The sequence below is a fragment of the Microbacterium sp. GCM10027623 genome (assembly GCF_042666935.1).
Lineage (GTDB): Bacteria > Actinomycetota > Actinomycetes > Actinomycetales > Microbacteriaceae > Microbacterium.
On sequence record NZ_JBHTHE010000002.1, the window covers coordinates 330215 to 386201 of the forward strand.

Annotated in this window: 53 protein-coding genes, 3 tRNA genes and 3 rRNA genes (2 of these 59 cut by a window edge); 38 read left to right on the forward strand and 21 right to left on the reverse strand. The window is 67.3% G+C overall.

Translation table 11 applies throughout. The annotated features are described in order from the left end of the window. Positions 1-337, reverse strand: the beginning of a protein-coding gene (locus ACFQY2_RS08905) for an ABC transporter ATP-binding protein (protein WP_378745406.1). 767 nt of this gene lie to the left of the window's left edge; only the first 337 of its 1104 coding nucleotides appear in the window; its start codon is at positions 335-337; its stop codon lies beyond the left edge, outside the window. 210 nt (positions 338-547) lie between these two features. On the opposite strand from ACFQY2_RS08905, the gene ACFQY2_RS08910 reads away from it, so the two are divergent. Together ACFQY2_RS08910 and ACFQY2_RS08915 are read left to right on the forward strand one after the other, a co-directional pair. After that, entirely contained in the window at positions 548-1516 is a 969-nt protein-coding gene (locus ACFQY2_RS08910) for a DsbA family protein (protein ID WP_378745407.1), read from the forward strand. Positions 1517-1560: 44 nt separating this feature from the next. Beyond that, positions 1561-1636 (forward strand) — tRNA-Thr (locus ACFQY2_RS08915). Positions 1637-1854: 218 nt separating this feature from the next. Here ACFQY2_RS08915 and ACFQY2_RS08920 read toward each other — a convergent pair. Together ACFQY2_RS08920 and msrB are read right to left on the reverse strand one after the other, a co-directional pair. Beyond that, complete coding sequence (locus ACFQY2_RS08920; RefSeq protein WP_378745408.1) at positions 1855-2406, reverse strand: nitroreductase family protein; 552 nt, start codon at positions 2404-2406, stop codon at positions 1855-1857. After that, positions 2403-2807 carry a peptide-methionine (R)-S-oxide reductase MsrB gene (msrB, locus tag ACFQY2_RS08925; protein ID WP_378745409.1) on the reverse strand — a complete coding sequence of 135 codons (405 nt, stop codon included), beginning with the start codon at positions 2805-2807 and terminating at the stop codon, positions 2403-2405. Before msrB ends, ACFQY2_RS08920 begins: the two co-directional genes overlap by 4 nt. Before the next feature lie 51 nt (positions 2808-2858). On the opposite strand from msrB, the gene ACFQY2_RS08930 reads away from it, so the two are divergent. The 9 genes from ACFQY2_RS08930 to groL all read left to right on the forward strand — a co-directional run bounded on the left by ACFQY2_RS08930 (position 2859) and on the right by groL (position 12600). After that, positions 2859-3851, forward strand: a complete 993-nt coding sequence (locus tag ACFQY2_RS08930; RefSeq protein WP_378745410.1) for a DUF2332 family protein — start codon at positions 2859-2861, stop codon at positions 3849-3851. A 9-nt stretch (positions 3852-3860) separates the two neighbouring features. Beyond that, positions 3861-4118 carry a DUF3263 domain-containing protein gene (locus ACFQY2_RS08935; RefSeq protein WP_378745412.1) on the forward strand — a complete coding sequence of 86 codons (258 nt, stop codon included), beginning with the start codon at positions 3861-3863 and terminating at the stop codon, positions 4116-4118. Positions 4119-4194: 76 nt separating this feature from the next. After that, positions 4195-4782 (forward strand): LytR C-terminal domain-containing protein, encoded by a 588-nt coding sequence (locus tag ACFQY2_RS08940; protein ID WP_378745413.1) that lies wholly within the window; start codon positions 4195-4197, stop codon positions 4780-4782. Positions 4783-4934: 152 nt separating this feature from the next. Further along, on the forward strand, positions 4935-6788 hold the full coding sequence (locus ACFQY2_RS08945) for an ABC transporter permease (RefSeq protein WP_378745414.1): 1854 nt from the start codon (positions 4935-4937) through the stop codon (positions 6786-6788). Between the two features lie 5 nt (positions 6789-6793). Next, positions 6794-7888: an ABC transporter ATP-binding protein gene (locus ACFQY2_RS08950; protein WP_378745415.1), complete on the forward strand. Its 1095-nt coding sequence runs from the start codon at positions 6794-6796 to the stop codon at positions 7886-7888. After that, entirely contained in the window at positions 7885-8721 is an 837-nt protein-coding gene (locus ACFQY2_RS08955; RefSeq protein WP_378745416.1) for an inositol monophosphatase family protein, read from the forward strand. Before ACFQY2_RS08950 ends, ACFQY2_RS08955 begins: the two co-directional genes overlap by 4 nt. Positions 8722-8750: 29 nt before the next feature. Further along, positions 8751-9959 (forward strand): ABC transporter substrate-binding protein, encoded by a 1209-nt coding sequence (locus ACFQY2_RS08960; RefSeq protein WP_378745417.1) that lies wholly within the window; start codon positions 8751-8753, stop codon positions 9957-9959. A gap of 151 nt (positions 9960-10110) precedes the next feature. Next, complete coding sequence (locus ACFQY2_RS08965) at positions 10111-10854, forward strand: GntR family transcriptional regulator (protein WP_378745418.1); 744 nt, start codon at positions 10111-10113, stop codon at positions 10852-10854. A gap of 129 nt (positions 10855-10983) precedes the next feature. Then, positions 10984-12600 carry a chaperonin GroEL gene (gene groL / locus ACFQY2_RS08970; RefSeq protein ID WP_378745419.1) on the forward strand — a complete coding sequence of 539 codons (1617 nt, stop codon included), beginning with the start codon at positions 10984-10986 and terminating at the stop codon, positions 12598-12600. Between the two features lie 88 nt (positions 12601-12688). Here the strand turns inward: groL and ACFQY2_RS08975 are convergent, their stop codons facing one another. The 4 genes from ACFQY2_RS08975 to ACFQY2_RS08990 form a co-directional block, all read right to left on the reverse strand. Next, entirely contained in the window at positions 12689-12976 is a 288-nt protein-coding gene (locus ACFQY2_RS08975; RefSeq protein ID WP_378745421.1) for a WXG100 family type VII secretion target, read from the reverse strand. A 114-nt stretch (positions 12977-13090) separates the two neighbouring features. After that, on the reverse strand, positions 13091-14827 hold the full coding sequence (locus ACFQY2_RS08980; RefSeq protein WP_378745422.1) for a sensor histidine kinase: 1737 nt from the start codon (positions 14825-14827) through the stop codon (positions 13091-13093). A 14-nt stretch (positions 14828-14841) separates the two neighbouring features. Continuing rightward, a complete protein-coding gene (locus ACFQY2_RS08985; RefSeq protein ID WP_378745423.1) occupies positions 14842-15534 on the reverse strand; it encodes a response regulator transcription factor in 693 nt (230 codons plus the stop codon). 58 nt (positions 15535-15592) lie between these two features. Then, complete coding sequence (locus ACFQY2_RS08990) at positions 15593-16129, reverse strand: TetR/AcrR family transcriptional regulator (RefSeq protein ID WP_378745425.1); 537 nt, start codon at positions 16127-16129, stop codon at positions 15593-15595. A 104-nt stretch (positions 16130-16233) separates the two neighbouring features. On the opposite strand from ACFQY2_RS08990, the gene ACFQY2_RS08995 reads away from it, so the two are divergent. Together ACFQY2_RS08995 and ACFQY2_RS09000 are read left to right on the forward strand one after the other, a co-directional pair. Continuing rightward, positions 16234-17133, forward strand: a complete 900-nt coding sequence (locus ACFQY2_RS08995; protein ID WP_378745426.1) for an alpha/beta fold hydrolase — start codon at positions 16234-16236, stop codon at positions 17131-17133. Positions 17134-17169: 36 nt separating this feature from the next. Further along, the gene (locus ACFQY2_RS09000) at positions 17170-17313 is read left to right on the forward strand and encodes a hypothetical protein (RefSeq protein WP_378745427.1); all 144 of its coding nucleotides are present in this window, start codon (positions 17170-17172) and stop codon (positions 17311-17313) included. On the opposite strand, the gene ACFQY2_RS09005 is transcribed toward ACFQY2_RS09000, so the two are convergent. From ACFQY2_RS09005 to ACFQY2_RS09015, 3 genes are all read right to left on the reverse strand, one after another. After that, on the reverse strand, positions 17300-18943 hold the full coding sequence (locus tag ACFQY2_RS09005; protein WP_378745428.1) for a DNA repair helicase XPB: 1644 nt from the start codon (positions 18941-18943) through the stop codon (positions 17300-17302). The genes ACFQY2_RS09000 and ACFQY2_RS09005 overlap by 14 nt on opposite strands. Positions 18944-19007: 64 nt before the next feature. Then, the gene (locus tag ACFQY2_RS09010; RefSeq protein WP_378745429.1) at positions 19008-20693 is read right to left on the reverse strand and encodes a helicase-associated domain-containing protein; all 1686 of its coding nucleotides are present in this window, start codon (positions 20691-20693) and stop codon (positions 19008-19010) included. 4 nt (positions 20694-20697) lie between these two features. Beyond that, on the reverse strand, positions 20698-20973 hold the full coding sequence (locus ACFQY2_RS09015; RefSeq protein ID WP_378745430.1) for a multidrug ABC transporter ATPase: 276 nt from the start codon (positions 20971-20973) through the stop codon (positions 20698-20700). Between the two features lie 100 nt (positions 20974-21073). Between ACFQY2_RS09015 and ACFQY2_RS09020 the strand changes: the two genes are divergently transcribed. Next, a complete protein-coding gene (locus ACFQY2_RS09020; RefSeq protein WP_378745432.1) occupies positions 21074-21454 on the forward strand; it encodes a cold-shock protein in 381 nt (126 codons plus the stop codon). Further along, entirely contained in the window at positions 21438-22055 is a 618-nt protein-coding gene (locus tag ACFQY2_RS09025; RefSeq protein WP_378745433.1) for a DUF3027 domain-containing protein, read from the forward strand. The genes ACFQY2_RS09020 and ACFQY2_RS09025 overlap by 17 nt, the downstream gene beginning before the upstream one ends. A 71-nt stretch (positions 22056-22126) precedes the next feature. Here the strand turns inward: ACFQY2_RS09025 and serC are convergent, their stop codons facing one another. After that, positions 22127-23236: a phosphoserine transaminase gene (gene serC, locus ACFQY2_RS09030; protein ID WP_378745434.1), complete on the reverse strand. Its 1110-nt coding sequence runs from the start codon at positions 23234-23236 to the stop codon at positions 22127-22129. A gap of 95 nt (positions 23237-23331) precedes the next feature. Here serC and ACFQY2_RS09035 point away from each other — a divergent pair, with 95 nt between their 5' ends. From ACFQY2_RS09035 to ACFQY2_RS09050, 4 genes are all read left to right on the forward strand, one after another. Beyond that, on the forward strand, positions 23332-24033 hold the full coding sequence (locus tag ACFQY2_RS09035) for a metal-dependent transcriptional regulator (protein ID WP_378745435.1): 702 nt from the start codon (positions 23332-23334) through the stop codon (positions 24031-24033). Between the two features lie 354 nt (positions 24034-24387). Beyond that, complete coding sequence (locus tag ACFQY2_RS09040) at positions 24388-25110, forward strand: M23 family metallopeptidase (RefSeq protein WP_378745436.1); 723 nt, start codon at positions 24388-24390, stop codon at positions 25108-25110. A gap of 317 nt (positions 25111-25427) precedes the next feature. Next, the gene (locus ACFQY2_RS09045) at positions 25428-25925 is read left to right on the forward strand and encodes an HNH endonuclease (RefSeq protein ID WP_378745438.1); all 498 of its coding nucleotides are present in this window, start codon (positions 25428-25430) and stop codon (positions 25923-25925) included. A gap of 79 nt (positions 25926-26004) precedes the next feature. Continuing rightward, a tRNA-Arg gene (locus ACFQY2_RS09050) sits at positions 26005-26078 on the forward strand. A 60-nt stretch (positions 26079-26138) separates the two neighbouring features. Here the strand turns inward: ACFQY2_RS09050 and ACFQY2_RS09055 are convergent. Together ACFQY2_RS09055 and ACFQY2_RS09060 are read right to left on the reverse strand one after the other, a co-directional pair. Beyond that, the gene (locus tag ACFQY2_RS09055; RefSeq protein ID WP_378745439.1) at positions 26139-26483 is read right to left on the reverse strand and encodes an Lsr2 family protein; all 345 of its coding nucleotides are present in this window, start codon (positions 26481-26483) and stop codon (positions 26139-26141) included. A gap of 87 nt (positions 26484-26570) precedes the next feature. Then, complete coding sequence (locus ACFQY2_RS09060) at positions 26571-27413, reverse strand: LuxR C-terminal-related transcriptional regulator (protein WP_378745440.1); 843 nt, start codon at positions 27411-27413, stop codon at positions 26571-26573. A 114-nt stretch (positions 27414-27527) separates the two neighbouring features. Here ACFQY2_RS09060 and ACFQY2_RS09065 point away from each other — a divergent pair, with 114 nt between their 5' ends. Beyond that, positions 27528-27875 carry a DUF485 domain-containing protein gene (locus tag ACFQY2_RS09065; RefSeq protein WP_378745441.1) on the forward strand — a complete coding sequence of 116 codons (348 nt, stop codon included), beginning with the start codon at positions 27528-27530 and terminating at the stop codon, positions 27873-27875. Positions 27876-27886: 11 nt separating this feature from the next. After that, the gene (locus ACFQY2_RS09070; RefSeq protein WP_378746144.1) at positions 27887-29491 is read left to right on the forward strand and encodes a cation acetate symporter; all 1605 of its coding nucleotides are present in this window, start codon (positions 27887-27889) and stop codon (positions 29489-29491) included. 179 nt (positions 29492-29670) lie between these two features. Here ACFQY2_RS09070 and ACFQY2_RS09075 read toward each other — a convergent pair whose 3' ends face one another. Continuing rightward, on the reverse strand, positions 29671-30198 hold the full coding sequence (locus tag ACFQY2_RS09075) for a methylated-DNA--[protein]-cysteine S-methyltransferase (protein WP_378745442.1): 528 nt from the start codon (positions 30196-30198) through the stop codon (positions 29671-29673). 242 nt (positions 30199-30440) lie between these two features. Here ACFQY2_RS09075 and ACFQY2_RS09080 point away from each other — a divergent pair, with 242 nt between their 5' ends. Then, positions 30441-34097, forward strand: a complete 3657-nt coding sequence (locus tag ACFQY2_RS09080) for an AAA family ATPase (protein ID WP_378746145.1) — start codon at positions 30441-30443, stop codon at positions 34095-34097. Beyond that, positions 34090-34275: a hypothetical protein gene (locus tag ACFQY2_RS09085; RefSeq protein WP_378745444.1), complete on the forward strand. Its 186-nt coding sequence runs from the start codon at positions 34090-34092 to the stop codon at positions 34273-34275. Before ACFQY2_RS09080 ends, ACFQY2_RS09085 begins: the two co-directional genes overlap by 8 nt. Before the next feature lie 75 nt (positions 34276-34350). Here the strand turns inward: ACFQY2_RS09085 and mscL are convergent, their stop codons facing one another. The 3 genes from mscL to ACFQY2_RS09100 are packed head-to-tail and all read right to left on the reverse strand — an operon-like array spanning position 34351 to position 35670. Then, positions 34351-34758, reverse strand: coding sequence for a large conductance mechanosensitive channel protein MscL (mscL, locus tag ACFQY2_RS09090; protein ID WP_378745445.1), 408 nt, complete (start codon positions 34756-34758; stop codon positions 34351-34353). 30 nt (positions 34759-34788) lie between these two features. Next, positions 34789-35061: an FmdB family zinc ribbon protein gene (locus tag ACFQY2_RS09095; RefSeq protein WP_378745446.1), complete on the reverse strand. Its 273-nt coding sequence runs from the start codon at positions 35059-35061 to the stop codon at positions 34789-34791. A 12-nt stretch (positions 35062-35073) separates the two neighbouring features. Beyond that, complete coding sequence (locus ACFQY2_RS09100) at positions 35074-35670, reverse strand: 5-formyltetrahydrofolate cyclo-ligase (RefSeq protein WP_378745447.1); 597 nt, start codon at positions 35668-35670, stop codon at positions 35074-35076. Positions 35671-35731: 61 nt separating this feature from the next. Here ACFQY2_RS09100 and galU point away from each other — a divergent pair, with 61 nt between their 5' ends. The 4 genes from galU (at position 35732) to ACFQY2_RS09120 (ending at position 38346) form a co-directional block, all read left to right on the forward strand. Further along, positions 35732-36619: a UTP--glucose-1-phosphate uridylyltransferase GalU gene (gene galU, locus ACFQY2_RS09105; RefSeq protein ID WP_378745448.1), complete on the forward strand. Its 888-nt coding sequence runs from the start codon at positions 35732-35734 to the stop codon at positions 36617-36619. A gap of 40 nt (positions 36620-36659) precedes the next feature. Continuing rightward, positions 36660-37259 carry a GNAT family N-acetyltransferase gene (locus ACFQY2_RS09110; RefSeq protein WP_378745450.1) on the forward strand — a complete coding sequence of 200 codons (600 nt, stop codon included), beginning with the start codon at positions 36660-36662 and terminating at the stop codon, positions 37257-37259. Between the two features lie 94 nt (positions 37260-37353). After that, positions 37354-38223: a hypothetical protein gene (locus tag ACFQY2_RS09115; RefSeq protein ID WP_378745451.1), complete on the forward strand. Its 870-nt coding sequence runs from the start codon at positions 37354-37356 to the stop codon at positions 38221-38223. 50 nt (positions 38224-38273) lie between these two features. Beyond that, a tRNA-Ala gene (locus ACFQY2_RS09120) sits at positions 38274-38346 on the forward strand. Positions 38347-38521: 175 nt separating this feature from the next. Here the strand turns inward: ACFQY2_RS09120 and ACFQY2_RS09125 are convergent. Continuing rightward, positions 38522-39679 (reverse strand): YbfB/YjiJ family MFS transporter, encoded by a 1158-nt coding sequence (locus tag ACFQY2_RS09125; protein ID WP_378745452.1) that lies wholly within the window; start codon positions 39677-39679, stop codon positions 38522-38524. Positions 39680-39797: 118 nt separating this feature from the next. Between ACFQY2_RS09125 and ACFQY2_RS09130 the strand changes: the two genes are divergently transcribed. From ACFQY2_RS09130 to ACFQY2_RS09150, 5 genes are all read left to right on the forward strand, one after another. After that, a complete protein-coding gene (locus ACFQY2_RS09130) occupies positions 39798-40418 on the forward strand; it encodes a TetR/AcrR family transcriptional regulator (protein WP_378745453.1) in 621 nt (206 codons plus the stop codon). A gap of 634 nt (positions 40419-41052) precedes the next feature. Continuing rightward, positions 41053-42575: ribosomal RNA gene (locus ACFQY2_RS09135) — 16S ribosomal RNA — on the forward strand. Positions 42576-42945: 370 nt separating this feature from the next. Further along, positions 42946-46051 (forward strand): 23S ribosomal RNA (locus ACFQY2_RS09140). Between the two features lie 109 nt (positions 46052-46160). Then, positions 46161-46277: ribosomal RNA gene (gene rrf / locus ACFQY2_RS09145) — 5S ribosomal RNA — on the forward strand. The 16S, 23S and 5S rRNA genes sit together here, the layout of an rRNA operon. Before the next feature lie 133 nt (positions 46278-46410). Then, a complete protein-coding gene (locus ACFQY2_RS09150) occupies positions 46411-46545 on the forward strand; it encodes a hypothetical protein (protein WP_378745454.1) in 135 nt (44 codons plus the stop codon). 22 nt (positions 46546-46567) lie between these two features. On the opposite strand, the gene ACFQY2_RS09155 is transcribed toward ACFQY2_RS09150, so the two are convergent. Beyond that, the gene (locus ACFQY2_RS09155) at positions 46568-47410 is read right to left on the reverse strand and encodes an IclR family transcriptional regulator (RefSeq protein WP_378745455.1); all 843 of its coding nucleotides are present in this window, start codon (positions 47408-47410) and stop codon (positions 46568-46570) included. Positions 47411-47461: 51 nt separating this feature from the next. Between ACFQY2_RS09155 and hutH the strand changes: the two genes are divergently transcribed. The 5 genes from hutH to ACFQY2_RS09180 all read left to right on the forward strand — a co-directional run bounded on the left by hutH (position 47462) and on the right by ACFQY2_RS09180 (position 53689). Next, entirely contained in the window at positions 47462-48997 is a 1536-nt protein-coding gene (gene hutH / locus ACFQY2_RS09160; RefSeq protein ID WP_378745456.1) for a histidine ammonia-lyase, read from the forward strand. Further along, positions 48990-50708: a urocanate hydratase gene (hutU, locus tag ACFQY2_RS09165; protein WP_378745457.1), complete on the forward strand. Its 1719-nt coding sequence runs from the start codon at positions 48990-48992 to the stop codon at positions 50706-50708. Before hutH ends, hutU begins: the two co-directional genes overlap by 8 nt. Beyond that, the gene (hutI, locus tag ACFQY2_RS09170; RefSeq protein WP_378745458.1) at positions 50705-51871 is read left to right on the forward strand and encodes an imidazolonepropionase; all 1167 of its coding nucleotides are present in this window, start codon (positions 50705-50707) and stop codon (positions 51869-51871) included. The genes hutU and hutI overlap by 4 nt, the downstream gene beginning before the upstream one ends. A 170-nt stretch (positions 51872-52041) precedes the next feature. Further along, complete coding sequence (locus ACFQY2_RS09175) at positions 52042-52941, forward strand: agmatinase family protein (protein ID WP_378745459.1); 900 nt, start codon at positions 52042-52044, stop codon at positions 52939-52941. Between the two features lie 103 nt (positions 52942-53044). Beyond that, positions 53045-53689 (forward strand): NAD(P)H-binding protein, encoded by a 645-nt coding sequence (locus ACFQY2_RS09180; RefSeq protein ID WP_378745460.1) that lies wholly within the window; start codon positions 53045-53047, stop codon positions 53687-53689. Between the two features lie 53 nt (positions 53690-53742). Here ACFQY2_RS09180 and ACFQY2_RS09185 read toward each other — a convergent pair whose 3' ends face one another. Further along, positions 53743-55026 (reverse strand): DUF445 domain-containing protein, encoded by a 1284-nt coding sequence (locus ACFQY2_RS09185; RefSeq protein ID WP_378745461.1) that lies wholly within the window; start codon positions 55024-55026, stop codon positions 53743-53745. A gap of 52 nt (positions 55027-55078) precedes the next feature. Here ACFQY2_RS09185 and ACFQY2_RS09190 point away from each other — a divergent pair, with 52 nt between their 5' ends. Beyond that, positions 55079-55351 (forward strand): metal-sensitive transcriptional regulator, encoded by a 273-nt coding sequence (locus ACFQY2_RS09190; RefSeq protein ID WP_378745463.1) that lies wholly within the window; start codon positions 55079-55081, stop codon positions 55349-55351. Positions 55352-55354: 3 nt separating this feature from the next. Here ACFQY2_RS09190 and ACFQY2_RS09195 read toward each other — a convergent pair whose 3' ends face one another. Next, positions 55355-55987, reverse strand: partial view of an acyl-CoA dehydrogenase family protein gene (locus tag ACFQY2_RS09195; RefSeq protein WP_378745464.1) — the 3' portion only. It continues 537 nt past the right edge of the window; 633 of the gene's 1170 nt are visible here — the last part of the coding sequence; its start codon lies beyond the right edge, outside the window; its stop codon occupies positions 55355-55357.

Here is a 55987-nt window from a genome sequence, read left to right on the forward strand (position 1 = left end):
CGCGCTCCTCCTTGTTCACGCCGGCGATCTTCAGCGCGAAGCCCATGTTCTCGGCGACGGTCATGTGCGGGTACAGCGCGTAGTTCTGGAACACCATCGCGATGTCGCGGTCCTTCGGCGGGACGTCGGTGACGTCACGGTCGCCGATCAGGATGCGGCCGTCGTTGACCTCTTCGAGTCCGGCGAGCATGCGCAGCGACGTGGACTTTCCGCAACCGGACGGGCCGACCAGGACGAGGAACTCGCCGTCGGCGATGTCGATGTTCAGCTTGTCGACCGCGGGGCGGGTGCCGCCGGGGTAGAGACGGGTCGCGTTCTCGAACGTGACAGTAGCCATTGTTTCTCCTTCACCGGCAGGTACGTGCCGGACGATCCGTTGTGATGGAAGCGGTGGAACATCCACCGTGACCCTTCTTCGGGTCGTGATCAGTATGGCACGGCCGGGGCCCGTCTGGGTATTTCCCAGACTGTCTCGTTAACATCGACACCATGCGGTTCTGTATGCAGCCGCGGGATCACCCGTCCCACCCGATCTTCAAGAGGAACGATGTCGAGCGACGAAACGCCGAACGTCCCCGCCGCTCGCAATACGCGTGACGCGGTGCGGGAGAAAGCACAGCTCGTGCACGCCCAGCAGTCGCGGGCGCGCATCATGCGACGAGTGATCATCGGGCTCGTCGCGGCCGTGGCCGTCGGATCCATCGGCACCGCCGTCGCCCTCGCCGTGGGATCCTCGATCTCCAAGCCCGTCCTCAGCCCGAGCGGCATGACGCACGACGGCGTCACGGTGAGCGAGGTGTCGCCGGGCGCCGCTTCCTCCGGCACGGCGGCGACGCCGACTCCGGATCCCACCGGGGCCGCCGCGACGCCGACGCCGGATCCCACGGAGTCCGCCGCCGAACCGACCGCGATCCACATCTACGTCGATTACCTGTCCGCAGGCGCCTCGGAGTTCGAGAAGGCGAACGCCCGTCAGCTCGCGGGGTGGATCAAGGAGGGGGCGGTCACCGTCACCTACCACCCCGTGGCGCTGCTGACCGCCAGCTCCAACGGCACGAAGTACTCGCTGCGCGCGGCATCTGCCGCCGCATGCGTCGCGACCTACTCGCCGGATCGGTTCTTCGACTTCAACCACGAGCTGCTCACCGACCAGCCCAAGATCGACAGCGACGGGCGCTCCGACGTGCAGCTCGCGGATCTCGCTGTCGCCGTGGGGGTGCAGGATGCCAAGAAGGTGCGTGCCTGCATCGAGGATCAGGACTTCGTCGGATGGGCGAAGGACGCCACCGCCCGCGCGCTCGAGGGACCGCTGCCGGGCTCCAAGGACCTCAAGCTCAGCAACGAGGCGCTCATCGTCGTCGGAGGCGAGGCGTACGTCGGGGCGCTGGATGATCCGGCCGAATTCTCGCAGTTCGTCCTGACGACGGCCAGCGACGAGTATTACGGCAAGGTCGACCCGACCCCGACGCCGACCGCGCCGGTGACGCCGTCTCCGACGGAGACGCCGGCGTCCTGACCGTACCGAGCGGTGAACGCCGCTCGGTATGCTTGTCTGCGTTCGCCGACTTAGCTCAGCTGGTAGAGCACCTGTCTTGTAAACAGGATGTCACGGGTTCGAATCCCGTAGTCGGCTCCAAGGATTTCCCCGACGACAGGCCTGTCGAGGGCCGGACCCGGTACCGCTCACCGCGTGACCGATATGCTCGGCCGCGTGAGCGACATCGGGAGAAGAGCCGTGCTGAAGACCGCTGCCTGGTCGGTTCCGGTCGTCGCCGCGGCGGTGGCCGTACCCGCGCGATCGACCGGAGTGCTCTGCCCGACTGACCGATCCTCGACGACCTTCTGGTCGTCGACTCAGTTCTTCGACGTCCGATCCGGCATCCGGGTGAGCAGCGCATCGGCATCCACCGGTTTCCGCCTGCCGGGGTCCCTGCCCTCGGGTCGGCCGCCGACGTACAGCCACCCCAGCAGCTCCTCGTGCTTCTTCAACCCGTGAGCCTTGGCCACGGGTTTGCTGCGGGTGTACCCGCCGGTGCGCCACATGACGCCCCAGCCGGCCTCGTCCAGCAGCAGGCTCAGGGTGTGCGCCACACCGGATGCCACCGCCTCCTGCTCCCAGTGCGGCACCTTCTCGCTCTTGCGGTACGAGGCGACCACGGCGATCAGCAGGGAGGCGCGCAACGGCTTGGTCGACGGCTCCCGGTCGCCGTTCGCCTTCGCGATCGCCGCTCCCAGCCGCACGCGGTCGTCCCCGCGCAGCTCGATGAGCCGCCACGGGCGCAGGGAGGAGTGATCGGCGACCCGTCCTGCGGCCTCGATCAGGGGCAGCAGCTGTTCGCGCGTCGGGGCGTCCTCGGTGACCTTCGACCAGGAGGTGCGGCGACGGACCGCCTCGAGGGCCGTCACGACTCGTCGGGGCTGAAGGACAGTGCGAGGGAGTTCATGCAGTACCGGTCGCCGGTGGGTGTGCCGAAGCCGTCGGGGAACACGTGGCCCAGGTGCGAGCCGCAGGCGGCGCAGCGCACCTCGGTGCGGGTCATCCCCAGGGAGTTGTCCTCGATGAGTTCCACGGCCTCGGGACGCACCGACTCGTAGAAGCTCGGCCAACCGCATCCGGATTCGAACTTCGTCCCGCTGCGGAACAGTTCGGCCTGACAGGCGCCGCATCGGTACAGGCCGTCGCGCTTCTCATCGAGCAGCTCGCCGGTCCATGCGCGCTCGGTCGCCGCTGTGCGGAGAACGGCGTACTGGTCCTCGCCGAGCTCTTCGCGCCACTGGTCCTCGGTCTTGTTCACGGTGTACGACATGTCTCCATTGTCTCGCGTTCGCAAGCGCTCTGGGGCGCCCAGAATGGAGTCATGACGGATGCCGTGCGTGAGCGCTTCGATCGGTTCGCCCGGGACGAGGCCCCTGGACGCAGTGACGTGTACGCCGAATGGGCCGCCGGCGTCGCGGCGGATGCTGACGTGCGAGCGGTCCTGGCGCGGATCAGCCCTCAGCATCGCCAGCCACCGCTGGTGTTCGCCGTCACGCGGCTGCTCGGAGCGGGGGAGGGCGACTACGCCCGGTGGCGATCGTTCGTGCTCTCGCACGCCGATCGGATCGTCGCGGAATGCGAGCGCCGGATGGTCCAGACCAACGAGCCGCTCCGTCTCGCCGCGCTGCTGCCCGCCCTCAGCCGCATCGAGGGTCCGATCGCGCTGCTGGAACTCGGAGCGGCCGCCGGGCTCTGCCTGTTCCCGGATCGCTACTCCTTCCGCTACATCGCCACGGACGGTCATGAGCGGGTGCGCGTCGACCCGCCGGACGGCCCCTCGCCCGTCGTGCTGCGCAGCGTCGCGCGGGGCGCGCTGCCGTCGATCCGGATGCCGCGGATCGTCTGGCGCGCGGGCGTCGACCTCGCGCCGATCGATGTCCTCCGCGCCGCCGACCGCGACTGGATGGCCGCGCTGACCTGGCCGGGGGAGCACGAACGCGCCGAGCGCATCGCGGGCGCCGTCGCGATCGCCCAGACCGCCCCTCCGTTGCTGCTCGCCGGTGACGCCGATGCGCGACTCGACGAGCTGATCGCCTCCGTGCCGCCGGGGGCCACGCCGGTCGTCACGACTCCGGGGATGCTCGTGTACCTGCCGCGTGCCGAACGCGCGGCGCTGATCGCCCGCATCCGGGCGAGCGGTGCACGCTGGGTGACGATCGACGCACCGGGCCTGCACGACGGGTGGCGGCACCGCATCGATCCCGCCGACTTCGACGGGTTCGCGGTGGGATTGGACGGGGAGGTGCTGGCGGACGCCGATCCGCTCGGGCGCTGGTGGGAGTGGCGCGCGGGTGCAGCGGCGGATGACGCGTAGCCTGAGGCCATGCTGGGTGGACTCTCCGAGCGCGACCGCGCGATCCTCACGCTGGAAGCGGCCTGGCCGCGGCACGGCGGCATGAAGGAGGAGACCATCCGTGCACAGCTGGGCATGAGTCCCGCGCGCTACTACCAGCTGCTCGGTCGCCTGATCGATACGGAAGAGGCCCTGGAGTTCGATCCGCTGCTGGTGCGCCGACTGCGCAGGCTGCGCGATGCGCGCGGACGCCAGCGCACCACGCGGCTGCGAGGGTTCGTCGGCTGACGGCACCCGTCACCGCGCCACGCGGTGCCGCACCGCTCCGGGCGCATTCCAGGAATGCGCCCGATAGCATCGAGGGGTGTCAAAGCCCCCCCACGACCGATTCGACGACATTCCCCGTGCCTCCGGGCGCGTCGGTGCCCATCGCGCCGAGCAACCCGGGATCAACGGACCCGTCACGCTGCTGTGGTCGGCAGCCGTCGCCCTGGTCCTCATCGCGATCGGGATCTTCGTCTCGCTCGTGCTGATGGGGCGCATCCAGCTCTTCCCCTCCGCCGAGCCCGCGCCGCAGAAGCCCCAGGGCGTGGTCGCGGAGATCGACACGTCGTACCGGGTGCTCATCCTCAACGCGACGCCGCAGAGCGGCGTCGTCGCCTCGGTGCGCGAGGAGCTGCTGGCCGAGGGCTGGGCGTCGGATGACGTCTTCGGCAGCGACGGCTCCACGTCGGAGTTCGAGGACACCACGGTGTTCTACGTCGACAAGGACGATGAGGCCGCGGCGCTCGGCGTCGCGGAGATCCTCGGCGAGGCCACGACGGTGCAGAGCGACCACTATGCGGCGCTCAACGACAGCGAAAGGCCGCAGCTGACCGTCGTGGTCGGGCTGGATCGCGTGGGCGCCGGGACGTCGGGGCCCGAGGACGGGCAGGAGACGCCCGAGGGCTGATCCGCGCTGGGCGAACGCCCCTCGACCTCGCCGCTTGTACCCGCCCGGGTGCAGGCGGCTTTTTCCGTGTATCCGCCGGGTTGACGACGGTATTCTCGACCGCTATCGTTTAGATACCTAAATAGGTATCTATTTCGAGAGACGAGGCTGTCTTGACTCAGGACACTGCGAAGCGGACCGCGTTCCGCAGCGACCGCACGGGGCGAGCGGGCCGCGCTTCCGGCTCGGCGCGGGGGAGGATCCGCGTCACCCTGAGCGACCCGACCAGCATCATCGGAATCCTCGGACTCATCCTGTTCGGGTACCTCATCGTGATACCGATCGTGGCGCTCCTCGCCGAGGGCGTCGTGGTCGGAGCGCCGGATACCCGCGTCACCCAGCAGCCCGAGGGCAGCGTGACCTCCTACTACTTCTGGCGGGTCTTCGTCTCACCGCAGGCTGCAGCGATCTTCTGGGAGCCGCTGGCGAACACTCTGATCATCGCGGTTGCGAGCATCGTGCTGGCATTGCTCCTCGGAGTCACGATCGCTTGGCTTCTCGTGCGTACCGATATGTGGGGGCGAAAGTGGTTCGCCACAGCCCTCATCGTCCCCTACATGTTGCCGTCCTGGACGTTCGCTCTTGCCTGGCTGACACTGTTCAAGAATCGCGCGGCAGGTGGACAGGTCGGCTGGTTCGAGGCGGTCGGTGTCATGACACCGGATTGGTTGGCCTACGGACACGTGCCGATCATCCTCATCTTCACCATTCACTTCACGCCGTTCGTCATCCTCCTCGTCGGGAATGCGCTCAAGCGCTTCGACTCCACGCTCGAGGAGTCGTCTCAGATCCTCGGTGCGTCCAGGTTGCGCACCGCCATGTCGATCGTCTTGCCGATTCTGCGCCCCGCGCTGATCTCGGCCGTCACGCTGATTCTCGCGAAGGTCATCGGCGAATTCGGTGTGGCCTACGTGCTCGGCCTGCCGATCAATATGAACGTGCTCGCGACGAGTCTGTATCGCAACATCTACAGCAACCAGCACGGCGCGGCTGCGGTCATCGCCATGGTCATCGTGCTTATCGGTGCGATCTCGCTCTGGGTGGATGTGCGCTTCGTGCGAGAGGCCAAGCGCTTCGTGACGATATCGGGCAAGAGTGGGAGTGCCGGAGCAGTGCTCCCGCTGCGACGGATGCGCGGCCCGGCAACGTTCGCGTGTGCGGCACTTTTCGCTGCGAGTGTGGCCATCCCGATACTCGTGCTCACCCTGTCGACTCTGATGCGGCGGCCAGGGGACTTCTCCCCGTCGAATTTCACCACGGACTGGTGGATCGGACGCGGACTGGACACGCTCGGCTTTCCGGACGGCATCCTGCTCAACGCGGATGTGTGGAGCGCGATGTGGAACAGCCTGTGGATCGTCGGGACATCCTCGATCTTGGCAGGCATTGTCGGGCTGCTGATGGGCTACGTCGTGGTCCGTTCAGGATCTCGGGTGGTCTCCACCGGGCTGCGGCAGATGCTGTTCCTCCCATACCTCGTTCCCGGGATCGCCTTCGCGACCGCGTACATGGCGCTGTTCGGAGAACAGAGAGGGCCGATCCCCGCTCTGTACGGCACCGCAACGCTCCTGGTTATCGTCTACTTCACTGAGCAGATGCCGTTCGCGTCGAGATCGGGGATCTCCGCGATGATGCAGCTCGGTGGCGAGACCGAGGAGGCCGCGCGCGTCGCCGGCGCGGGCTGGCTCCATCGATTCAGGACGATCGTGTTCCCGTTGCAGAAGAGCTCCGTCGCCGTGGCCGTAGTGATGGCTTTCATCTCGGGGATCAAGAGCCTGAGCCTGGTGGTCATCCTCACAGTGCCCGGGCTGGATGTCCTGACCACGCTGTCCATCCGTCTCATCGACATGGGCTACAGCAACGCGGGCAACGGAGTCGTGCTGATCGTTGCTGCACTGGCGTTCGCGGGGACGTACACCGTCCAGAAGCTCATGAAGACCGACCTCTCCCGTGGATTAGGAGCCTGAAGCAGATGCCCACAATAACCCTCGACAGCGTCGCCAAGAGCTACGGCGGTGCTGCCAACGCGGTCGACCGGCTCGATCTAGTGATCGAAGACGGAGACTTCATGTGCCTGCTCGGGCCCTCCGGATGCGGCAAAACCACGACGATCCGCATGATCGCGGGGCTGGAGACGGTCACCTCGGGTGCTCTGTCGATCGGTGACCGCGTCGTCGACGAGCCCGAATCGAGGACGTTCGTCGCGCCAGAAGCCCGTGATCTCGGGATGGTATTCCAGAATTATGCGCTGTGGCCGCACCTGACGGTCGCTGACAACATTGACTACGGTCTGAAGCTCAAGAGGATACCCAAGCCCGTCAGAGAACAGCGAATCGCCGAGGTGCTCGCCTCGCTCGGGATTGACAAGTACCGTGATCGCTATCCCGCCCAGCTGTCTGGCGGGCAGCAGCAGCGGGTGGCCCTGGCTCGGATGCTCGCCGTGCAGCCGGAGGTCATGCTCCTGGATGAGCCGCTGTCGAACCTGGACTCACGCCTCCGACTGGAGATGCGGGCAGAGCTCAAGCGGATCCATGAGGAGACCAAGTCGACTATCGTCTTCGTCACCCATGATCAGTGGGAGGCCATGACGCTGGCCACCAGAGTTGCCGTGATGCTCGACGGGGAGCTGCAACAGGTGGGCACACCGATGGACATCTACGATCGCCCCTCCAACCGGTTCGTGGCGAACTTCCTCGGGGTCCCGCCGATCAACTTCTTCGAGTTTCAACCTCTCGCAGACGATGCGCGGCAGGCGTATGAGTTTCTCATCCGTCGAGTCGACCCGAGCGGGCTCTGCTCGCTCGGGATTCGCCCGGAAGCGCTCCGAGTCGAGAAGCGGGGTGCGAGCACGAGGCCGGATGAGCTGCGGATGAATGGTGTGGTCGAGTCGGTCATGCCCACTGGAGGCAGCTGGATCACCGAAGTCCAGATCGGGGATCGGCGTGTGTACACCACGTCGTCCGTGCTCGGCGACTCGCGTCCTGGGGACGAGGTGGAGGTCAGCACTCCGGCAGGCCACCTTCACGTCTTCGACCATGAGGGGTTGCGGATGGAGGTCGCCGCGTGAGAATTCCCACGTCCACAGAGCTCGGGGACATCGCGGAGCGCGCTGCACGCGAGGCCGGTGCGGTCGCGATGCAGGGTTTCCGGCTGCCAGGCGTCGAAGTCATGACCAAGGACGGGTTCCATGACTTCGTCACGGAGTATGACGTGCGAAGCGAACTGCGCGTGCGCGCAGTGATCGAGCAGCTCCTTCCCGGGTCGCGAATCATCGGTGAGGAGGAAGGGGCGAGCGGGACAGGCGCCGTGACCTGGTACGTCGATCCGATCGACGGAACCTCCAACTTCGCCCGTGGCATCGCTTTGTGGGGGGTGGTCGTCGCCGCCGTGCGCGACGACGAAGTCATCGCGGGCGTCGTGTACGACCCCGTCGCTGACCATCTCTTCCGGGCTGACGCGACCGGTGCGTACCTCAACGGCGCGCCGTTGCACGCTCGCGGAATGGTTGCACCCGAACGCGCGACCGTTCTCGCCACTTTCCCCCCGTCAAGCACCCTGAGGGACCAGCGCGCCGAGAAGCTCGAGGCGCTCGCGCAACTCGTGGACCAGTACGCGCACGTGCGTGATCTCGGAAGCACCGCGATCGCGCTGTGTCACGTGGCAGCGGGGTGGGCGGATGCTGCGTTCGGCTTCAATATCCATCCGTGGGACGTCGCTGCCCCGGCATTCATTCTGCGACAGGCAGGAGGCGTGTACCGGTCGTACGCCGACGGCGAGATCCTGCCCGAGCATCGCGACTACCTCAACGGGGTGTATCTCGGCCTGGTCGCGGACGCCGACTTCCCGCTCCTCGATTCGATCCTGCGCTCGCAGACCCGACGTGCTGCGAATTCCGAATGACAGTCACCCACCACAGTTAAGGAAAGACCATGAATGAGAGAGTCCCATCACTCCGGCCCGCACGGCGCATCGCGGCGCTTGCAGGTATCGCTGTGACGATGTTCGCCCTGGCCTCCTGTGCCCCACCCGATCCCGGCACTTCTGCGCCGGTCGTCAAACCCGAGGAATCGGCTCACGAGTTCGCAGCCGACGAGAGCGCCGCGGGGTTCGATCTGGATGCCTTGATCGCAGCCGCCAAGAAGGAGGGCCCGATCACGATCTACGACCAGACAGGCAAGGTTGTGAAGATCGCGGAGACGTTTGCGGCGAAGTACGGAATCGACGCCACCGGCGTCAAGCTCGAGACGAACGTGATCGAGAAGATGCGCACCGAAGGGAGGTCGGGCAACGTCATCGGTGATGTGCTCGCGTCACAGGAGGTCGGCGGCGTCTACTCGCTCATCGAGGACGGCATCCTCACCAGCTGGGTGCCCGGTGACATGTTCGACAAGATCCCCGAGTCTGCGCGGTATCCGTTCCTCAACCTGTACGAGACGTACGCCTGGACGTACAACTCCGCGGTTTTCCCTGAGGGATGCCCGGTGGACAACGTATGGCAGCTGACCGAGCCGGAGTGGAAGGGCCGCGTTTCGCTGATGGATCCGGAGAAATTCGCCACCACTCCGATCGGCTGGAACCAGTCGGCCAGAGATCACGCGCAGAAGTTCGCCGCGGCATATGAAGACCGCTATGGGGAGGCGCTGAAGACCGACGAATCCGACGCCGTACATGAGTGGATCAAGCGGTTAGCGCAGAACTCCCCCGTCGTGGGGAAGGACGCCGAAGCACCATCGGATGCTGTGGGCGGAACCGGGCAGCCCGACTCCGCGATCTCGCTGCTGCCGGGCGCCAAATACCGCAACAACGCCGACAAGGACTACGCGCAGGCGGCGTGTGTGGGACTTCAGCCGTACGCAGGATGGACGGTGCCCCAGTCGATGACCTACGCGAGCAAGACCAAGAGTCCGAATGCGGCAAAGCTGTACATCCACTTCGCCACATCGCAGGAGGGCATGGACTTCGTGATGGGGGATGCGAAGTCCTCGTACAACCCGGATGTGGTCCCTGCGGAGGATCCGTACGAACTGCTGGCACTCGGACGCAGCGGGGAGCTTCAGCCGTACAGCGTCGAGTACCTGGATGACGATTTCCAGAAGGTGTCGGACTGGCTCGACTTCTGGCGAAGCAGTCGTCGATAGCACCGACAGGCTTTCGCGAACGGCCGGGGGTGCTCGCCGAGTTGAGTGCCCCGGCCGTTCTAGAATGACCAACGTGGATTCTCCATCGCTCCGTCCGCCTCGCCGAGTGCAGTTTGCGGAGGTCTTCACAACGGTGTCTGCACTGAGTCGGGTGCCTAGATATGTGCAGGTCCTGAGCCAGTTGGAGAACGCCATACGGCGAGGCCGCCTCGTGCCCGGTGACATTCTCCCGATCGAGCAGCAGTTCTGCGAGGGCTTCGGCGTGGCGCGATCCACTCTGCGGCGGGCCATGGATGACCTGGAGAAACGTGGCATCATCTCTCGGCGTCAGGGCAGCGGAACGCGGGTAGAGCAGTCTCCCGTGATCGGATATCACCCGGAGACGTCACGCACCGTCTACGAGGCGATCACCATGAGCCAGCGACTGCCGCGATCGGTCGTGAAGGAGTTCGATCTCGTCGACGTGGACGACGCAATCGCGGCATCGACCGGGTTCTCGGTCGGCGCGAAGGTGATGCGGATCGTGCGCGAGCGTTACGCGAACGATGCCCCGATCGCTGGGCTTGAGAACTATGTGCTGCTGGATGCCGTGACGTTCCGGCGCGAAGACCTCGAGGACACGAGCCTCGACGCGATTCTGCACAACAGCGGATGGAGTCTGGAGCAGGTCGAGTATGACGTCCGGGCCCGCCCGCTGGAGCCCGCTTTGGCGGGTTTCATGCAACTTCCCGCCGGCACCCCCGTGCTGCAGGAGCGCCGACGCGCCTATCACGACGGAATCCTGTTCTCTTCCGGCTGCAACACGTACCACCCGGAGAACCACCAGCTTCGGGGCCTCGTCGACAATTCGAACAGCTCCGCGCACGGAGCCGGGCAGGAGACGCCGGCGGGCTGATCCGCGCTGGGCGAACGCCCCTCTCAGACGGCTTGCACTCTCATGGGTCGAGTGCCAGACTGTAGTTAGCACTCGATCACTCTGAGTGCTAATACCCCATCGCCTACGTCCGGGAGGGACGAAAGACTCATGGCAAAGATCATCGCTTTCGATGAGGAGGCCCGTCGCGGCCTCGAGCGCGGCCTGAACATCCTGGCCGACGCAGTCAAGGTGACCCTCGGCCCGCGCGGCCGCAACGTCGTCCTCGAGAAGAAGTGGGGCGCTCCCACGATCACGAACGACGGTGTGTCGATCGCCAAGGAGATCGAGCTCGAGGACCCGTACGAGAAGATCGGTGCGGAGCTCGTCAAGGAGGTCGCCAAGAAGACTGACGACGTCGCCGGTGACGGAACCACCACCGCCACCGTCCTCGCTCAGGCGCTGGTCCGCGAGGGCCTGCGCAACGTCGCGGCCGGCGCCGACCCGATCTCGCTCAAGCGCGGTATCGAGAAGGCCACCGCCGCCATCACCGCCGACCTGCTCTCCAGCGCCAAGGAGATCGAGTCGAAGGAGGAGATCGCCGCCACCGCGTCCATCTCCGCCGCAGACCCCGCCATCGGCGAGCTCATCGCCGAGGCGATCGACAAGGTCGGCAAGGAGGGCGTCGTCACCGTCGAGGAGTCGCAGACGTTCGGCACCGAGCTCGAGCTCACCGAGGGCATGCGCTTCGACAAGGGCTACCTGAACCCGTACTTCGTCACGGACCCGGAGCGCCAGGAGGCTGTCTTCGAGGACCCGTACATCCTCATCGCCAACCAGAAGATCGGCAACATCAAGGACCTGCTCCCGGTCGTCGACAAGGTGATCCAGGACGGCAAGGAACTGGTCATCATCGCCGAGGACGTCGAGGGCGAGGCTCTCGCGACGCTGGTGCTGAACAAGATCCGCGGCATCTTCAAGTCGGCTGCCGTCAAGGCTCCCGGCTTCGGCGACCGTCGCAAGGCGCAGCTGCAGGACATCGCGATCCTCACCGGCGGCCAGGTCATCACCGAAGAGGTCGGTCTCAAGCTCGAGAACACCACGCTCGACCTGCTGGGTCGTGCACGCAAGGTCATCATCACCAAGGATGAGACCACCATCGTCGAGGGCGCCGGAGAGGCATCCGCGATCGAGGGTCGCGTCACCCAGATCCGTCGTGAGATCGAGAACACCGACAGCGACTACGACCGCGAGAAGCTCCAGGAGCGCCTCGCCAAGCTCGCCGGCGGCGTGGCCGTCATCAAGGCGGGTGCGGCCACCGAGGTGGAGCTCAAGGAGCGCAAGCACCGCATCGAGGACGCCGTCCGCAACGCGAAGGCAGCCGTCGAGGAGGGCATCGTCCCCGGTGGTGGCGTCGCGCTCATCCAGTCGGCGAAGGTCCTCGACGGGCTGAACCTCGAGGGTGACGAGGCGACCGGCGCGAACATCGTCCGCGTCGCACTCGAGTCCCCGCTGAAGCAGATCGCCCTCAACGCGGGCCTCGAGCCCGGCGTCGTCGTGCACAAGGTCGCCGAGCTCCCCGCGGGTCAGGGCCTGAACGCGGCCACCGGCGAGTACGGTGACATGTTCGCACAGGGCATCATCGACCCGGCCAAGGTCACCCGCTCCGCGCTGCAGAACGCCGCGTCGATCGCCGCGCTGTTCCTCACCACCGAGGCCGTTGTGGCTGACAAGCCCGAGAAGGCCCCGGCCATGCCGGCCGACCCGTCGGGCGGCATGGACTTCTGATCCAAGGATCCGAAGGACTTCCGATCTGACGATCGGAACGCCGCAGAACGCCCCCTGCTCCGGCAGGGGGCGTTCTGCGTATCCCGGCTCAGCGGAACAGACTGGCCGAGTACTGGTCGGCATCCGCGTACTGGCTCGCGGCCGACCCGAGCGCACCGCTGATCGATGCCAGCACCTGCTCGACGTGCATCTGGGCTCCGCGCCACTGCTCGCTGCACTGCTGGAACGCCGCGGAGGCCGTCCCGGTCCACGAGGACTGCAGCTGGGTCAGCTGCCCCATCAGTGCGGTGGACTCGCTCTGCAGACGCTCCATGGTGGCGCGAGCGGCGCCGTTCGCGGCGAGGACCGCGTCGGTGTCGACGGTGAAGACGGACATGAGATCTCCTCTCGTTGGGCTTCCGACACTAGAAGCCCGACGAGGAGAGGAAGCGGTGCTCGTCGGCATCCGTGCACAACTCGCCACCGGCGGGGAATGTGCAGGAAGACTGCGTCAGATGTCGAGCCGGTCCAGCGGCTGCGTCTCCTCCAGCAGATGCGCGGGCGTGGCCTGCGGGGGCGCCAACGGCAGGGAGACGATGAAGGTCGCCCCGCCTCCCGGGGTCTCGTCGACGTGCACCGAGCCGTTCAGCGACTCCACGATCGAGGCGACGATCGCCAGGCCGAGTCCGGAGCCGCCGGTCTCCCGCGCGCGCGATGTGTCCGCCCGCCAGAAGCGCTCGAAGATGTGCTCGCGGATCTGGGGCGGGATGCCCTCGCCGTGATCGACGATGGCGATCGTTCCGACGCCGCGCTGCCGGTCCGCTCCGACGACGATCTCGATGGCTCCGTCGGCGGGGGAGAACCGCCGGGCGTTGCCGAGCAGGTTGGTGATCACCTGACGCACCTTGTTCTCCTCTCCGAGCACGATCGGGGGCGTGCGGACGGGAGCATCCGTGGCCTCGGTGAAGTCGATCGACACGACTGTCGGAGGGGCGGGCTTCGGGCGTCGGCGCAGCCTGCCGAGCGGACCCGCTGTGCGGTTCGGGGCGGGCGGCGCGGCGGCGGGTGGTGCGGGTGGTGCGGGCGGTGCGGCGGGTGCGGGCGGTCGCAGATGCGCGGGACCCGCTTCCTGTGCGGTGGTGTCGATCACGGTGATGGTGCGGCCGGGGGACGCCACCCGCAGGTCGAGGGCCGCGTCCCGCGCGACCGGGCGAAGATCGATCGCGGTGATCTCCAGCTCGCGCTCGCGCTCCTCGTCCAGGCGGGCCAGTGCCAGGAGGTCCTCGACGAGCACACCCATCCTGATGGCTTCCTTCTCGATCCGCTCCATCGCCCTGGCAGTGTCCTCATCGCCACTGATGGCGCCCATCCGGTAGAGCTCCGCGTAGCCGCGCACGCTCACCAGAGGCGTGCGCAGCTCGTGGCTGGCATCGCCGATGAAGCGCCGCATGTTCTGCACCGTGCGGTCCCGCTGGGCGAGCGACCGGTCCACGCGGTCGAGCATCGTGTTGATGGCCGTGTTGAGCCGTCCCACCTCCGTGGTCGGTTCGAGGTCGGTGAGGCGCTGGCTGATGTCGCCGGCGGCGATCGACATGGCGGTGGACTCCACCAGGCTCAGGCGCCGGAAGGTGAGCGTCACGAGCCCCCGGATCAGCAGGGCGGCCAGAAGGATAGTGACCAGCGCCACCGCCGTGTACACGGCGATGTAGGTTCCGACGATGCGGTCCGCCTCCTCCAGAGGCAGCGCCACCACCTGGACGTAGAGGAGGTTCTGGGCCGTCTGCGCCGGCTGCGGCGACACCGCGGCGTGGAACTCCACGCCGTCCGGTCCGCTCAGCGGGATGACCTGGTCCTCCTTGGCCTTCGCCTGCAGCAGCGTGAAGGCAGCCGGGAACGCGGGTCGGCGCTCGGCCGACTGCCCGCCCGCCTCGGCGAGCAGGGTGCCGTCCGCTCCGTAGAACGCCACGACGAAGTCCGTCGAACGGGGGGCGTCCGCGGCTGGGTCGAACACCAGGCCGCCGTCGCCGTTCGTCGAGACATCGAAGAAGCGCTCGGCCTGGCCGGTCGTGGCCAGTGCGGGCAGCTGGGCGTCGATGTTGTTGATCATGGCCCCACGCAGGATCGGCACGGTGCCGATGCCCGCGATCACGAGTCCGAGTGCGAGCACCGCGACCGTCACCCCGGTGACCTTCGCGCGCAGGCTGATCCGCCGCCACCACAGGGTGACGGAGTCGGATCCGTTCGCCACGATCGGTCTCGCGATCAGGCGGCCTTGCCGACCTTCAGCATGTATCCGAAGCCGCGCTTGGTCTGGATCAGCGACTCCTCGGTGTGCGGGTCGATCTTGCGGCGCAGGTAGGAGATGTAGCTCTCCACGATGCCCGCATCGCCGTTGAAGTCGTACTCCCAGACGTGGTCGAGTATCTGCGCCTTCGACAGCACCCTGTTCGGGTTGAGCATGAGGTACTTCAGCAGCTTGAACTCGGTGGGGCTCAGTTCGATCGGCTCCTTGCCCACGAACACGTCGTGGGTGTCCTGATCCATGGAGAGTTCTCCGGCGCGGATCAGCGACTCCTCGTCGGTCTGCATCGTGCGGCGCAGGATCGCCTGCGCGCGCGCGACGATCTCGTCGAGCGCGAACGGCTTGGTGACGTAGTCGTCGCCGCCGGCGTTGAGGCCCTCGATCTTGTCCTGCGTGTCGTCCTTCGCCGTGAGGAACAGGATGGGCGCGGTGAACCCTGCGCCGCGCAGGCGCTTGGTCACGCTGAACCCGTTCATGTCGGGCAGCATGACGTCGAGGATGATGAGGTCCGGCTCCTCCTCGAGGACGGCCGAGATGGTCGCCGCGCCGTTGGCGACGGTCTTCACCTTGAACCCGGCGAAGCTGAGACCCCGGGAGAGCAGGTCGCGGATGTTCGGCTCGTCGTCGACGACCAGGATGCGCGCATCAGTCATGTCCCCATTATGGTGACCTGAGCCATGCCGTGGCTGATTGTGTGCCGGAGCGCCGGTTTCACGCGGTGAGCGAGGAGTGGACCGCCCGGGTGATCACGGCGTCGATCGGCGCATCCGGGTCGACCGTCAGCCGGTGCAGCAGGAGCCCGTCGGCGGCGGCCATCACGAACGCGGTCTGAGCGGCTGCGGGTGCGCCGCCGAGCTCATGGAGGATGGCGCGCAGCCACGCCTCCATGCCCCGTCGCTGTTCGCGCAGCGGTCGAGCGGTCGTGGCATCCGCTTCCAGGAAGAGCGCGTACCGCGCGCGGGTGCGGGGCGCCAGCGGTCCGGACTGCACCCGGATCATCTGCGCGAGCGCGGCGGTGAGGTCGTCGGCCGAGTGGATCTCCGGGATGCCGGCATCCCTGCGCTCACTCTCGGCGATCCACGCGATCACGCCGCCGATCAGCGCCGCACGCGTGCGGAAGTGATTGGAGGTGGACCCGGCGGGGAGCGAGGCCGCGGCATCCACGCGGGCGTGGGTCAGTGCCCGCACTCCGTCGGTTCCCACCAGGGTCACCGCGGCATCGAGGGCGCGCTCACGGATGCTGCTCACGGACCGAGCATAGGCATACTACGTTCATAGTGACAAATTACTATGAACGTAGTAGCGTGAGCGGCAGGGCGATCGCCGACGACCGCCGGATGAGGAGTTCGGTCATGGACGCATCAGCCGCCGCGCGTCTGCCCGCGCGCGGCGCGTGGGCTCCGGAGCTACCCGAAGCGGCGGGCTTCGAGCACACCATGGTGAACCTGCCGGGGCTGCGCATGCACGTGGCATCCGTCGGCATCGGCGATCCGGTCGTGATGCTGCACGGCTTTCCTCAGCACTGGTGGGAGTGGCGATCGGTGGCGCCCCGTATCGCCGCGGCAGGGTACCGGGTCATCTGCCCGGATCTGCGGGGGAGCGGCTGGACGGAGGCCGCCGAGCCGGGCTTCACGAGGCACGTGATGAGGGAGGATCTCATCGCGCTGCTGGACGAGTTGAGCATCTCGGAGGCGCACGTCGTCAGCCACGATCTCGGTGCGGTCGTCGCCGGCCAGCTGTCGTATCTGCATCCGGAGCGGGTGCGCTCAGCCGTGCAGTTCGCCGTGCCTCCCGGGTTCATGGCCTTCAGCCCGAAGCTGCTGCCGGCATTCGCGCACATGCCGCGACTGCTGATGCACCGGGCCGGGAGCGGACTGGACTGGCTGTTCGGCGATCACTATGCGGCGAAGCCGCTGACGGCGGATGTGCTGGACGCCTACCTGCGTGTGCAGCAGCGACCCGAGGTGGCGACGTCGGTCGGACCGCTGTACAGCGGCATGATCATCCCCGAGGTGATGCGTCTGGCGTCCGGACACTACCGGCGCCGGCATCTGAAGCCGCCGACATCGGCGGTCTTCGGGCGTCTCGACGGACCCTTCGCCGAGAGCACGGTGCGGCGGATCTGCCGCGGATCGGAGCGACTCGCCGACCGCTTCGAACTCGGTTTCGTCGAACGGGCGGCGCACTTCATCGTCGACGACGCCCCCGACGCGGTCGCCGACACCGTCCTGGGCTGGATCCGACAGCACTGACCGACGATCGCGTCACGGCCGAGTAGCATCCGGGTCATGGATGAGTACGAGGGCGGCGACAACGCCTGCTGGCTCGCGCAGGTCTGCCCCGAATGCGGCGCGCTGCTCGATGACCTGGCTGCTCCCTGCTGGCGCTGCGGACTGAAACCCGGCGAGGAGCGACCTGCTACGCGGCCGTGAGCTCGTCCGCGTCGAGGATCGTGTAGCTGTAGCCCTGTTCGGCCAGGAACCGCTGCCTGTTCTGCGCGTAGTCCTGGTCGACCGTGTCGCGGGCGATCAGGGTGTAGAAGCTCGCGGTGTGGTTGGACTGCTTCGGACGCAGCAGACGGCCCAGACGCTGCGCTTCCTCCTGCCGCGAGCCGAACGATCCGGATACCTGGATGGCGACGGACGCCTCCGGCAGGTCGATGGAGAAGTTGGCGACCTTCGACACCACGAGCAGTGAGATCTCGCCCTCGCGGAACTGCTGGTACAGCCGCTCCCGCTCGTCCACCGGTGTCGCGCCCGTGATCTGGGGGGCGTTCAACGCCTCGGACAGGGTCTCGAGCTGGTCGAGGTACTGTCCGATCACGAGGATGCGCTCGCCGGGATGCTTGTCGATGAGCTCGCGGACGGCGTTGATCTTCGCCGGTGCGGACGCCGCGAGCCGGTAGCGCTCGTCGTCGGTGGCGGCCGCGTACTCCAGCCGATCGCTCGGCGGCAGATCCACGCGCACCTCGTAGCATGCGGCCGGGGAGATGAAGCCCTGCGCCTCGATCTGCTTCCACGGGGCGTCGAAGCGCTTGGGGCCGATCAGGCTGAACACATCGCCTTCGCGTCCGTCCTCGCGGACCAGGGTGGCGGTGAGGCCGATGCGGCGCCTGGCCTGCAGATCGGCGGTGAGCTTGAATACCGGCGCCGGCAGCAGGTGCACCTCGTCGTAGACGATGAGGCCCCAGTCGAGGGCGTCCAGCAGGGCGAGGTGAGCGTACTCGCCCTTCCGCTTCGCCGTGAGGATCTGGTAGGTCGCGATCGTCACCGGCTTGATCTCCTTGGCCTGGCCGGAGTACTCGCCGATCTCGTCCGCGGTGAGCGACGTGCGACGGATCAGCTCGTCGCGCCACTGCCGCGCCGAGACCGTGTTGGTGACGAGGATCAGCGTCGTCGTGCCGGTGGCGGCCATGGCGCCTGCCCCGACGATGGTCTTGCCGGCACCGCAGGGGAGCACGACCACGCCCGAGCCCTCTCGGGCGAACGCGTCGACGGCGTCGCGCTGGTACGGGCGCATCGTCCAGCCGTCCTCTGCGAGGTCGATCTCATGCGGCGTCCCCGGCGTGTAACCGGCGAGGTCCTCCGCGGGCCAGCCGATCTTCAGCAGCTCCTGCTTGATCTGACCGCGCGCCCAGGCGTCCACGGCGTAGCTGTCGGGCGTGGGATGGCCGATCAGGAGAGGTTGGATGCGCTTGTTGCCGGCGACCTGGGTCAGCACGGCCGGATCAGCGGAACGCAGCATCAGCACGCCCTCCGGGTCGCGCTCGATCACGAGACGCCCGTAGCGGTCCACCGTCTCGCGCAGGTCCACCGCCACCGACGGCGGCACCGGGAAGCGGGACCAGCGTTCGAGAGTCTCCAGCATGTCGTCGGCGGTGTGCCCGGCTGCGCGGGCGTTCCACAGCCCGAGGCGGGTGATGCGGTACGTGTGGATGTGCTCGGGGGCCCGCTCGAGCTCGGCGAAGATCGCCAGCTCGTGCCGTGCCGCCTCGGCGTCGGCGTGCGCCACCTCCAGCAGGACGGTGCGGTCGCTTTGGACGATCAGAGGGCCATCAGACATAGCTCACCAGTCTACCGGCCGACGGGACGCGCAGGCGTGTCGGTGCGGATCCCGAGGCGCGCGTTCAGCTCTCCAAGACGCGCACCGAGCGGATGCTGCGTACAGGCAACGTGCGCTCCACATCGGCCAGGCGGTCGCGGCCCCGCAACCGCCCGCCACCCATGCCGGAGGCCTCCAGCGTCAGCTCCCGGCTCGAACCGTCGGGCATCGCGACCTCGACGAGCACGACCGCGCGCGCCCGCACGGCGGTCTCGAGCTCGCGGTCCAGCCACGCGGCGTCCGCGTCGGGGCCCTGACGGGACCGCAGCCGCGCGATGAGCGGGGCGTAGGAGGTCTGCGGGGCGTGCGGCTCCGGCGCGAGGCGACGCCGCTGCGCGGAGACGGCCGCGCCGTCGCGGTCGACGAGGGTCGCGGGGTATCTGGCATCCGAAAGCGCCCAGACGACCGCTTCGGCGCTGACACGGGAGACGAGCTTGCCGCCCTGGCGGACCAGTCCCATCGGACGCAGGTTCCGGTCCACCTCGATCGCCTGCAGCAGGTGCTCATCCGCACTCGACACCGATGTCCCGCCGGTGGCATCGGGCCCGACGCGTACGAGCCCGTGCCGCGCCGCCGTCTGCGCGACGAGGTACTCGAGCGGTTGGGGGACTCCGGTGAGGGACACCGCGTGCAGGAACGACAGGAGGCCGGATTCCGTCTCACCGTCGACGAGCGCGCGCGCGATCGATTCCGCAGTGAACCGGTACGAGGATGCCTGGGCGGCGGCTTCGTGCTCGCTCATGGCCCGCAGACGGTTGTCCAGCGCCGGCTGCAGAGGCCCGGGTGCGATCGCGGTCAGGTCGTTCTGCAGGAAGATGCGGTCGACCTCCGTCGGCAGCAGCGCCTCCAGAGCGGAGGTGTCGACGGGATCCCCCCGGCGCAGCGGTGCCGCCCAGCGCGGCTCGGTGCCGTCGTCGGCGCGCAGGCCGAGCAGCGAGGCGAGCGCGATCAGAGCCTGGGCGCGCGCCGGCCAGGCGGTGTTCCAGGGGAGCGCGCTGTGCCAGTCGGCGAGCGGCGCCCATCCCGCCCCCGAGCGGATGCCCTCGGGCAGTGAATCGCGGAACGCCCCGACCACGTGCCTCCAACGGGCGGCGAAGGAATCGGCGAGCCAGCGCTCCGCGGCCGCTGTGACGCGGAGCTCACGATCCACCGCGCGGGCGAGACCCGAGATCTCGGCGATCTCGCGCAGCTGATCCGGGTCGTTGAGAGCGGTGAAACGGCGTCTCTCCGTGGCGCTGAGCGCTCCGGTCGCGACCAGTACGAGCGGCGTCGTGCGGGCGGCCAGAAGCAGGTCGGCCAGCGTGCCGATGGTCGTGAAAGCGCGCTCGGCGCTGCGTGCGGACGCCGCCTCGGAGGACGGCAGGTCGTCCAGGCCGGATGCCGCGGCGATGGCCGGTCGCGTCTCGACCAGGGTGGCCACGGGAGGCAGCACCCGCCCCTGGGCGTCGATGAACCCCCGCGCGCCGAGGGCTGTCAGCGCCTCGGCATCCGCCCTGCCGTGCACAGCCTCACGCAGGCGCTGCGCGTCGGTGCGGGCGAGCGCAGCGAGCCCGCGCTCGATGGAACCCGGCTCCAGCAGCGCCTCGGCCGCATCGAAGAAGTCATCCCAGTCGACGTCCGCGCGCACGGAGCGCGCGCGCAGCAGGGCTTCCAGCTCTGCATCGCTCGCCGCGGCGAGCCGGTCGGCCAGCGGACGCGCGTGGGTGCTCATCGGCTCAGGATCGCTTGCCCGCGCGTCCCTTGCGGACGAAAGTGAGGACCAGGAGCGTGATGATCATGAGGAACGCGAGCGGAAGACCGAACAGCGGCAGTCCCGCGAGGAAGGGCCACACGCCGGTGCCGAACGCCTTCTGATCCATGCCGGTCGCAGTGCCGACGATGATCGCGAAGAAGCTGAGGATCGACAGAGCGGCCAGCGTCAGTGCGGCGTAGGCCAGGAATCGGTCGAGTCGACCGGTGCGCGGCTCGGGGCCGTCATCATGCGTGCTCATCGTCCCCAGCGTATCGCGTGGGTGTGCGGCGGGGCGGGTAGGCTGAAGGTGTCGCGCTGCCGCGCGACATTTTCAACCGTGTCACTCAGCGAGGTCTCCCATGCCCACCGGCAAGGTCAGGTTCTACGACGACGAGAAGGGGTTCGGCTTCATCGCATCCGATGACGGCCAGGACGTCTTCCTGCACGCCTCTGCCCTTCCTGCAGGCGTCTCCGTGCAGAAGAACTCCCGTGTGGAGTTCGGAATCGCCGACGGCCGCCGCGGACCGCAGGCGCTCTCCGTGCGGCTGCTGGACCCGCCGCCGAGCCTTGCGAAGGTGAATCGCAAGTCCGCCGACGACATGGCGGTCATCGTGGAGGATCTGGTCCGCCTGCTCGACGACATGGGCGGTGACCTGCGTCGCGGCCGCTACCCGTCGTCGGGACAGAGCCGCAAGGTCGCCGCCGTGCTGCGGAAGGTCGCTGATGACCTCGACGCCTGACGAACTCGCGTCCGGGGCGCGGGAGCTCGCGCTCGCGGCGCTGCGCGAGATCACGCCTGCGTCGACCATCGGGCCGGTCGCCGGGTACACGGTCGAGGAGAGCGGCGCCGTGTCGCTGCGGTTCGAGAACCGTCTGCCCGGGTACCCCGGCTGGTACTGGACCGTCAGCGTCGCGCAGGTCGAGGGCGCCGAGCCGACCGTGCTCGAGGCCGAGCTGATGCCCGGTGAGAGCGCACTGCTCGCACCGGACTGGGTGCCGTGGGCCGAGCGTCTCGCCGAGTACCGCGCGCATCAGGCCGAGCTCGCGGAGCAGGCCGCTGCAGCCGGAGTCGACGCCGGGGCCACCGAGGCGGATGGCGATGCGGAAGACGGCGACGATGCGGATCTCGACGACGCCGATGATCTCGATGACGCCGATTTCGACGAGGACGGATCGCCGCACCTGCACGGGGGCGACCTCGACGGCGTCGACATCGACGAGCTCGATGAGGACGCCTCAGACGATCTGGACGACGACGACGACGCGGATGCGGACGACGAAGACTCGGCTGACGACGCGGGCGATGACGCCGATGCGGACGACGCCTCGGAAGAAGAGTGATCGCGCCGCGGACGTCCTGATGACGTGAGAAGCCCCTCCTGAACCCTTCGGCTCAGGAGGGGCTTCCGCGTTCAGCCCTGGTGGGCGAGCACGTGATCGATCGAGCGGATCAGCTGGCGCACGTCATCGGGCTCGATCGAGACGAACGTCGCGATGCGCAACTGGTTGCGGCCGAGCTTGCGGTAGGGCTCGGTGTCGACGATGCCGTTGGCGCGCAGCGTCTTCGCGATGGCCGCGGCGTCGATGCTGTCGTCGAAGTCGATCGTGACGACGACGGGGGAGCGGTGCGCCGTCTCCGTGACGAAGGGTGTCGCGACCGAGGACGCCTCGGCCCAGTCGTACAGCAGACCGGAGGACTCCGCCGTGCGGGCGGCCGCCCAATCCAGACCTCCTCTGTCCAGCACCCACGTCAACTGGCTGTCCAGCAGGTGCAGGGTGGTGAGCGCAGGAGTGTTCAGGGTCTGGCTGAGCCGCGAATTGTCGACCGCGTTCTTCAGGCTGAGGAACTCCGGGATGTACCGACTCGAGGTGGCGATGCGCTCGATGCGCTCGATCGCGGCCGGCGACATCACGGCGAACCACAGGCCGCCGTCCGAGCCCAGATTCTTCTGGGGGGCGAAGTAGTAGACGTCCGCCTGGGTCACGTCGACGTCGATTCCGCCCGCCGCGCTGGTGGCGTCGATGACGGTGAGCGCGCCGTCCGCGGCGACGCGGCGAACGGGAGCCGCCACACCCGTGGACGTCTCATTGTGCGGCCAGGCGTACACATCGACGCCATCGACCACCTCGGCCGCGGTGAGCGATCCCGGTTCCGCGGTACGGACGTCAGGGGCCTCCAGCCACGGTGCCGCGGCGGCCTTGCCGAACTTGCCGCCGAACTCGCCGAACACCAGGTTCTGACTGCGTCGCTCGATCAGACCGAAGGCGGCAGCATCCCAGAAGGCGGTCGACCCGCCGTTGCCGAGAACGATCTCGTAGCCGTCGGGCAGGCGGAACAGCGTCGCAAGCCGATCGCGCACGCCGGCCACGAGGTTCTTCACCGGCGCCTGGCGATGCGACGTGCCGAGGAGGCTCCAGCCCACCGTCGCCAGCGCTTCGATCTGCGCAGGACGCACTTTGGACGGACCACAGCCGAAGCGTCCGTCGACGGGCAGGAGTTCGCGGGGGATCTCGATCGCCATGGCTCGATTCTAGGCGGACGCAGTCCGCGTCCTCGCCGGATGACGCACCGTGACCGGGTGAAAGGTAGGCTTGCCTAACAACCTCCGGAGGACCCATGACCGATCTGATCGACACGACAGAGATGTACCTTCGCACCATCCTCGAACTCGAGGAGGAGAACATCGTTCCTCTGCGTGCGCGCATCTCCGAGCGCCTCGGACACTCCGGCCCGACCGTCTCGCAGACCGTCGGACGCATGGAGCGCGACGGGCTGGTGGTCGTGTCGGAGGACCGTCGCCTGGAACTGACCGGTCCGGGGCGCAGCAAGGCCGTGAACGTCATGCGCAAGCACCGGCTCGCCGAGCGCCTGCTCTCCGACGTCATCGGGCTGGACTGGGCGTATGTGCACGAAGAGGCGTGCCGCTGGGAGCACGTGATGAGCGAGCAGGTGGAGCGTCGGCTGGTGGAGCTGCTCGGTCACCCCACGGAGTCGCCGTACGGCAACCCGATCCCTGGCCTCGACCAGCTCGGCGACATCGCCACGAGGTCCTTCGACGACGGCGTGATCGGACTGGTGAAGAAGCTCGACGCGGCCGGGGAGCCCATTCAGGGCACCGTGCGGCGCCTGGCGGAGCCGGCTCAGGTCGACCCGGAGCTGCTGGAGCAGCTGCGCGACGCCGGAGTCGTTCCCGGTGCTCGCGGGGACTACCGCTACAACGAGGGGTATGTGCTCATCCGCATGGAGGGCAGCGAAGAGGGGCTGGAGCTGCCTGTCGAGCTGGCATCACACATCTTCCTCGTCGTTGACAACTCCTGATCAGATAGGGTTTTTCGACCCACCCGACGAATTGCCAGGTTCGGAGGGTGACAGAATCGTTATCTTCCGGTAACCTCGGTGAAGTCCCCGGCGAAGAAGCCCGCCGGAGACGATCACGGGGGTCGCCTCCCTGGCTCGTCGCCTCCGTGAGCAGTTCGCACAACGTGCCGTGTGACATACGTGCCCGAGAATCGACTATTGCTGACGAGCCTGCGCTTGCCCGAAATGAGCGCGGAGGCGCAGGAGGACTCCCTTTTGGCCGAAGAAATCGCCACGACCGACGCATCTGAAAGCCCCCAGCGGGCACGACGCAGCAACACCCGAAACCCGAAGCCTCGATCGAGTGTGAAGCCCATGCGCTCCGTCGCCATCTTCGCGGCTGTCGGCGCACTGGTCGCCGCAGTGGCCCTTCCGGCTTTCGCCGCGACGAAGCAGCCGGCCCAGGCTGCGACCACGCTCCAGCAGATGGCCGTCGATGACGCGCAGTCGCTGGTCGTCGCCTCCGAGGCGACGGCCGCACCGATCGTCCGCGGCACCTACTCCGCGACGACTCCGGAGGAGATCGCGAAGAAGAAGGCCGAAGAGGCTGCGAAGAAGCGCGCCGCGGCCGCCGCGCGCGTGGCCTCCGTGAACAGCGGTGCACGCATCAGCGATGCCGACCTGCGTCTGGTCGCAGCCGGATCCGGCGAAGTGCGCTATCCGCTCCCGCAGGGCTCCTACTACGTCAGCCGGACCCTCGGCAGCGGGCACAACGGCGCCGACATGGTCGCCCCGGCAGGCACGCCGATCTTCGCGGCGGCCGGCGGCGTCGTGCGAGTATCCTCCGAGAGCTACTACGGCTACGGCGTGGGCGTCGTCATCGACTCGATCGTCGGAGGCAAGCGCGTCTCGACGACGTACGGGCACATGACCAACGGCACCCGCGGTGTGCAGGCCGGACAGGTCGTCAGTCCCGGTCAGTACATCGGGAAGGTCGGCAACACCGGTCACTCGTTCGGGGCGCACCTGCACTTCGAGGTGAAGGTCAACGGATCCCTCCTCGAGCCGATCGGCTGGCTGCGCGTCAACGCCGGCTGAGCCGCGCCGCGATCACCCCGTTCCCGCATCCGGGCTCCGCCTACCGCCCTGTTCAGATCGATGGGTTAGCCTGTACCCGTCGTCGTACAGGCGGGGGAGGCCGATGAATCCGGTGCCGAGCATCCGAACCATGGATGCGCTCGGTCGAGTGGTTCGCCGACTGCGACCGCAGGGACGGCTCGGCACCGTCGAGCATGAAGGGCGCTGTCTTCAGACAGTGCCTTTTCGTCGTCCCGCGATCATCTGCTGCCTGTCCGACGCCGTGTGAGTCGAGAGCGCCGGGAAGCCATCCCGGCCGGATCGAGAGGATGACGACGATGCGCACACTGGTACTGAACGCCGGATACGAGCCGCTCACGGTGGTCTCGTTCAAGAGAGCGATGGTGCTCGTGATGAACGACAAGGCCAGCGTGATCGAGCATGTGGAAGGCGACCCGGTGTGGTCGGGCCGCGGCGCCTACGACCGCCCGGTCGTGATCCTGCTCGCCAGATACGTGCGTGTGCCCTCCGCCCGGCATCTGCCCGTCACCAGACGCGGCGTCCTGCGCCGAGACGACCATCGCTGTGGATACTGCGGCAGGACCGCCTCGACGATCGATCACATCCTGCCGCGTTCCCGCGGCGGCGCCGACAGCTGGGAGAACCTGGTCGCGTGCTGCCTCGCGTGCAACAACGCCAAGAGCGATCGCACACCGCGCGAGATGGGGTGGGACCTGCGGATGACTCCACGACCGCCGCGTGGAACGGCATGGACCGTGCGCGGGGCGGAGCGCGGGGACCCGCGCTGGGAGCCCTACCTGGCCCTCGCCGCGTGACGGGGACGTTCTGCCGCGTTCACAGCCCACATCCGTGTCCGGTGTGAGGCGTGCCGGGGCGCCGTTAGACTTGTGGGACGCCTTCGTAGCTCAGTCGGATAGAGCAGCCCTCTCCTAAAGGGCAGGTCGCAGGTTCGAATCCTGTCGAGGGCACGACTCGGATGCGCCGATGGCCGGCGTCCTGACCAGGACGCCGGCCATCGAGGTCGGATGCTAGTGAGCCGCGCGATAGGCGTCCATGACGTCGGCGGAGATGCGCCCTCGCTCCGACACCTTCAGCCCCTGGGACTTCGCCCATTCGCGGATCTCGCCGACCTCGGAATTGCGCGGTGCGCGCGCGCGACGCGGTGCCGCCGCGCGCGTGCCGCCGGCAGACGCCCGGCGTCCCGCCTCGATGTAGGGAGCCAGCGCAGCCCGCAGTTCCTCCGCATGAGAATTCGTCAGGTCGATCTCATATGCCGTGCCATTGAGAGAGAAGTGCACCGTCTCGCCTTCTCCCGCCTCCAGCAGCGTGCCATCGATATCGTCGACCAACTGATGCACAATTCTTCGAGCCATGCGCATAACAATATGTGAGCGTCAAGGCGGAAGCAAGAATTCGGGAAGAGGCCCGAAGTCGAATTCGGGTCGTGAGGAAAACGGTTCTCAGGGAAGAAGGCCCAAACGCCGTGCATGCGTTACGGCGGCGTGGCGCGTGGACGCATCCAATTTCGACATCGCCGAGCCGAGATACGCCTTCACCGTGCCTTCCTTCAGGCCCAGCTGCGCAGCTATCTCGGAATTCTTGCACCCCAGCGCCGCACACGCCAGAACGTCCAGTTCCCGCGGAGACAGGTGCACATTCGATACGGATTCCGCACCCGACTCGGGCCCGACGACCCCCAGCAGGCGTCGTTCGACCGCGGAGATGCGATCCCGGAGCGATTCGTCGGCGAGCGACGATGCGATGCTGCGGAGCTCAGCGAAGCTCTCGCGCAGATCCTCGCGCTGAGGTGCTGCCAGAACCGGTTCCGGAGTCGTCTGGCGCAGTCGTCGCTCGACCTCGTCGCGGATGCGCAGTTCCGTGGCGATGCGCTGTGCGACCGACATCGCGGGGGCCGTGGTGACGCCGCCCACCTGCGACTGCTCCCACGCGCCCGCGTACAGCACGCCCCGCGGTCGACCCTCGACGACGATCGGAAGGGCCAGCAGAGTGCGCAGACCCTCACCCAGCACGAACACGTCGTAATCGTGTGTGATCTGCTCGGATGAGCGGTAGTCGTTGGTCATGCGCGGGCGCAGCTCGATCATGGCACGGCCACCGAGGCCCCGCTCGGGGCGGACCTGCAATCCATCGAGATGATGCGTGCGGTTGCCGATGATGGTGGTCACCGAGACCTCGCCGTGCTGGAAGAGACCGCCGAAGGCCACCGGGAAGCGCGTTCGACGCGCCAGCTCGCGCACTCCATCGGCGACGAGCTGTTCCGTGGAGGCGATCTGTGTGCCCATTCTCAGCTGATACCAACTTTCGGGGGTTACGGCCTCGTAACCCGTTTCGTAGCGTCGACGATACCATCCGCGTGACGCCGTCACGCGGCTTCGACCATGCGGCAAGGAGGCCTCATGACTGATCGGATCGACGACGAATCCGGCGGAGGAATCGACTACATCTCGGTGGAGGAATCGGAGAGGTTCAGAGGGCTGAAGCGGATGCAGCGGTCATTCGTCTTCCCGCTGGCGGTCTTCTTCCTGCTCTGGTATTTCGCCTATGTGCTTCTGGCGGCATTCGCGGTGGAGTTCATGAGTCAGCGGGTGTGGGGCGATATCACCATCGGTCTGCTCTTGGGGCTCGGACAATTCGTGACGACTTTCGCGATCACGATGTGGTACGTCTCCTTCGCGAACAGGAAGCTCGATCCGGTCGCGACGGAGATTCGTGAAGAACTCGAGAAGGCGCAGGTGCGTTCGTGAACACGGTGTCCATGGCCGCGGAAGCGGTGCAGAATGATCCGGTCCTCAATATCGCCATCTTCGGCGCATTCGTCGCAGTGACGCTTTTCATCGTCATCCGGGCGAGCAGGAACAACAAGACGGCCGCCGATTACTACGCCGCGGGCCGTTCGTTCTCCGGCACGCAGAACGGATTCGCCATCTCCGGCGACTACCTGTCTGCGGCTTCCTTCCTCGGTATCTGCGGAGCCATCGCGATCAACGGCTACGACGGATTCCTCTATTCGATCGGTTTCCTCGTCGCCTGGCTGGTGGCGCTCCTCCTGGTCGCCGAGCTCATGCGCAACACCGGCAAGTTCACGATGGCGGACGTTCTGGCCTTCCGTCTCAAGCAGCGCCCGGTGCGCCTCGCCGCAGCCATCACCACGCTCGCGGTCTGCTTCTTCTATCTGCTCGCGCAGATGTCCGGAGCCGGCGCGCTCGTCTCGCTGCTGCTGGGCATCGACAGCAAGCTGGGCCAGTCCGCGGTGATCGCCGTCGTCGGCGTGCTGATGATCGTCTACGTGCTCATCGGCGGCATGAAGGGCACCACCTGGGTGCAGATCGTCAAGGCCGTGCTTCTCATCCTGGGCGCGATCGCGATGACCATCTGGGTCATGGCCCTGCACGGCTTCAACCTCAGCGCGCTGCTGGAGCACGCCGTGCAGAGCTCGCCGGCCGGAGACAAGATCCTCGGTCCGGGGCTGAAGTACGGTGCCAACCCGCTCGACTTCCTCTCCCTCGGCATGGCCCTGGTGCTGGGAACGGCTGGTCTGCCGCACGTGCTGATGCGCTTCTACACGGTGCCCACCGCGAAGGAGGCGCGTCGCTCGGTGGTCTGGGCGATCTGGCTCATCGGCCTCTTCTACCTGCTGACCCTCGTGCTCGGTTACGGCGCCGGTGCCCTCGTCGGGCCGGAGACGATCTCGAAGGCACCCGGCGGGGTGAACTCCGCGGCCCCGCTGCTCGCGCAGGCACTGGGCGGCCCGCTGCTGATGGGATTCATCTCCGCGGTCGCCTTCGCGACGATCCTGGCGGTCGTCGCCGGACTCACCATCACCGCGGCCGCCTCGTTCGCGCACGACATCTACTCGAACGTGATCAAGCGCGGCAAGGACGGCAAGGGAGTGTCCGATGCGGCAGCCGAGGTGAGGATCGCCCGGCGCACCGTCGTCGTGATCGGCATCCTCGCCATCATCGGCGGGATCGGGGCGCAGGGGCAGAACATCGCGTTCCTCGTGGCGCTGGCGTTCGCCATCGCGGCCTCGGCGAACCTCCCCACGATCCTGTACTCGCTGTTCTGGAAGCGCTTCAACACGCGCGGTGCGGTCTGGAGCATGTACGGCGGGCTCGCTGCGGCGATCGGCCTCATCGTCATCTCTCCGGTGTTCTCCGGCAAGGAGACCTCGATGATCCCGGGTATCGACATCGCGATCTTCCCGCTGGACAACCCGGGCATCGTCTCGATCCCGCTGGGATTCCTGCTCGGCTGGCTCGGGACGGTCACGTCGAAGACGGCGGAGTCGCCCGCCCTCGCCGCGGAGATGGACGTGCGCTCCCTCACCGGTTTCGGTGCGGAGAAGGCCGTGGAGCACTGAACCCGCGCCCGGCTCGGACCGGCGCTCCGCGTCGGTCCGAGCCTCGGGGCGCAGGGGTCCCGCACCCGGGCCGTCGCGCTGATTCAGCGCAACCCCTGCTGCTCGGATCATCAACCCCAGCGCGATCCGAGCGTCCCCACGGCGGAGCCCGACGGCCTACACGTCGGGCTCCGCCTGGTTCACGACGCCGACGCCGCCTCGCGCTCGAGGTCGAGCAGGAAGCGCTTGCGCTGCGGGTGCGCACCGTAGTGACCCGGCGTGCCGTCGGAGCGGATGACGCGATGCACGGGCACGATCACCGAGAACGGCGTCAGACGGCAGGCGGTGCCCACCGCGCGCGCGGCACCGGGGCTGCCCGCCCGCACCGCCACCTCCCCGTAGCTCATGGTCTCCGCCCAGGGGATCTCGCACACGGCCTGCATCGCCGCGCGCGGGAAGCCGTCGATCAGACGCCAATCGAAAGGGATCTGTTCATCGAACCGCACGGGCGCGCCGTCGAAGTACTCCGCCAGCAGGTGGGCGAGTTCATCGGCGGCACCAGGGGCGTACTCGGGCACAGCCGCGATCCGGCGGCTCACGCTCTCCAGCAGCCAGGGCACACTCGGGTCCTCTGACTCGGACAGGTCGAAGCTCACGATCCCCGCATCCGAGAACACGGCGAGCGCATCGCCGAACGGTGTCGGCGCGAAGTCGTATCGAAAACTCATGTCCCCATCATCCGCCGACCTCGCCGGTGCGTCGGCGTCCATCCCGGCGGCGGTGCACAACTCGAGCGCGCGGTGCATCTGTGCAGGACGATTCCTCAGTGCACGCCGCTCGCCGCGCGTCCGGCGACCGCAATCCTCGCAATACGGCCGGGAATACCAGCCCTCGGGTGCGTCGCGCCTAGGCTTTGGGTGTGTGGCGACGTGAGGCGAAGGGCGCCGAGGACGCGGGAAAGGATGCCGCGATGAACCTCGGAGAGCTCAGCGACTCGTCGACCGGCGTCGACATCGCCCACGCCGCCGAGGCGAGGCGCACGGAACTGCGCGCCGAGGCGGCTGATCTGGGTGGCCCCTCGCCGCTCGTGCTCTTCGGAGACGACCCGGATGCCGGCATCGACATCTCCAAGGCCCATCCCGGAAGCCTCCCGCAGTTCATCACCGGGCGTTCGACGCTGCTGTCGAACCTCTTCCGTGACGAGGTGGGGCTGCGCACAGCGCGGATGGCCGCCGAGCGCATCGCGGCACGCAGCACCGAGTTGCGCACGGTCCGGGGCATCGACGCCGTGCGCCTGGCCGTCGGGCTCGCGCGCTGGCGCGTCGGAGGCGTGGACTTCGCCGCACCGGTCCTGCTGCGTCCGCTGGCCATCCGCCGCCACCACTCCGATTTCGAGCTGAAGCTCCTGGGTTCCTTCGAAGTGAATCCCGAACTGGTGCGTGCCGCTCATGATCACTTCGGGCTCACCCTCGACCCCGCAGGGCTGGCGGCACTGGCGTACGACGGCGGCATCTTCAAGCCGCAGCCCGTCATCGACCAGCTCCGGGCCCTGACCGACGCGATAGACACCTTCGCCGTGCATCCGCGACTGGTCGTCTCGACATTCGCCGATGTCGCCGGTGCCATGGTGCGCGACATGGTGAACCTCGACCACCCCGTGCTCAACGCCCTCGCCGGACACGTCGGCGACCGCGAACTGGTCACCGCGCGACGCGAGCAGCCCACCGTCGTGGCGGCGGACGATCGTGCTCCCGCATCGGAGACGCTGCTGCTGGACGCGGATGCCGAGCAGGAGGAGGTGCTGGCCCGGATCGCCGCCGGCCACTCCCTCGTCGTGTCCACCCTGCCGGGAACGGGCGGCACCCAGACCGTGATCAACGCGCTCGGAGCGATGGTCCGAGCCGGTCGGCGCGTGCTGGTCGTGTCGACCCGGCGCTCCACCCTGGACGGGGTGCGGCACCGGCTGGCCGGCATCGGCCTGGACGGACTCGCCGTGTCGCCGGCCAGCGTGCGCCGCGACCTGATCACCTCGATCGCCCGCAGCGAGAAGGCCACCCAGCCGAAGGCCACCGAAGTCGACGAGGCGCTCGTGCGGCTGCGCACCGTGCTGCGCGATTACCGTCGTGCTCTCACCGAACCCGTGGGGCGCACGGGTGCGTCCGTGCTCGACGCGACGCGCCAGCTCACCCGCATGGCCCTGCTGCCGTCGCCGCCGTCGACAGGTGCCCGGCTGTCCATGCAGACTCTCGAGGGGCTCGCCGGCGATCGCGCGCACGCCGCGCAGGCGCTGACCCGCGCGGCCAAGCTGGGCGAGTTCCGCTTCGGGCCCGACGACTCGCCGTGGTACGGCGTCAGCTTCGAGAGCACCGAAGCGGCCCAGCAGGCGCACGCGCTCGCCGGCGAGCTGCATGGAACCGCGGTGCCGGCGCTGCTCGAGCGCGGATACGCCCTGATCGCTCAGACCCGCATGCGTCCGTTCACGACCATCGACGAGCTCGGCGAGTATCTGCAGCTGCTGAAGGGCGTGCGCGACACGCTGGACCGCTTCAGCCCGACCGTCTTCGAACGTCCGCTCGGCGAGCTGATCCAGGCGCACGGCTCGCGCCGCGACGCACCTGGCATGTCCTCCGCCAACCGGCGTCGGCTCAAGCGTCTCGCCCGCGAGTACGTCCGGCCGGGCGCGCAGGTCGCGGAGATGCACGAATCCCTGCTGCGCATCCAGGCGCAGCGCGCGCAGTGGCAGCGCTACGTCGATGCCGGAGTGGCGCCTCAGGTGCCGCTGGGTCTGTCGGACGTGCACGTCGCCTGGCAGCGGGTTTCCGCCGAGCTCGCCGAGCTGGATGCCGCCCTGGGCCGGAAGGAGCCGCTGAGCGCCCTGCCCGTGGCCCGCCTCGTGCGCACGCTGTCCGGACTCGCGGCGCGATCGGCCGTCTTCGACAACCTCGTCGAGCGCACGGCACTGCGCGACGAGCTCACGGCCATGGGTCTGCGACCGCTGCTGTCCGACCTGTCGGTGCGTCACGTGCCCGAGGACCGGGTCTCCGACGAGCTGGAGTTCGCCTGGTGGCAGTCCCTGCTCGAGCGCGCCCTGCAGGATGACCGCTCGCTGCTCGGGGCGAACACGTCGGTGGTCGATCGGCTCGAGCGCGACTTCCGCCTGGTCGACGAGGCGCACACGGCGATGGCAGGGCCGCTGCTGTCCTGGAACCTCGCCAATCAATGGCGCATCGCGATCGTGGACGAGCCGGAGCAGGCGGACCACCTGCGCCGTGCGCTGAAACAGGGCGATGCGACCACGCCCGAGATCGTCTCCGCGGCTCCGGACCTCACCCGCGTGCTCGCCCCGGTCTGGATCGCCTCGCCCTATCAGGTGCCCGAGATCCCGGACTCCGTGGAGTTCGACGCGGTGATCCTCGTGGATGCCGCCGCGGTGAACCTGGCCGAGGCCGCTCCCGCCATCCGTCGCGCCCGGCAGATCGTCGCCTTCGGCGACCCGGTCACGCAGCGACCGACCCCGTTCACCGTCGCGACCATGCCGGACGCCGACTGGGAGGCGGAGGTGCCGTTCGATGACGTCTCGGTGTTCGAACGACTCGCCGAGCTGTTCCCGGTGATGACGCTGACGCACAGTTATCGGGCCGGGGGAGAGGACCTCGCCGAGCTCATCAACGACGCGTTCTACGGCGGCGAGATCGTCTCGCTCCCGTGGGCGGGGTCGTACCTCGGGCGGGGCAGCCTCACGGTCGACTACGTCGAAGGCGGTGTCGGAAACCCCGACCCCGAGTCCGGCGCGGTGGAGAGTCCGGATGCCGAGGTCGCGCGGGTGGTGACCCTCGTCGTCGAACATGCGATCAACCGACCCGCGGAGTCTCTGATGGTCGTGACCGCCAGCAGGCGCCACGCCGAGCGCGTGCGCGCAGCCGTGGCATCCGCCTTCTCCGGACGCTCGGACGTGGCCGACTTCGTCGGACGGGACACCGCCGAACCGTTCGCCGTGCTCACGCTGGAGGAGTCGGTGGCGGAGAGCCGCGACCGCGTCATCTTCTCGCTGGGCTTCGGCTTGACCAGGCACGGCCGGGTGCTCAGCGACTTCGGCGACCTGTCGCAGGAGGACGGCGAGCGCCTGCTCACGGTCGGCATGACCCGTGCCCGCCGTTCGATGGTGATCGTGTCGTGCATCCGGCCGTCCGCCTTCGACGAGGGCCGGTTGGAATACGGAGCCTCAACGCTCATGTCGATTCTCGGTGGTCTCGCCGCCCGGGGCCGGGACGCCCGGCTCGAGGACCTCGCCGACCCGCTGACCCTCGCCCTCGCCCGTGAGCTCAGGCGTCTCGGTGCGGCGGTCGACGTCGACTATCGTGGGCTGCTGCCTCTGGTGGCTCAGCACGACGGGCGCGCGGTCGTCATCGAGTCCGATCCGGAATCGCGCGACGAGTCGCTGCGGGAGAGCCTGCGTCTGCGTCCGCAGGTGCTGCGCAGACTCGGGTGGCACTATGTGCGGGTGCACGCATTCGACCTCTACAGCGACCCGGCGACCGTCGCCCGGCGCATCGCCACGGTGCTCGGCATCCAGGAGGGCGCCGCCCGCGCGGACGACGACACCCAGCCGCTCGACTTCGATGAGTGAGCAGGCCGACGGCCGCCAGCGCGTGGTGCGCGTCGCCGGGGCGCGGCGAGCGAAGCTCACGCGGGTGGAGGGGACGACTGTGGAGCCGCACGTGCGCGGGGAGCGCACCGCTGGCACCGCGGGCGACCACGGCCCCAACGACGAGCGGATGCTGAGGGAAGTGCCTCCGCACTACTGAGTCGTGACCTTGTCGCCGCACAGCAGAACGCCCCGCCCCCGGAGGGCAGGGCGTTCGATGTTTCGGTGAGTCCGGTCAGCTCACGGTGTTCTTGCGCAGGAGGTCGCGGATCTCGATGAGCAGATCCTGCTCGCTCGGCAGGGTCTCCTCCTCGACGGCCGGGTTCTTCGCGGCCTGGCGCTCCTTCCACTTGTTCATCGGCAGGACGAACACGAAGTAGACCACCAGAGCGACCGCGAGGAAGCTGATGATCGCGGAGATGAGCTCCCCCAGCGGGAAGGTGACGGGTTCGCCGTAGATGCTGGTCAGCTGCGGTCCGAACTTACCCGCCGCATCCGCCTTGAAGAACACCGAGACGAGCGGGGTGATGATGCTGGACACCACGGCGTTGACGATAGCCGTGAAGGCACCGCCGATGACCACGGCCACGGCAAGGTCGATGACGTTGCCCTGGGCGATGAACTCCTTGAATCCCTTGAACATTGGTTCCCCCTGTGGGTGTGTTCTCCGACCTCAGGCCGAGGTCGCGGACGTCGCGGGCGCCGGAGTGGAGCCCGTCGACGAGTCCGACTTCGATGGTGCCGGATCCTTCTTGGCGGCACCAGCATTTCCGCGCGAGTCGGTGCGGTAGAAGCCCGACCCGTTGAAGGTGACCCCGACGGTGCCGTACTGCTTGCGCAGCGAGCCGCCGCACTCCGGGCAGATCGTGAGGGAGGCCTCCGAGAAGCTCTGCACGGCATCGAAACGGTGGTCGCACGCCGTGCAGGCGTAGGCGTAGGTGGGCATGGAGCGCTCCTGTCAGTTCCGCGCGGGCGACAGCGCGATGGTCTGCGTCGGGGTGACGATGCCATCGACCGGCTGGTCGTGGACCTCGCGCGGTAGCGAATCGAGTACTTCCGAATCATAGATCACGGCGTACACGGGCGGGCATTTCTCCATGGAGCCGATCGTCTTGTCGAAGTAGCCTCGACCCCAGCCCAGACGCGTGCCGGTGCGGTCGACGGCGGCGGCGGGGATCAGCATCAGATCGACGTCGTTCACGGCGATCGGACCCAGCACCTCGCCGGTCGGCTCCGGAAGGCCGTACAGCCCCTCCGAGATCTCGTCGACGTCCTCCGCGACGGCCCAGTCCAGCAGTCCGTCGGCTCGGGTGATGGGCAGCAGCACCCGGATCCCGCGTGCGACCGCGTCGCGCAGGAAGATCCTCGTCTCGGGCTCTGTCGTGGTCGAGAGGAAGCAGGAGATCGAGCGGGCGCCGTGCCCGCGCACGAGGGTGTCCAGCTGCGCGGCCAGGCCGGATGCGGCGGCCTCGCGCTGCGCCTCGGAGAGGAGCTGTCGACGTTCGCGCAGCTCCGCGCGCAGGGCTCGTTTCTGCTGCTCCGCTTCGGTCGACATCCTCCGATCATACGGTGGCGCCGAGCGGCCGGACGGAGTGTCGCGCCGCTATGCTGACCGCATGAAGAAGATGAAGGCGGTCATACCCGCGGCGGGGTTGGGGACGCGCTTTCTGCCCGCGACGAAGGCGATGCCGAAGGAGATGCTCCCTGTCGTCGACAAGCCGGCCATCCAGTACGTCGTCGAAGAGGCGGTCAGTGCAGGAATCGACGACATCCTCGTCATCATCGGACGCAACAAGAACGCCATCTCCGATCATTTCGACTCGGTTCCCGAGCTCGAGGTCAGATTGCAGCAGAAGGGTGACAAGGGTCGCCTGGAGCGCGTGACGAAGTCGAGCGACCTCGCCGATATCCACTTCGTCCGTCAGGGGGAGCCGAAGGGTCTCGGTCACGCGGTGCTGCGTGCCAGGACGCACGTGGGCGACAGCTCCTTCGCCGTTCTCCTCGGCGATGACCTCATCGACGAGCGCGACCCGCTCCTCACGGCGATGATCGCCGCTCACGAACGCACCGGCGCCGCGGTCGTCGCTCTGATGGAGGTGGATGCCGAGCACATCCATCTGTACGGCGTGGCGGCCATCGACGGCGCCCATCCCGATGCGGACGGCACGGCGAAGGTCACGGCCCTGGTCGAGAAGCCCAGCGCCGAGGCAGCACCGTCCAACCTCGCGGTGATCGGACGATACGTGCTGCCGTCGAGCATCTTCGAGATCCTCGAGCGGACGGAGCCAGGCAAGGGCGGGGAGATCCAGCTGACGGATGCCCTGCAGGAGATGGCCGCGGACTCCGAGGGGCCCGGCGTGGTGGGGGTCGTCTTCCAGGGGCGCCGCTACGACACGGGTGATCGCGCCGACTACATCAAGGCCATCGTCCAGCTCGCCGTCGAGCGCGACGACCTCGGCCCGGACCTTCGTCCGTGGCTGAAAGACTTCGCCGCCGGCGTCTAGCGGACGGAATGCCGCTTTGTTCCTCGAACCGTCAGACCGAATGCAGCACGGGCCGGTCGGACTGCGCCTGATCCGCACCCGTGACGCGCGAACCCTGCAGCGCGAGCTGCTGTCGAACCGCGCATGGCTGCAGCCGTGGGAGGCCACGATCCCCGGCGGCGTCGCCTCGTTCGACATGCGCGTCAGCATCCGCCGCCTCCTCCAGCAGCATCGGGACGGCACCGGATATCCCTTCGTGATGGAGTACGACGGCGACGTCGCCGGACAGCTCAACATCTGGGGCGTCTCCCGCGGGTCGTTGTGCTCGGCGACGATCGGCTACTGGGTCAGCGAGCGCTTCGCCGGACGAGGGATCACCACCACCGCCGTCGCGATGGCCACCGACACGGCATTCGACCGGCTCGGTCTGCACCGCATGGAGATCTGCATCCGGCCGGAGAACCAGGCGAGCCTGCGGGTGGTCCGCAAGCTCGGCTTCCGCTACGAGGGGCTGCGTCGGCGCTTCATCCACATCGATGGGGACTGGCGCGATCATCACGCGTTCGCGCTCACGCGCGAGGACGTGCCGGACGGAGTGCTGAACCGCTGGGTGGAGGGCCGCGTCCCACCGGAGGCCGGCGCCGTGCCCGCCGGGGCCTGAGCGTCTGCATCCGTCCGTTCTCGCGGGTGGATCGACCGCGACACGCGACGTCCGTGTCACGGCCGGGCACACCCGTTCGCTTACCGTGGACTCTATGGATGGGCCGGTGCTGAGTGGGGGCGTGATCGTCCTCGTCGCGGTGCTGCTGTGGGCGCTGTACTTCATGCCCACGTGGCGAGGCCGCCACCAGTACTACGCGGCCGAGCGCAACGCCGTGCGCCTGAACCAGGCGCTGCGCGTGCTCGCCGAGACCAGCGAGACGCCCGAGGAGGTGCGGCTGGAGCTGACCGCGCGCACCGCGCTGCAGCAGCAGCGACTCGCGAGGCGCGTGCAGGCCGAGAAGGAGAACGCCGAACTGGAGCGCCTGCGCAGCGAGCTGGCGGCCACGCGCCGCGACCCGCGTGTGCGCCAGGCCAGGGCGAGGCGTCGAACGCGGCTGACGGCGAGCGTGACGCTGGTCGTGGCATCCGCGGCTCTCGGGCTGGGCGTGTGGCAGTTCATCGTCGCGGGTGGATGGATGCTCGCGGCGGGCGGCGCGGTCGTGGCCGCGCTGTCGGTCCTCGTACTCGTCAGGATGGCTCAGGTGGCGCGCAGGGCGGGAGCCCAGGCGGCACGCGCCCACGCCGAGCCTCGCACGGAGCGGGTGGCTCCGCCGCTGCACGATCAGGGGCCCGCGTCCTGGACCCCTCGAGCCCTGCCGCAGCCGATGGTCGCCGTGACCGGCTCCCGCGCCCAGACGGCTCAGGCGCAGATCGACGCGCAGGACGAACGCCGACAGGCGGCGCGACGAGCCGAGCTGCGTCGTCGAGCGGAGGAACTGGCACCGCCGGCGCCCGTCGTTCTGCCTGCCCCGGGCGTCGCATCGGATGCCGCGGATTCTCCCTTCGCCCAGATGGGCGTCGTCGACGACTCGGAGATCGAGGAGCATGTCCGCCGGATGCTGGCGCGTCGTGCAACGGGGTGACTCCGGTGACGCGATCGGCCCGATGGGCGTGATAGCGTAGACGAGTTCACGGGCCTATGGCGCAGTTGGTAGCGCGCCTCGTTCGCATCGAGGAGGTCAGGGGTTCGAATCCCCTTAGGTCCACGTGAGTCGAGAGGCTCGGAGTCTGCCCCGTCTGATGGCGGGGCAGTTTCGCGTCTGAGGGGCTCGGGCTTTCCGCCTCTCCTGCGTGCGACCCCCATCCCACGGGCACGGACGTGACGCGCGCATCATCCTCCATGACGGTGCGCGTGAACACCGCGCGGTCGAGCAGCCGGCGTCAGCAGTTCGCACGTGCTCCCCGGTCGGGAATGCGGACGCGGGGAAGGAGCTGCCACCACGTGGTCAGGCTCAGGGCCGCCGCACAGGCGAAGACCACGGCCAGCGCGGTGGAGTCCGCCACGGCGCCGGCGAGTGGTGCACCGAGAGTCTGCCCGGCGCCGAGGCCGAGGAACGAGAGCGTGACGCCGTGGGCCGGCGCTTCGGGGAACAGCAGTGCCGCCCAGAGGATGCAGATCCCGGTCAACGCCATGAAAGCGGCGCCGAACACGGCCGCCGAGATCAGCGGTATCAGGACGCCGCCGACGGGCAGTGCCAGCAGAGCCAGCCCGAACGCCCACACCGTCCAGGTGGCGACGTTGACTCCTGTGATGCCGTACCGGCGGCAAAGCCCCCCGGCCAGCCCACCAGCAGGACCGGCCACGCCGATCACCAGCCAGAACCAGGACGACAGCTGGGTGCTGAACCCGAGTTCGGTGACGCGTTCGACAGAGAAGTTCCAGTACGGCGCACTCGTGATACCCAGCAAAAGCGAGTTCACCAGCAACGCTGAGGTGCCTGGTCTCCACCCGCGGGCCCGGACATGAAGGGCCGCTCCCGTCTCCACGGGCCTTGGCAGTGCGAGGAGGGCAAGGACGGTGACGGTCACAGCGACCACCGCGAAACCCCACCAGATCTCTCGCCATCCCAGGATGAGCACGGGGGTGAACGCCGAAGCGATCAGCCCGAAGCTGGTACCGGTGTTTGCCCACGTCTGGGCTTGTGAACGCGCCTCGGAACGTACGGTTCGACCGATCAGCTGCGCGACGGCAGGAGAGACGAGCCCGGCCCCGCTCCCGGCGATCAGCAGACCGAACGCGAAGAGGACGACCGGCCCCGCCGTGCTCATGATGATCAGCCCCGCCACCGCGCAGGCGCCGGCGGCCACTGTCGCGCCACGCGCCGAACGGCGAGCGAGTCGCGGTGCGGCCAACAGACCCGAGGTGTAGCCGAGTGTGGAGACGCCACCCAGAATGCCCAGGCCCGTCGCGTTCAGGGCGAACACCGCCGTGAACTCGGGGACGAAGAGTCCGTAGGCATACCGCGCGAAGCCGTAGCAGACGGCGATCACGCTCGCGCCCAGCGCGGCGGTCATCCCCCAGTTGCGCCCGGAAGCCATCGAACACCTCCTCCCGGTCTGTCGGCTGGTCGGGCCGGTCTGTCGGCTGGTCGGGCCGGAGCCCCGTCAGGTACACTGATCTGTGTACCTGACCCGCAATCGTAAGGTATACCGACCTGTGAAGACAACGGTTCCTGACCTCCACGCGCTGACCCCCGGGGCTCGGCGCATCCTCGACGCCGCCTCTGTCCTGTTCTACGAACGCGGCATCACCGCCGTGGGAGTCGACCTGATCGCGGAGCAGTCCGGTGTCACCAAGCGGACGCTGTACAACCGGTTCGGCTCGAAGGATGTCCTGGTGGCCGCCTACCTCCTCGATCGCGAGCAGCGTTGGCGCCATCTCGTCGACGCGGCTGTTGCAGAACCGGGCTTGTCGGCGCTCGACCGCGTCACGGCCCCCTTCGACGCCCTGAAGGAATGGATGACGCAGAGCCCGCGCGGCTGTGCGTTCATCAACGCTCTGGCGGAGCTGCCCGATCCCGCTCATCCCGCTCACCGGATCGCCGCGGAGGAGAAGCGCTCGCTGTGGAGCCTTTTCGCACGCCTCGCCGCCGACGCGGGCATCTCCGAAGCGATGGACGTGGCGCACCGTCTGGTGTGCCTGCATGAGGGAGCGCTCGCACTGCGCGCCGCTCTTCCCACGATCGACAGCGTGACCGTCGCGTCTCAGGCAGCGCGTGAGCTCGTGCGCTCGGCTGCTGCCGGGAGCACCGGCACGGTGCGGGGTCCGGCAGAGTGAACCGTGCTCGGCCGTTCTGACCGCGCACTCCGCGAGGGCGCATGTCCTCAGGTCTGACCGGCGGGACACGCCCGGGATGCCGCACGGATTTGCCGGATGGGCGGGGCCCGCGTAACTTATTACTTGTTCGCCCCAAGCGGTTGAGCGGAAGGCCTGAAGGGCCTGGCTCCCCACCAAGAGGTGAACGAATCACACTCCACCGGATCTGATCCGGTCGGGCCCCTGGCCCCGGGGAGCGTGATCGTCCCGCAGGGCAACGTCGATTTGACAAGCTCGCCGAGACGGATAAGATAGAACGGTTGCCTCGGATACGGGGCGGCGATCTGGTCCTGGTCCTCACGGCGCGTCGAATACGACAGCCCGATCGGGACGACATGATTGTGAAGTTGCCCTGCGCTTCTTGCCTTGGTTGGTGGGTGTGTGGGTGCGTCCGATCCTTGAGAACTCAACAGCGTGCACTTGTCAAATGCCAAATTATCCTCGTCCAGCTTTTTGCTGGGTTGAGAATTCCTTTGGATCAAAGTCCAGGCCTTTTTGGTCTGGCGTATGGATATGTCAGCAATGATTTATTCGTTTTGGTCATGATTGAACTCGCTGCGTTGCACTGTTTTCCCGGTGTGCGTGGCAATCGTTTTTTACGGAGAGTTTGATCCTGGCTCAGGATGAACGCTGGCGGCGTGCTTAACACATGCAAGTCGAACGATGAAGCCCAGCTTGCTGGGTGGATTAGTGGCGAACGGGTGAGTAACACGTGAGCAACCTGCCCCTGACTCTGGGATAAGCGCTGGAAACGGCGTCTAATACTGGATATGTCCCGTCACCGCATGGTGTGTGGGTGGAAAGATTTTTCGGTTGGGGATGGGCTCGCGGCCTATCAGCTTGTTGGTGAGGTAATGGCTCACCAAGGCGTCGACGGGTAGCCGGCCTGAGAGGGTGACCGGCCACACTGGGACTGAGACACGGCCCAGACTCCTACGGGAGGCAGCAGTGGGGAATATTGCACAATGGGCGCAAGCCTGATGCAGCAACGCCGCGTGAGGGATGACGGCCTTCGGGTTGTAAACCTCTTTTAGCAGGGAAGAAGCGAGAGTGACGGTACCTGCAGAAAAAGCACCGGCTAACTACGTGCCAGCAGCCGCGGTAATACGTAGGGTGCAAGCGTTATCCGGAATTATTGGGCGTAAAGAGCTCGTAGGCGGTTTGTCGCGTCTGCTGTGAAATTCCGAGGCTCAACCTCGGGCTTGCAGTGGGTACGGGCAGACTAGAGTGCGGTAGGGGAGATTGGAATTCCTGGTGTAGCGGTGGAATGCGCAGATATCAGGAGGAACACCGATGGCGAAGGCAGATCTCTGGGCCGTAACTGACGCTGAGGAGCGAAAGGGTGGGGAGCAAACAGGCTTAGATACCCTGGTAGTCCACCCCGTAAACGTTGGGAACTAGTTGTGGGGTCCTTTCCACGGATTCCGTGACGCAGCTAACGCATTAAGTTCCCCGCCTGGGGAGTACGGCCGCAAGGCTAAAACTCAAAGGAATTGACGGGGACCCGCACAAGCGGCGGAGCATGCGGATTAATTCGATGCAACGCGAAGAACCTTACCAAGGCTTGACATACACGAGAACGGGCCAGAAATGGTCAACTCTTTGGACACTCGTGAACAGGTGGTGCATGGTTGTCGTCAGCTCGTGTCGTGAGATGTTGGGTTAAGTCCCGCAACGAGCGCAACCCTCGTTCTATGTTGCCAGCACGTAATGGTGGGAACTCATGGGATACTGCCGGGGTCAACTCGGAGGAAGGTGGGGATGACGTCAAATCATCATGCCCCTTATGTCTTGGGCTTCACGCATGCTACAATGGCCGGTACAATGGGCTGCGATACCGTAAGGTGGAGCGAATCCCAAAAAGCCGGTCCCAGTTCGGATTGAGGTCTGCAACTCGACCTCATGAAGTCGGAGTCGCTAGTAATCGCAGATCAGCAACGCTGCGGTGAATACGTTCCCGGGTCTTGTACACACCGCCCGTCAAGTCATGAAAGTCGGTAACACCTGAAGCCGGTGGCCTAACCCTTGTGGAGGGAGCCGTCGAAGGTGGGATTGGTAATTAGGACTAAGTCGTAACAAGGTAGCCGTACCGGAAGGTGCGGCTGGATCACCTCCTTTCTAAGGAGCATCTGATGCCCGTTGTTCGTTGAACTTCGTGGTGTCCAGAACCCGGTTCGAAGGCGTCTGTTCTTCGCTGGGAGCTCATGGGTGGAACATTTGACATGGCATTCGAGCCAATGGTTTGAGTTAGTACGCTGCTTCGGCAGTTGGAATGCTTGGCCGGCGGTGCGGGTGTCTGCACGCTGTTGGGTCCTGAGGGACCGGGCCGGCCTTATGGTCGTTCTGAACCTCTTGGCCCCTTTCGTCGTTCCTTTCGGGGTTCGGTGTGGGGGGACCGCCCGTACTTTGAGAACTACACAGTGGACGCGAGCATCTTAAAGAATTATTGATCATCAGTCTTTTCCTGGACTGGTGGTTACTCATGTGATTTCAAGTCTTTAAGAGCAAACGGTGGATGCCTTGGCATCTGGAGCCGAAGAAGGACGTAGCAATCTGCGATAAGCCTCGGGGAACTGATAAGCGAGTTTTGATCCGAGGGTGTCCGAATGGGGAAACCCCGCCAGGCGTTTTGCGACCTGGTGACTCCCGCCTGAATATATAGGGCGGGTAGAGGGAACGTGGGGAAGTGAAACATCTCAGTACCCACAGGAAGAGAAAACAACAGTGATTCCGTGAGTAGTGGCGAGCGAAAGCGGATGAGGCTAAACCGGGTGTGTGTGATAGCCGGCAGGCGTTGCATGCCCGGGGTTGCGGGACTTTTCTGATCATTCTGCCGAGTGGTCGACGTGATGTGACGATATAGACGAATGGTCTTGAAAGGCCAGCCATAGTGGGTGCCAGCCCCGTAGTTGAAATGTTGTGCGCAGCGTGAAGAGTATCCCAAGTAGCACGGGGCCCGAGAAATCCCGTGTGAATCTGTCAGGACCACCTGATAAGCCTAAATACTCCCAGATGACCGATAGCGGACAAGTACCGTGAGGGAAAGGTGAAAAGTACCCCGGGAGGGGAGTGAAATAGTGCCTGAAACCGTTTGCTTACAAACCGTTGGAGCCTCCTTAGTAGGGGTGACAGCGTGCCTTTTGAAGAATGAGCCTGCGAGTTAGTGATATGTGGCGAGGTTAACCCGTGTGGGGTAGCCGTAGCGAAAGCGAGTCTGAATAGGGCGATTCAGTCGCATGTCCTAGACCCGAAGCGAAGTGATCTATCCATGGCCAGGCTGAAGCACGTGTAAGAACGTGTGGAGGGCCGAACCCACTTAGGTTGAAAACTGAGGGGATGAGCTGTGGATAGGGGTGAAAGGCCAATCAAACTTCGTGATAGCTGGTTCTCTCCGAAATGCATTTAGGTGCAGCGTTGCGTGTTTCTTGCCGGAGGTAGAGCTACTGGATGGCCGATGGGCCTCAACAGGTTACTGACGTCAGCCAAACTCCGAATGCCGGTAAGTGAGAGCGCAGCAGTGAGACTGTGGGGGATAAGCTTCATAGTCGAGAGGGAAACAACCCAGACCACCATCTAAGGTCCCAAAGCGCGTGCTAAGTGGAAAAGGATGTGGAGTTGCTTAGACAACCAGGAGGTTGGCTTAGAAGCAGCCACCCTTGAAAGAGTGCGTAATAGCTCACTGGTCAAGTGATTCCGCGCCGACAATGTAACGGGGCTCAAGCACGCCACCGAAGTTGTGGCATTGACATTATTGGTAGGCCTTCGTGGTCCAGCCGTGTTGATGGGTAGGAGAGCGTCGTGTGGCGCGTGAAGCGGCGGTGTGAACCAGCCGTGGACGCCACACGAGTGAGAATGCAGGCATGAGTAGCGAAAGACGTGTGAGAAACACGTCCTCCGGAAGACCAAGGGTTCCAGGGTCAAGCTAATCTTCCCTGGGTAAGTCGGGACCTAAGGCGAGGCCGACAGGCGTAGTCGATGGACAACGGGTTGATATTCCCGTACCGGCGAAGAACCGCCCAAGCTAATCCAGTAGTGCTAAGTATCTGAATCCCAGTGACTGATCCCTTCGGGGTGACGCTCTGGGCCTAGCGTACGACCCCATGCTGGTGCGGTTAGCGTATTAACAGGTGTGACGCAGGAAGGTAGCCCAAGCCAGGCGATGGTTGTCCTGGTGCAAGCGTGTAGGCCGAACGGTAGGCAAATCCGCCGTTCATGATGGCTGAGACGCGATGCGGATAAAAAGTGGGTGATCCTATGCTGCCGAGAAAAGCATCGACGCGAGGTTCAAGCCGCCCGTACCCCAAACCGACTCAGGTGGTCAGGTAGAGAATACCAAGGAGATCGAGAGAATCGTGGTTAAGGAACTCGGCAAAATGCCCCCGTAACTTCGGGAGAAGGGGGGCCACCCGCTTATACCCACTTGCTGGGAAAAGGGTGTGGTGGCCGCAGAGACTAGTGGGTAGCGACTGTTTACTAAAAACACAGGTCCGTGCGAAGACGCAAGTCGATGTATACGGACTGACGCCTGCCCGGTGCTGGAAGGTCAAGAGGACCGGTTAGCCGCAAGGCGAAGCTGAGAATTTAAGCCCCAGTAAACGGCGGTGGTAACTATAACCATCCTAAGGTAGCGAAATTCCTTGTCGGGTAAGTTCCGACCTGCACGAATGGCGTAACGACTTCCCAACTGTCTCAACCGCGAACTCGGCGAAATTGCATTACGAGTAAAGATGCTCGTTACGCGCAGCAGGACGGAAAGACCCCGTGACCTTTACTACAGCTTGGTATTGGTGTTCGGTGTGGCTTGTGTAGGATAGGTGGGAGACTGTGAAGCGGATACGCCAGTATTCGTGGAGTCATTGTTGAAATACCACTCTGGTCACTCTGGATATCTAACTTCGAACCGTGATCCGGTTCAGGGACAGTGCCTGGTGGGTAGTTTAACTGGGGCGGTTGCCTCCCAAAAAGTAACGGAGGCGCCCAAAGGTTCCCTCAACCTGGTTGGTAATCAGGTGGCGAGTGTAAGTGCACAAGGGAGCTTGACTGTGAGACTGACAGGTCGAGCAGGGACGAAAGTCGGGACTAGTGATCCGGCAGTGGCTTGTGGAAGCGCTGTCGCTCAACGGATAAAAGGTACCTCGGGGATAACAGGCTGATCTTGCCCAAGAGTCCATATCGACGGCATGGTTTGGCACCTCGATGTCGGCTCGTCGCATCCTGGGGCTGGAGTAGGTCCCAAGGGTTGGGCTGTTCGCCCATTAAAGCGGTACGCGAGCTGGGTTTAGAACGTCGTGAGACAGTTCGGTCCCTATCCGCTGCGCGCGTAGGAAGTTTGAGAGGATCTGACCCTAGTACGAGAGGACCGGGTTGGACGAACCTCTGGTGTGCCAGTTGTTCCGCCAGGAGCACCGCTGGTTAGCTACGTTCGGGATGGATAACCGCTGAAAGCATCTAAGCGGGAAGCCGGCCTCAAGATGAGACTTCCATCACCTTCGGGTGGAGAGGCTCCCAGCCAGACGACTGGGTTGATAGGCCAGATGTGGAAGCACCGCAAGGTGTGCAGCTGACTGGTACTAATAAGCCGATGACTTGATAACACCAATTCTTTCCAAAGATGAACGCGTCCACTTTGTGGTTCTCGACGTACGGTCGGGAATCAAACAACACACACTTTCGTTGTGATGTTGCCTGAAACGTCAATAGTGTTTCGGCGGCCATAGCGTGAGGGAAACGCCCGGTCACATTCCGAACCCGGAAGCTAAGCCTCACAGCGCCGATGGTACTGCAGGGGGGACCCTGTGGGAGAGTAGGACACCGCCGGACTTCTTCTGTGAAAGAGCCACCCATCGCTGGGTGGCTCTTTTGCGTTAACCCGCCCGTGATTTGACTTCCCCGGGGCTCGGGCTATGGTCGGAGGTTACAGCCCGCCAGCCGAAAGAAAGGGGAAGCGAGTCAGATGTCTGGAAAGACACCACAGCAACGCGGAAGCAAGAAGGTCGCCAAGCTCTCACTCAAGGAGAAGAGAGCGGAGAAGCGCGCGAAGCGCGAGCCCGAGACCTTCCTCAAGACCCGTAAGGGCGCGAACGCCTGATCGACCGGGTACGACCGGGCCCTCACGCCCGGTCGTACCCGAGGCGGCTCTGCAGCGTCTGCGCCGTCTCGATCACGGCATGCGCGGGATCCGCCAGGTCCCGGTCCTCCTGCCAGGTGACGGCGACGGCTGCCGCCGGCCACCCGGCATGATCGCGCACGACGGCCGCCACCGACCTGAAGCCGGGCGTGACCTCGCCGTCCTCCGTGGCGATGCCGGCCGCACGCACCCCGCGAAGCACCTCCCGCAGCTCACCTGGTCCGGTCGGTCCCCGCCCGGTGCGATCCGTGAACGCCGCACCGTCCGGGTACAGGGCGCGCACCTGACTGCGCGGGAGCGCCGCGAGCATGGCCCGACCCGTGGCGGTCAGATGCGCAGGAAGCCGCACCCCGACGTCGGTGACGAGAGCCGGCCGACGCACGGCCCGCTCCTCCACGATGTAGAGCACATCCCTGCCGGTCATGACCGCCAGGTGCGCACTCTCGCCGATGCGGTCTGCCAGCGACGCCAGTAGCGGCCGGCCCAATCGAGCCAGAGGCTGCTGCCTGGCGTAGCCGCCGGCGAGTTCGAAGGCGCTCGTGCCGAGACCCCAGCGCCGCTCCTGCGCCAGGTGGACGACGAAGCCGTGGACCTCGAGCGTGGACAGCAGATGGTAGACGGTCGAGCGCGGCAGGCGGAGGTCGCGGGCCAGCGCGGACGCGGCGACCGGTGCGGGCCGTCGGGCGAGATGGCGCAGGATCCGCAGCGTCTGATCGGCCGCCGGTACCTGGGGCCGCGGCGCCCCGGTGGCGGCGGCCGTCTCCTCTCGGCCGGCCTCGGCTGCGACCGTCTCGACCGGGCGCCTCTCGTCTGGGATCACAGACACAGTCTGGCATGAGGTCCCCTGAAGCGACCGCGCACGGTGTGGAATCAGAGCATGCAGCATTCCTCCGTCATCATCGGCGCCACACCTCTGTCTCCTGCGGAGGTGGTCGCTGTCGCCCGCGACTTCACGAGAGTCGAGATCGCCGACGCCGCTCGTGAGCGGGTCACGGCGGCACGCGCCGTGATCGACGGGCTGGCGGCCGATCCCGACCCGCACTACGGGGTGTCCACCGGCTTCGGCGCGCTCGCGACCACCTTCATCGCCCCCGAACGCCGTCGGCAGCTGCAGCTCAGCCTGATCCGCTCCCACGCCGCCGGGACGGGTGACGAGGTCGAGACCGAAGTGGTCCGAGCGCTGCAGCTGCTGCGCCTGCAGACTCTCGCCTCCGGGCACACCGGCGTGCGGCCTGTCGTCGTCGACACCTACGCGGCCATGCTCAACGCCGGTATCACCCCGGTGGTCCGCGAGTACGGATCGCTCGGCTGCTCGGGCGACCTCGCCCCGCTCGCGCATGTCGCCCTGGCCGCGATGGGGGAAGGACACGTGCGCGTCGCGGACCGCCTGCTGCCGGCCGCCGATGCCCTCGCCGCTGCAGGCATCGCGCCGCTCGAGCTCGTCGAGAAGGAAGGGCTCGCGCTCATCAACGGCACCGACGGCATGCTCGGCATGCTGCTGCTCGCACTGCACGACCTGGAGATGCTCGTCTCGACCGCGGATCTGGCGGCGGCGATGTCGATCGAGTCCCAGCTCGGCACCGACGCCGTCTTCGCCGCCGATCTGATGGCTCTGCGCCCGCAGGTGGGCCAGGCGGCATCCGCCGTGAACCTGCGCTCCTTCCTCCACGGCTCCCCGATCGTGGCCAGCCACAAGGGCCCCGAGGACGGGCGCGTGCAGGACGCCTACTCGCTGCGGTGCTCTCCGCAGGTGCACGGCGCGGCGCGCGACACGATGGCCCACGCCGCGATGATCGCCCAGCGCGAGCTGGCATCCGTCGTCGACAACCCGGTGATCACCTCCGACGGCCGCATCGAGTCCAACGGAAACTTCCACGGCGCTCCCGTCGCCGCCGTCCTCGACTTCCTCGCGATCTCGGTCGCGGATGTGGCATCCGTCTCGGAGCGTCGCACGGATCGCGCTCTGGACCCCGCGCGCAACCACGGACTGCCGCCGTTCCTCGCCCACGAGGTCGGCGTCGACTCCGGCCTGATGATCGCGCAGTACGCGGCCGCCGGCATCGTCTCCGAGCTCAAGCGGCTCGCCGCTCCCGCATCCGTCGACTCGATCCCGTCCTCCGCCATGCAGGAGGACCACGTGTCGATGGGATGGGCGGCCGCCCGCAAGCTGCGCCGTGCGATCGACGGGCTCACCCGGGTGCTCGCGATCGAGATCCTCACCGGTGCCCGCGCTCTCGACCTGCGCGCGCCACTGGAGGCCGGTCCTGCCACCGGCGCCGTCCGCGACCTGGTCCGCACGGTTGCGGCCGGGCCCGGACCCGACCACTTCCTCTCGCCCGACATGGAGGCCGTGACCGAGCTGGTGCGCTCGGGAGCGGTCCTCACGACTGCCAAGGAGCATGCGAATGCCTGAGTCCACCACCGCCGCGTCCGCCGCCGATCCCGTCACCGGGGCCACTCTCCACGACCCCACCCGCCGCATCCGCGCGGCGCGGGGAAACCAGCGCACGGCGAAGAGCTGGGGCGCCGAGGCGGCGAAGCGGATGCTGATGAACAATCTCGACGCCGAGGTCGCCGAGCATCCCGAGGACCTCGTCGTGTACGGGGGAACCGGACGCGCCGCACGCAGCTGGGAGGCGTACGACGCCATCGTGCGCACCCTGGACGAGCTGGAACCCGACGAGACGCTGCTCGTGCAATCGGGGAAGCCGGTGGGTGTGTTCCGCACGCACGAGTGGGCGCCGCGCGTGCTGATCGCCAACTCGAACCTCGTCGGCGACTGGGCGAACTGGCCGGAGTTCCGTCGCCTGGAATCCCTCGGCCTCATCATGTACGGCCAGATGACGGCCGGATCCTGGATCTACATCGGCACCCAGGGCATCCTGCAGGGCACCTACGAGACCTTCGCCGCGGTGGCACGCTCGCTCGGTCGGGAGTCACTGAAGGGCACGCTGACTCTCACCGGCGGCGCCGGTGGCATGGGCGGCGCGCAGCCGCTGGCTGTCACTCTCAACGACGGCGTCGTCCTGATCGTCGATGTGGATGAGTCGCGTCTCGCCCGCCGCGTGGAGCACGGGTACCTCGACGAGTACACCGCAGACCTCGACGCGGCCGTCGCACGGGTGATGGCCGCCAAGGCCGCCGGCGAGGCGCTCTCCGTCGGTGTCGTCGGCAACGCGGCCCAGGTGTTCCCCGAACTGAAGCGGCGCCAGGACGCCGGGCTGGTGGCCATCGACATCGTCACCGACCAGACCAGCGCTCACGACCCGCTGGCGTACCTGCCGCTGGGCGTCTCGATGCAGGAGTGGAAGACGGAGGCGCAGCGCGATCCCGAGGACTTCACCCGTCGGTCGCGCGAGTCGATGGCCGCGCACGTGGACGCCATGGTCGCGTTCCAGGACGCGGGAGCCGCCGTGTTCGACTACGGCAACTCGCTGAGGGCGGAGGCGCAGCTGGGCGGATGCCAGCGGGCCTTCGAGTTCCCCGGCTTCGTGCCGGCCTACATCCGCCCGCAGTTCGAAGAGGGTCGTGGACCGTTCCGCTGGGCTGCGCTCTCCGGCGACCCCGAGGACATCTTCAAGACCGACCGTGCCATCGCGGAGCTGTTCCCCGAGGACAAGGCGCTGCACCGCTGGCTCGACAAGGCCGGCTCGACCGTGCACTTCGAAGGCCTGCCCGCCCGCATCTGCTGGCTCGGTTACCAGGAGCGCCATCTCGCCGGACTCAAGTTCAATGAGATGGTGGCCTCGGGCGAGCTCTCGGCGCCCATCGTCATCGGCCGCGACCACCTCGACTCGGGCTCGGTGGCGTCACCGTACCGCGAGACGGAGGCGATGAAGGACGGGTCGGACGCCATCGCCGACTGGCCGCTGTTGAACGCACTGCTGAACACGGCATCCGGTGCCAGCTGGGTCTCGCTGCACCACGGCGGCGGTGTCGGCATCGGCCGCAGCATCCACGCCGGTCAGGTCACCGTCGCCGACGGCACCGAGCTCGCCGCCGAGAAGCTCGAACGCGTGCTCACCAACGACCCCGGCACCGGCGTGATGCGCCACGTGGACGCGGGGTACGAGCACGCCCGCGAGGTCGCTCGCGACCGCGGACTCAAGGTGCCGATGCTATGACGGCGACGCTCATCACGAACATCGGCGAGCTGACCACCAACGACCCGCAGGCCGGTGCGCCGCTCCGCGACGCGGCCGTGCTGATCGAGCGCGGGCGGATCGCCTGGGTCGGTGCGGCATCCGACGCCCCGGCACTTCCCGGCGGATTCACCGAGGTGGATGCCGACGGCCGGGCGGTCATCCCCGGATTCGTCGACAGTCACAGCCACATCGTCTTCGGCGGCGACCGCTCCGCCGAGTTCGAGGCACGCATGGCAGGGCAGAGGTACGAGGCCGGCGGCATCCGCTCCACGGTCGCCGCCACCCGCGCCGCCACCGACCAGGAACTGCGGGCGCGCCTGCGCGGCATCCGCGCCGAGATGCTCTCCCAGGGCACCACGACTGTGGAGATCAAGAGCGGGTACGGCCTCGACGTCGAGACTGAGGCGCGGCTGGTGCGGCTCGCCGCCGAGGTCACCGACGAGGTCACGTTCCTCGGCGCTCACGTCGTTCCCGCGGAGTACGCGGACCGCGGCGATGAGTACGTCGACCTCGTGATCGGCGACATGCTCGACGCCTGCGCGCCCTCCTCGAAATGGATCGACGTGTTCTGCGAGACGGGCGCCTTCACCGTGGCGCAGTCGCGCCGCGTGCTGGAGGCCGGCATCGCCCGGGGGCTGCGACCGCGCGTGCACGCCAGCCAGCTCGGTCCGGGCGACGGGGTCCGGCTCGCGATCGAGTTGGGCGCGGCATCCGTCGACCACGGCACCTATCTCACCGACGACGACGTCGCCGCGCTGGCGGCATCCGACACCGTTCTGACGCTGCTTCCCGGCGTGGAGTTCTCCACCCGGCAGCCGTACCCGGACGCCCGCCGGCTCATCGATGCGGGCGTCACCGTCGCGCTGGCGTGCGACACGAACCCGGGATCGAGCTTCACGTCCTCGATGCCGTTCTGCATCGCCGTCGCCGTGCGCGAGATGGGGATGACGTCGGCCGAGGCGATCTGGGCCGCGACCGCAGGAGGCGCGGCGGCGCTGGGGCGGGACGACATCGGGGTGATCGCCCCTGGCAGGCGCGCGGACCTCGTCCTGCTGAACGCCCCCAGCCGCGTGCACCTGGCCTATCGGCCGGGCGTGCCCCTGGTCTCCCAGGTCTGGAAGGACGGCGTTGCGGTTCGCTGACCGCGTCCGAGACCCGCGGGTCCACGTCGCGCGGCTGAATTCTGCGAGAGCTGTGCCGATATGCGCCGCGTGAGCAGAGAAAGACAGCGCGAGCGCGATGTGCGAAGAGAATGACAGCACGGGCGGGAATCGGCAGCGCGGGCGCGACCCGCGGAAGGAGAGGATGCGGAATGGCACTGTCGCACGATGAGCTCTGGCCGCGCGCCGGCGGCTGGCCTGCGCCCACGGCGGGGGAGAGGGCGGATGCCGCGCTGCTGGGCGTGCCCACGTGGCGCACCTCGATCTCGGCCACCGGCGCGCATGCGACGCCGGCCGCGATCCGCGATGCGCTTCCGCGGTACAGCGCCGCGCTGATGGGGCCGCCTGCGCTGGACCTGAACCGCGCCCTGCGCATCGTGGATGCCGGTGACGTGCATGAACCCGACGGCGACGAGGGCGTCGATCGCACCGTGGCGCGGGTCCGGGAGCTGGCCGCGGACACCCGACTCGTCATCGCCCTCGGTGGCGACAACTCGCTCACCTACCCGGTGGCGCGCGGTGCGGGCGCGGACGGATTGATCACGATCGACGCGCATTTCGACCTGCGCGACGGTGTCTCCAACGGCTCGCCCGTGCGACGGCTCGTGCAGGACGCCCCGGACGGCCAGCGCATCGATCCCACCCGCATCGTGCAGATCGGCATCGCCGACTTCGCGAACTCCGCAGCGTACGCTCAGCGCGCCGCCGACTGGGGGATCCGCGTGATCACCCTCGACGAGGTGCGCCGTCGCGGCATCCCCGCCGTGGTGGCCGAGGCGCGCGAGATCGCCGGCGCCGGCACGCGCATCCACCTGGACGTCGACGTGGACGCCGCCGATCGCGCCGCCGTGCCCGGCTGCCCGGCCAGCGTCCCCGGCGGCTTCACGGCAGCGGAGTTGCGGGCGCTCGTGCGTGCGCTGGCCGCGGACGCGCGGATCGTCAGCGCAGACATCGCCGAGGTCGATGCGACAGCGGATGCCGAGGATGGCCGCACCGTGCGCCTCGCGGCCCTGTGCGTGCTCGAACTGCTCGCCGGTCTGGCGGCCCGCTGACGCGCCGCACCGGTGCCCTCCCCGCTGACGCGCTGCACCGGTGCCCTCCCCGCTGACGCGCTGCACCGATGCCCTCCCCGCCGGACGCGGGTAGCGTGGACTCATGGCACGGATTCTCATCGTCGGCGGCCACGGCAAGGTCGCATTGCTGCTCGCTCCTGTCCTCGTCGGCCGCGGTGATGAGGTGACCTCGGTGATCCGCAATCCCGATCATGCTGACGAGGTGCACGCCACCGGTGCGAATCCGGTCGTGTTCGATGTCGAGCACGAGAGCCGCGAGGACCTCGCCGCGCTCATCGCCGGTCATGATGCGGTGGTGTGGTCGGCCGGGGCCGGGGGCGGGTCCGCCGCTCGCACGCGTGCGGTTGACTTCGAGGCGGCTGTGCGCTCGATGGATGCCGCGAAGGACGCCGACGTGGCCCGGTACGTGATGGTGTCGTACTTCAACGCCTCGCCGCAGCACGGCGTCCCCGCGGACAACCCGTTCCACGCCTACGCGGAGGCGAAGGCGGCAGCGGACGAGTACCTGCGCGCCACGTCGCTGGACTGGACGGTGCTGGGGCCGAGCGCCCTCACGCTCGGCGAGGGCACCGGCCGCATCGACGCCGCAGCCGCCGACTCGGCTCAGGTGTCCCGCGCCAACGTCGCACTGGTCATCGCGCAGACACTCGTGGAGCCGGCGACGATCGGGCGGACGATCCGGTTCAACGACGGCGAGACGCCGATCGCGGAGGCTCTCGCGGACTGACGTCAGTCCGCCGGTCAGCCAGCGCTGTTCAGCCCAGACGCCTCATCGACGCTTCATCCCAGAGGCACCGGGATCACCGCGTGCGCCACAGCGAAGATGACGAAGCCCGCCAGTGCGCCCACGATCGTGCCGTTCAGGCGGATGTACTGCAGGTCACGGCCCACCATGAGCTCGATCTTCTCGGTCGTCTCCGCGGCGTCCCACTTCTCGACCGTGTCCGTGATGATCGACGCGATGTCGTGCCGGTAGCGGTCGACGAGGAAGACGGCGGCGTCGGTGACCCAGCCGTCCACGCGCGCCTGCAGGGCGGGCTCCGTCGCCAGGCGGTTGCCGATCTCGGCCACGGCTGAGGCCGCGCGGCGGCGCAGCCCGCTGTTCGGATCCGCGAGGGCGGAGAGCAGTCCGTTCTTCGCCGTCTCCCAGACCTCGGCGGCGAGCGAGATCACGCGCGGACTGTCGAACACGGCCGCCTTGGCGCCCTCGAACCTGTCCCGCATGGCCGGGTCGTTCTGCAGGCGGTCGGCGAGCCGTGCCAGATACCCGTCCAGGGCGCGCCTGGCCGGATGCTGCGGATCGGTCTGCACGGCCTGCACGAAGCGCACGGCCTCGTGATAGACGGTCTCGTCGACGAAGCGGTGAGCCAGGCGCGGCACCCACGACGGCAGACGCCGCGACACCAGGCCGCTGAACGTGTGCGCGTTGGCGTCCAGCCAGGTGGAGACGCTGTCCACGGCCAGATCCACCGCGCCGCGGTGCGCGTCCGCCTCGACGATGCGCTCCAGCCAGCCGCCGGCCGACGGCGCCCAGTCCGGTGCGATGAGATGCTCGCGCGCGAGGTCGGCGATCAGACTCTGCACGTCGTCGTCGCTGAGCGCGCGCAGCACGGCGGATGCGGCGGTGGAGGCCTCCGCGGTGACCCGCTCGGCGTGGGCCGGGTGGCGCATCCATTCGCCGAGGCGCTGCGACAGCGCGGTGCGCGATAGCTTGTCGCGGACGACGTCGCCGGAGAGGAAGTTGGTCTCGACGAACTCACCGAGGGTGCGTCCGATCTCGTCCTTGCGGTTGGGGATGATCGCGGTGTGCGGGATGGGCAGGCCGAGCGGATGCCGGAACAGCGCTGTCACCGCGAACCAATCCGCCAGCGCGCCCACCATCCCGCCCTCGGCTGCCGCGCGCACGTAGGACAACCAGGGCAGGCGGTGCTCGAACCAGAACGCGATCACGAAGACCACGGCCATGAAGATCAGTGCGCCCAGCGCCACCGCCTTCATCCTCCGCAGCCCGCGCAGCCTCTCCTGATCGGCCGGGGAGAGCAGCGCCATCGGAGTCCGGGACATGCGCCCATCATTTCACGGCCGGATGCGGGCCGCGGCGACTACGCTCGAAGGCGTGATCGATGACATCAAGAAGCGTGCGCTGCACCGCACCAGCATCCTCGAGGGGCAGCTGCGCGGCATCGCGCGGATGATCGAGAACGAGGAGTACTGCATGGACATCATCACGCAGTCCCGTGCCGTCCAGCGCTCACTGGAGTCCCTCAACCGACTGCTGCTCGAGAACCATCTGCGCACACATGTCGCCGATATGTTCGAGTCCGGCGGCGACGCGCGGGAGAACGCGGTCGGCGAACTCCTGAAGGCCTTCGATTTCGACCGGAAGTAGCCCTCAGCCTCCGGGCGCCTCGACCGGGCCGAGCCACGCGCTCGCCGCGGTGGAATGCGCCGACTCCGGGTCGGAGGGGTGGAACATGCCCGCGAGCACGTCCCGGTACAGTCGCGACAGCTCGTTCGAGGTGAAGTACGAGCCGCCGCCGGCGACCAGCATCGCCTCGTCGACGACCTGCTTCGCCATCACCACAGCACGGTGCTTCACCCCCGACAGGAGCGTGAACCAGCGCGGGCCGTGATCGGCCAGAGCGTCCACATCACGGGCGAGTGCGGCGATCTGCGGCGGCAGCGCGTCGTAGGCCAGCGCCATGTCGGCGACCCGCCACCGGATGTCGGGATCCTGGCTGTACGTCGTGCCGGTCTTCTTCGAGCGACGGCTCTGCGCGGCGGCCACGGCCAGGTCCAGGCCACGTCGGGCGATGCCGGTGTAGACCGATGCGAGCAGCAGTTCGAACACGCTGAAGATGCCGAACACGATCGGGTCCGGGTTGGGGCCCGGATCGATGCGCCGCACCACGTGCTCCGCCGCCGCGACCGCTGCGTTGAGCCGCGTCGTGCGGCTCTGCGTACCGCGCATGCCCAGCGTGTCCCAGTCGTCGCTGGTGACGACGGCATCGGTCCGGTCGACGAA

What these genes read in the sequence shown, in the direction of transcription:
- ACFQY2_RS08910 (WP_378745407.1), top strand. Translation starts at nt 548, where the DNA reads ATGTCGAGCGACGAAACGCCGAACGTCCCCGCCGCTCGCAATACGCGT.
- msrB (WP_378745409.1), bottom strand. Translation starts at nt 2,807, where the DNA reads ATGTCGTACACCGTGAACAAGACCGAGGACCAGTGGCGCGAAGAGCTC.
- ACFQY2_RS08930 (WP_378745410.1), top strand. Translation starts at nt 2,859, where the DNA reads ATGACGGATGCCGTGCGTGAGCGCTTCGATCGGTTCGCCCGGGACGAG.
- ACFQY2_RS08935 (WP_378745412.1), top strand. Translation starts at nt 3,861, where the DNA reads ATGCTGGGTGGACTCTCCGAGCGCGACCGCGCGATCCTCACGCTGGAA.
- ACFQY2_RS08950 (WP_378745415.1), top strand. Translation starts at nt 6,794, where the DNA reads ATGCCCACAATAACCCTCGACAGCGTCGCCAAGAGCTACGGCGGTGCT.
- ACFQY2_RS08960 (WP_378745417.1), top strand. Translation starts at nt 8,751, where the DNA reads ATGAATGAGAGAGTCCCATCACTCCGGCCCGCACGGCGCATCGCGGCG.
- groL (WP_378745419.1), top strand. Translation starts at nt 10,984, where the DNA reads ATGGCAAAGATCATCGCTTTCGATGAGGAGGCCCGTCGCGGCCTCGAG.
- ACFQY2_RS08975 (WP_378745421.1), bottom strand. Translation starts at nt 12,976, where the DNA reads ATGTCCGTCTTCACCGTCGACACCGACGCGGTCCTCGCCGCGAACGGC.
- ACFQY2_RS08985 (WP_378745423.1), bottom strand. Translation starts at nt 15,534, where the DNA reads ATGACTGATGCGCGCATCCTGGTCGTCGACGACGAGCCGAACATCCGC.
- ACFQY2_RS08995 (WP_378745426.1), top strand. Translation starts at nt 16,234, where the DNA reads ATGGACGCATCAGCCGCCGCGCGTCTGCCCGCGCGCGGCGCGTGGGCT.
- ACFQY2_RS09000 (WP_378745427.1), top strand. Translation starts at nt 17,170, where the DNA reads ATGGATGAGTACGAGGGCGGCGACAACGCCTGCTGGCTCGCGCAGGTC.
- ACFQY2_RS09005 (WP_378745428.1), bottom strand. Translation starts at nt 18,943, where the DNA reads ATGTCTGATGGCCCTCTGATCGTCCAAAGCGACCGCACCGTCCTGCTG.
- ACFQY2_RS09010 (WP_378745429.1), bottom strand. Translation starts at nt 20,693, where the DNA reads ATGAGCACCCACGCGCGTCCGCTGGCCGACCGGCTCGCCGCGGCGAGC.
- ACFQY2_RS09015 (WP_378745430.1), bottom strand. Translation starts at nt 20,973, where the DNA reads ATGAGCACGCATGATGACGGCCCCGAGCCGCGCACCGGTCGACTCGAC.
- ACFQY2_RS09020 (WP_378745432.1), top strand. Translation starts at nt 21,074, where the DNA reads ATGCCCACCGGCAAGGTCAGGTTCTACGACGACGAGAAGGGGTTCGGC.
- ACFQY2_RS09025 (WP_378745433.1), top strand. Translation starts at nt 21,438, where the DNA reads ATGACCTCGACGCCTGACGAACTCGCGTCCGGGGCGCGGGAGCTCGCG.
- serC (WP_378745434.1), bottom strand. Translation starts at nt 23,236, where the DNA reads ATGGCGATCGAGATCCCCCGCGAACTCCTGCCCGTCGACGGACGCTTC.
- ACFQY2_RS09035 (WP_378745435.1), top strand. Translation starts at nt 23,332, where the DNA reads ATGACCGATCTGATCGACACGACAGAGATGTACCTTCGCACCATCCTC.
- ACFQY2_RS09040 (WP_378745436.1), top strand. Translation starts at nt 24,388, where the DNA reads ATGCGCTCCGTCGCCATCTTCGCGGCTGTCGGCGCACTGGTCGCCGCA.
- ACFQY2_RS09045 (WP_378745438.1), top strand. Translation starts at nt 25,428, where the DNA reads ATGCGCACACTGGTACTGAACGCCGGATACGAGCCGCTCACGGTGGTC.
- ACFQY2_RS09055 (WP_378745439.1), bottom strand. Translation starts at nt 26,483, where the DNA reads ATGGCTCGAAGAATTGTGCATCAGTTGGTCGACGATATCGATGGCACG.
- ACFQY2_RS09060 (WP_378745440.1), bottom strand. Translation starts at nt 27,413, where the DNA reads ATGGGCACACAGATCGCCTCCACGGAACAGCTCGTCGCCGATGGAGTG.
- ACFQY2_RS09065 (WP_378745441.1), top strand. Translation starts at nt 27,528, where the DNA reads ATGACTGATCGGATCGACGACGAATCCGGCGGAGGAATCGACTACATC.
- ACFQY2_RS09070 (WP_378746144.1), top strand. Translation starts at nt 27,887, where the DNA reads ATGGCCGCGGAAGCGGTGCAGAATGATCCGGTCCTCAATATCGCCATC.
- ACFQY2_RS09075 (WP_378745442.1), bottom strand. Translation starts at nt 30,198, where the DNA reads ATGAGTTTTCGATACGACTTCGCGCCGACACCGTTCGGCGATGCGCTC.
- ACFQY2_RS09080 (WP_378746145.1), top strand. Translation starts at nt 30,441, where the DNA reads ATGAACCTCGGAGAGCTCAGCGACTCGTCGACCGGCGTCGACATCGCC.
- ACFQY2_RS09085 (WP_378745444.1), top strand. Translation starts at nt 34,090, where the DNA reads ATGAGTGAGCAGGCCGACGGCCGCCAGCGCGTGGTGCGCGTCGCCGGG.
- mscL (WP_378745445.1), bottom strand. Translation starts at nt 34,758, where the DNA reads ATGTTCAAGGGATTCAAGGAGTTCATCGCCCAGGGCAACGTCATCGAC.
- ACFQY2_RS09095 (WP_378745446.1), bottom strand. Translation starts at nt 35,061, where the DNA reads ATGCCCACCTACGCCTACGCCTGCACGGCGTGCGACCACCGTTTCGAT.
- ACFQY2_RS09100 (WP_378745447.1), bottom strand. Translation starts at nt 35,670, where the DNA reads ATGTCGACCGAAGCGGAGCAGCAGAAACGAGCCCTGCGCGCGGAGCTG.
- galU (WP_378745448.1), top strand. Translation starts at nt 35,732, where the DNA reads ATGAAGAAGATGAAGGCGGTCATACCCGCGGCGGGGTTGGGGACGCGC.
- ACFQY2_RS09110 (WP_378745450.1), top strand. Translation starts at nt 36,660, where the DNA reads ATGCAGCACGGGCCGGTCGGACTGCGCCTGATCCGCACCCGTGACGCG.
- ACFQY2_RS09115 (WP_378745451.1), top strand. Translation starts at nt 37,354, where the DNA reads ATGGATGGGCCGGTGCTGAGTGGGGGCGTGATCGTCCTCGTCGCGGTG.
- ACFQY2_RS09125 (WP_378745452.1), bottom strand. Translation starts at nt 39,679, where the DNA reads ATGGCTTCCGGGCGCAACTGGGGGATGACCGCCGCGCTGGGCGCGAGC.
- ACFQY2_RS09150 (WP_378745454.1), top strand. Translation starts at nt 46,411, where the DNA reads ATGTCTGGAAAGACACCACAGCAACGCGGAAGCAAGAAGGTCGCCAAG.
- hutH (WP_378745456.1), top strand. Translation starts at nt 47,462, where the DNA reads ATGCAGCATTCCTCCGTCATCATCGGCGCCACACCTCTGTCTCCTGCG.
- hutU (WP_378745457.1), top strand. Translation starts at nt 48,990, where the DNA reads ATGCCTGAGTCCACCACCGCCGCGTCCGCCGCCGATCCCGTCACCGGG.
- hutI (WP_378745458.1), top strand. Translation starts at nt 50,705, where the DNA reads ATGACGGCGACGCTCATCACGAACATCGGCGAGCTGACCACCAACGAC.
- ACFQY2_RS09175 (WP_378745459.1), top strand. Translation starts at nt 52,042, where the DNA reads ATGGCACTGTCGCACGATGAGCTCTGGCCGCGCGCCGGCGGCTGGCCT.
- ACFQY2_RS09180 (WP_378745460.1), top strand. Translation starts at nt 53,045, where the DNA reads ATGGCACGGATTCTCATCGTCGGCGGCCACGGCAAGGTCGCATTGCTG.
- ACFQY2_RS09185 (WP_378745461.1), bottom strand. Translation starts at nt 55,026, where the DNA reads ATGTCCCGGACTCCGATGGCGCTGCTCTCCCCGGCCGATCAGGAGAGG.